This is a genomic window from Congregibacter sp. (genome assembly GCF_965660375.1).
Lineage (GTDB): Bacteria > Pseudomonadota > Gammaproteobacteria > Pseudomonadales > Halieaceae > Congregibacter.
Map to the genome: position 1 here is coordinate 1 of NZ_CBFHZO010000063.1, position 55,595 is coordinate 55,595.

Annotated in this window: 58 protein-coding genes, 1 tRNA gene and 1 pseudogene (1 of these 60 running past the window's edge); 32 read left to right on the top strand and 28 right to left on the bottom strand. The window is 58.3% G+C overall.

Annotated features, from left to right (window positions below; genetic code table 11):
* Both ACTG3T_RS05510 and ACTG3T_RS05515 read right to left on the bottom strand, forming a co-directional pair.
* Positions 1-371: pseudogene (locus ACTG3T_RS05510) on the bottom strand (ChrR family anti-sigma-E factor); the annotation flags it as partial.
* A complete protein-coding gene (locus tag ACTG3T_RS05515) occupies positions 372-998 on the bottom strand; it encodes a sigma-70 family RNA polymerase sigma factor (protein WP_439101263.1) in 627 nt (208 codons plus the stop codon).
* 215 nt (positions 999-1,213) lie between these two features.
* Between ACTG3T_RS05515 and ACTG3T_RS05520 the strand changes: the two genes are divergently transcribed.
* The 3 genes from ACTG3T_RS05520 to ACTG3T_RS05530 are packed head-to-tail and all read left to right on the top strand — an operon-like array spanning position 1,214 to position 4,490.
* Complete coding sequence (locus ACTG3T_RS05520; RefSeq protein ID WP_439101264.1) at positions 1,214-2,473, top strand: NAD(P)/FAD-dependent oxidoreductase; 1,260 nt, start codon at positions 1,214-1,216, stop codon at positions 2,471-2,473.
* Entirely contained in the window at positions 2,470-3,231 is a 762-nt protein-coding gene (locus tag ACTG3T_RS05525; RefSeq protein WP_439101265.1) for a DUF1365 domain-containing protein, read from the top strand. The genes ACTG3T_RS05520 and ACTG3T_RS05525 overlap by 4 nt, the downstream gene beginning before the upstream one ends.
* Positions 3,231-4,490: a class I SAM-dependent methyltransferase gene (locus ACTG3T_RS05530; protein WP_439101266.1), complete on the top strand. Its 1,260-nt coding sequence runs from the start codon at positions 3,231-3,233 to the stop codon at positions 4,488-4,490. The genes ACTG3T_RS05525 and ACTG3T_RS05530 overlap by 1 nt, the downstream gene beginning before the upstream one ends.
* A 42-nt stretch (positions 4,491-4,532) precedes the next feature.
* On the opposite strand, the gene ACTG3T_RS05535 is transcribed toward ACTG3T_RS05530, so the two are convergent.
* On the bottom strand, positions 4,533-5,438 hold the full coding sequence (locus ACTG3T_RS05535) for a DMT family transporter (RefSeq protein WP_439101267.1): 906 nt from the start codon (positions 5,436-5,438) through the stop codon (positions 4,533-4,535).
* 142 nt (positions 5,439-5,580) lie between these two features.
* Here ACTG3T_RS05535 and nhaC point away from each other — a divergent pair, with 142 nt between their 5' ends.
* Both nhaC and ACTG3T_RS05545 read left to right on the top strand, forming a co-directional pair.
* Complete coding sequence (gene nhaC / locus ACTG3T_RS05540) at positions 5,581-7,059, top strand: Na+/H+ antiporter NhaC (RefSeq protein ID WP_439101268.1); 1,479 nt, start codon at positions 5,581-5,583, stop codon at positions 7,057-7,059.
* A gap of 11 nt (positions 7,060-7,070) precedes the next feature.
* Complete coding sequence (locus ACTG3T_RS05545) at positions 7,071-7,508, top strand: acyl-CoA thioesterase (RefSeq protein WP_439101269.1); 438 nt, start codon at positions 7,071-7,073, stop codon at positions 7,506-7,508.
* 2 nt (positions 7,509-7,510) lie between these two features.
* On the opposite strand, the gene epmA is transcribed toward ACTG3T_RS05545, so the two are convergent.
* Together epmA and efp are read right to left on the bottom strand one after the other, a co-directional pair.
* The gene (gene epmA, locus ACTG3T_RS05550; RefSeq protein ID WP_439101270.1) at positions 7,511-8,467 is read right to left on the bottom strand and encodes an EF-P lysine aminoacylase EpmA; all 957 of its coding nucleotides are present in this window, start codon (positions 8,465-8,467) and stop codon (positions 7,511-7,513) included.
* A gap of 1 nt (position 8,468) precedes the next feature.
* Complete coding sequence (gene efp, locus ACTG3T_RS05555) at positions 8,469-9,041, bottom strand: elongation factor P (RefSeq protein WP_439101271.1); 573 nt, start codon at positions 9,039-9,041, stop codon at positions 8,469-8,471.
* Positions 9,042-9,178: 137 nt separating this feature from the next.
* Between efp and ACTG3T_RS05560 the strand changes: the two genes are divergently transcribed.
* On the top strand, positions 9,179-11,014 hold the full coding sequence (locus ACTG3T_RS05560; protein ID WP_439101272.1) for a GTPase: 1,836 nt from the start codon (positions 9,179-9,181) through the stop codon (positions 11,012-11,014).
* Positions 11,015-11,036: 22 nt separating this feature from the next.
* On the opposite strand, the gene serB is transcribed toward ACTG3T_RS05560, so the two are convergent.
* On the bottom strand, positions 11,037-12,182 hold the full coding sequence (serB, locus tag ACTG3T_RS05565; RefSeq protein ID WP_439101273.1) for a phosphoserine phosphatase SerB: 1,146 nt from the start codon (positions 12,180-12,182) through the stop codon (positions 11,037-11,039).
* A 116-nt stretch (positions 12,183-12,298) separates the two neighbouring features.
* Between serB and ACTG3T_RS05570 the strand changes: the two genes are divergently transcribed.
* A complete protein-coding gene (locus ACTG3T_RS05570) occupies positions 12,299-13,564 on the top strand; it encodes a hypothetical protein (protein ID WP_439101274.1) in 1,266 nt (421 codons plus the stop codon).
* 27 nt (positions 13,565-13,591) lie between these two features.
* On the opposite strand, the gene parC is transcribed toward ACTG3T_RS05570, so the two are convergent.
* Positions 13,592-15,841 carry a DNA topoisomerase IV subunit A gene (gene parC, locus ACTG3T_RS05575; RefSeq protein ID WP_439101275.1) on the bottom strand — a complete coding sequence of 750 codons (2,250 nt, stop codon included), beginning with the start codon at positions 15,839-15,841 and terminating at the stop codon, positions 13,592-13,594.
* 183 nt (positions 15,842-16,024) lie between these two features.
* A complete protein-coding gene (locus ACTG3T_RS05580; RefSeq protein ID WP_439101276.1) occupies positions 16,025-16,906 on the bottom strand; it encodes a Crp/Fnr family transcriptional regulator in 882 nt (293 codons plus the stop codon).
* A gap of 111 nt (positions 16,907-17,017) precedes the next feature.
* On the opposite strand from ACTG3T_RS05580, the gene ACTG3T_RS05585 reads away from it, so the two are divergent.
* From ACTG3T_RS05585 to ACTG3T_RS05600, 4 genes are all read left to right on the top strand, one after another.
* Positions 17,018-17,506, top strand: coding sequence for a GNAT family N-acetyltransferase (locus ACTG3T_RS05585; protein WP_439101277.1), 489 nt, complete (start codon positions 17,018-17,020; stop codon positions 17,504-17,506).
* 5 nt (positions 17,507-17,511) lie between these two features.
* The gene (locus tag ACTG3T_RS05590) at positions 17,512-18,261 is read left to right on the top strand and encodes an SGNH/GDSL hydrolase family protein (protein WP_439101278.1); all 750 of its coding nucleotides are present in this window, start codon (positions 17,512-17,514) and stop codon (positions 18,259-18,261) included.
* 95 nt (positions 18,262-18,356) lie between these two features.
* Positions 18,357-19,331 carry an amidoligase family protein gene (locus ACTG3T_RS05595; RefSeq protein WP_439101279.1) on the top strand — a complete coding sequence of 325 codons (975 nt, stop codon included), beginning with the start codon at positions 18,357-18,359 and terminating at the stop codon, positions 19,329-19,331.
* Positions 19,304-19,972 carry a gamma-glutamyl-gamma-aminobutyrate hydrolase family protein gene (locus ACTG3T_RS05600; RefSeq protein ID WP_439101280.1) on the top strand — a complete coding sequence of 223 codons (669 nt, stop codon included), beginning with the start codon at positions 19,304-19,306 and terminating at the stop codon, positions 19,970-19,972. Before ACTG3T_RS05595 ends, ACTG3T_RS05600 begins: the two co-directional genes overlap by 28 nt.
* 6 nt (positions 19,973-19,978) lie before the next feature.
* Here ACTG3T_RS05600 and dtd read toward each other — a convergent pair whose 3' ends face one another.
* Together dtd and typA are read right to left on the bottom strand one after the other, a co-directional pair.
* Positions 19,979-20,416, bottom strand: coding sequence for a D-aminoacyl-tRNA deacylase (gene dtd / locus ACTG3T_RS05605; protein WP_439101281.1), 438 nt, complete (start codon positions 20,414-20,416; stop codon positions 19,979-19,981).
* A 5-nt stretch (positions 20,417-20,421) separates the two neighbouring features.
* Positions 20,422-22,233, bottom strand: a complete 1,812-nt coding sequence (gene typA, locus ACTG3T_RS05610; RefSeq protein WP_439101282.1) for a translational GTPase TypA — start codon at positions 22,231-22,233, stop codon at positions 20,422-20,424.
* A gap of 375 nt (positions 22,234-22,608) precedes the next feature.
* Here typA and glnA point away from each other — a divergent pair, with 375 nt between their 5' ends.
* The 5 genes from glnA to trmL all read left to right on the top strand — a co-directional run bounded on the left by glnA (position 22,609) and on the right by trmL (position 27,861).
* Positions 22,609-24,015, top strand: coding sequence for a glutamate--ammonia ligase (gene glnA, locus ACTG3T_RS05615; RefSeq protein ID WP_439101283.1), 1,407 nt, complete (start codon positions 22,609-22,611; stop codon positions 24,013-24,015).
* 96 nt (positions 24,016-24,111) lie between these two features.
* On the top strand, positions 24,112-24,699 hold the full coding sequence (locus ACTG3T_RS05620; RefSeq protein ID WP_439101284.1) for an Ig-like domain-containing protein: 588 nt from the start codon (positions 24,112-24,114) through the stop codon (positions 24,697-24,699).
* A 230-nt stretch (positions 24,700-24,929) separates the two neighbouring features.
* On the top strand, positions 24,930-25,976 hold the full coding sequence (gene glnL, locus ACTG3T_RS05625) for a nitrogen regulation protein NR(II) (protein ID WP_439101285.1): 1,047 nt from the start codon (positions 24,930-24,932) through the stop codon (positions 25,974-25,976).
* 1 nt (position 25,977) lies between these two features.
* Positions 25,978-27,396, top strand: coding sequence for a nitrogen regulation protein NR(I) (ntrC, locus tag ACTG3T_RS05630; protein WP_439101286.1), 1,419 nt, complete (start codon positions 25,978-25,980; stop codon positions 27,394-27,396).
* Positions 27,397-27,861, top strand: coding sequence for a tRNA (uridine(34)/cytosine(34)/5-carboxymethylaminomethyluridine(34)-2'-O)-methyltransferase TrmL (gene trmL / locus ACTG3T_RS05635; RefSeq protein WP_439101287.1), 465 nt, complete (start codon positions 27,397-27,399; stop codon positions 27,859-27,861).
* A 79-nt stretch (positions 27,862-27,940) separates the two neighbouring features.
* On the opposite strand, the gene secB is transcribed toward trmL, so the two are convergent.
* Genes secB through ACTG3T_RS05650 form a run of 3 tightly spaced genes read right to left on the bottom strand, consistent with a single transcriptional unit; the run spans position 27,941 to position 29,179 of the window.
* On the bottom strand, positions 27,941-28,435 hold the full coding sequence (gene secB, locus ACTG3T_RS05640; protein WP_439101288.1) for a protein-export chaperone SecB: 495 nt from the start codon (positions 28,433-28,435) through the stop codon (positions 27,941-27,943).
* Between the two features lie 49 nt (positions 28,436-28,484).
* Positions 28,485-28,754: a glutaredoxin 3 gene (gene grxC, locus ACTG3T_RS05645; RefSeq protein ID WP_439101289.1), complete on the bottom strand. Its 270-nt coding sequence runs from the start codon at positions 28,752-28,754 to the stop codon at positions 28,485-28,487.
* An 8-nt stretch (positions 28,755-28,762) separates the two neighbouring features.
* Entirely contained in the window at positions 28,763-29,179 is a 417-nt protein-coding gene (locus ACTG3T_RS05650; protein ID WP_439101290.1) for a rhodanese-like domain-containing protein, read from the bottom strand.
* A 192-nt stretch (positions 29,180-29,371) separates the two neighbouring features.
* Between ACTG3T_RS05650 and gpmI the strand changes: the two genes are divergently transcribed.
* From gpmI to ACTG3T_RS05670, 4 genes are all read left to right on the top strand, one after another.
* Positions 29,372-30,925 (top strand): 2,3-bisphosphoglycerate-independent phosphoglycerate mutase, encoded by a 1,554-nt coding sequence (gene gpmI, locus ACTG3T_RS05655; protein WP_439101291.1) that lies wholly within the window; start codon positions 29,372-29,374, stop codon positions 30,923-30,925.
* Positions 30,926-30,934: 9 nt separating this feature from the next.
* Positions 30,935-32,134, top strand: coding sequence for a murein hydrolase activator EnvC family protein (locus ACTG3T_RS05660; RefSeq protein ID WP_439101292.1), 1,200 nt, complete (start codon positions 30,935-30,937; stop codon positions 32,132-32,134).
* Between the two features lie 71 nt (positions 32,135-32,205).
* Positions 32,206-33,543 (top strand): S41 family peptidase, encoded by a 1,338-nt coding sequence (locus ACTG3T_RS05665; protein ID WP_439101293.1) that lies wholly within the window; start codon positions 32,206-32,208, stop codon positions 33,541-33,543.
* 50 nt (positions 33,544-33,593) lie between these two features.
* On the top strand, positions 33,594-34,586 hold the full coding sequence (locus tag ACTG3T_RS05670; protein WP_439101294.1) for an alpha/beta hydrolase: 993 nt from the start codon (positions 33,594-33,596) through the stop codon (positions 34,584-34,586).
* 24 nt (positions 34,587-34,610) lie between these two features.
* Here the strand turns inward: ACTG3T_RS05670 and hisF are convergent, their stop codons facing one another.
* The 4 genes from hisF to hisB are packed head-to-tail and all read right to left on the bottom strand — an operon-like array spanning position 34,611 to position 37,390.
* Positions 34,611-35,384, bottom strand: coding sequence for an imidazole glycerol phosphate synthase subunit HisF (gene hisF, locus ACTG3T_RS05675; protein ID WP_439101295.1), 774 nt, complete (start codon positions 35,382-35,384; stop codon positions 34,611-34,613).
* Complete coding sequence (hisA, locus tag ACTG3T_RS05680) at positions 35,384-36,121, bottom strand: 1-(5-phosphoribosyl)-5-[(5-phosphoribosylamino)methylideneamino]imidazole-4-carboxamide isomerase (protein ID WP_439101296.1); 738 nt, start codon at positions 36,119-36,121, stop codon at positions 35,384-35,386. Before hisA ends, hisF begins: the two co-directional genes overlap by 1 nt.
* A complete protein-coding gene (gene hisH, locus ACTG3T_RS05685; protein WP_439101297.1) occupies positions 36,115-36,780 on the bottom strand; it encodes an imidazole glycerol phosphate synthase subunit HisH in 666 nt (221 codons plus the stop codon). The genes hisA and hisH overlap by 7 nt, the downstream gene beginning before the upstream one ends.
* A gap of 16 nt (positions 36,781-36,796) precedes the next feature.
* Positions 36,797-37,390, bottom strand: coding sequence for an imidazoleglycerol-phosphate dehydratase HisB (hisB, locus tag ACTG3T_RS05690; RefSeq protein ID WP_439101298.1), 594 nt, complete (start codon positions 37,388-37,390; stop codon positions 36,797-36,799).
* A 193-nt stretch (positions 37,391-37,583) separates the two neighbouring features.
* On the opposite strand from hisB, the gene mutY reads away from it, so the two are divergent.
* Both mutY and ACTG3T_RS05700 read left to right on the top strand, forming a co-directional pair.
* Positions 37,584-38,660: an A/G-specific adenine glycosylase gene (gene mutY / locus ACTG3T_RS05695; protein ID WP_439101299.1), complete on the top strand. Its 1,077-nt coding sequence runs from the start codon at positions 37,584-37,586 to the stop codon at positions 38,658-38,660.
* Entirely contained in the window at positions 38,657-38,929 is a 273-nt protein-coding gene (locus tag ACTG3T_RS05700) for an oxidative damage protection protein (protein ID WP_439101300.1), read from the top strand. Before mutY ends, ACTG3T_RS05700 begins: the two co-directional genes overlap by 4 nt.
* Before the next feature lie 24 nt (positions 38,930-38,953).
* Here ACTG3T_RS05700 and ACTG3T_RS05705 read toward each other — a convergent pair whose 3' ends face one another.
* Positions 38,954-39,820: an SDR family oxidoreductase gene (locus ACTG3T_RS05705; protein ID WP_439101301.1), complete on the bottom strand. Its 867-nt coding sequence runs from the start codon at positions 39,818-39,820 to the stop codon at positions 38,954-38,956.
* Positions 39,821-39,944: 124 nt separating this feature from the next.
* Here ACTG3T_RS05705 and ACTG3T_RS05710 point away from each other — a divergent pair, with 124 nt between their 5' ends.
* The 3 genes from ACTG3T_RS05710 to ACTG3T_RS05720 all read left to right on the top strand — a co-directional run bounded on the left by ACTG3T_RS05710 (position 39,945) and on the right by ACTG3T_RS05720 (position 41,430).
* Positions 39,945-40,778 carry a DUF4198 domain-containing protein gene (locus ACTG3T_RS05710; protein ID WP_439101302.1) on the top strand — a complete coding sequence of 278 codons (834 nt, stop codon included), beginning with the start codon at positions 39,945-39,947 and terminating at the stop codon, positions 40,776-40,778.
* A complete protein-coding gene (locus ACTG3T_RS05715) occupies positions 40,775-41,272 on the top strand; it encodes an LEA type 2 family protein (RefSeq protein ID WP_439101303.1) in 498 nt (165 codons plus the stop codon). The genes ACTG3T_RS05710 and ACTG3T_RS05715 overlap by 4 nt, the downstream gene beginning before the upstream one ends.
* Before the next feature lie 82 nt (positions 41,273-41,354).
* Positions 41,355-41,430: transfer RNA gene (locus tag ACTG3T_RS05720), tRNA-Phe, on the top strand.
* A 92-nt stretch (positions 41,431-41,522) separates the two neighbouring features.
* Here ACTG3T_RS05720 and ACTG3T_RS05725 read toward each other — a convergent pair.
* Positions 41,523-42,158: a TetR/AcrR family transcriptional regulator gene (locus tag ACTG3T_RS05725; RefSeq protein WP_439101304.1), complete on the bottom strand. Its 636-nt coding sequence runs from the start codon at positions 42,156-42,158 to the stop codon at positions 41,523-41,525.
* A gap of 257 nt (positions 42,159-42,415) precedes the next feature.
* Between ACTG3T_RS05725 and ACTG3T_RS05730 the strand changes: the two genes are divergently transcribed.
* Complete coding sequence (locus ACTG3T_RS05730) at positions 42,416-44,941, top strand: choice-of-anchor U domain-containing protein (RefSeq protein ID WP_439101305.1); 2,526 nt, start codon at positions 42,416-42,418, stop codon at positions 44,939-44,941.
* Positions 44,942-44,999: 58 nt separating this feature from the next.
* Here ACTG3T_RS05730 and ACTG3T_RS05735 read toward each other — a convergent pair whose 3' ends face one another.
* A complete protein-coding gene (locus ACTG3T_RS05735) occupies positions 45,000-45,137 on the bottom strand; it encodes a hypothetical protein (protein WP_439101306.1) in 138 nt (45 codons plus the stop codon).
* 91 nt (positions 45,138-45,228) lie between these two features.
* Positions 45,229-45,399 carry a hypothetical protein gene (locus ACTG3T_RS05740; protein WP_439101307.1) on the bottom strand — a complete coding sequence of 57 codons (171 nt, stop codon included), beginning with the start codon at positions 45,397-45,399 and terminating at the stop codon, positions 45,229-45,231.
* Between the two features lie 133 nt (positions 45,400-45,532).
* Between ACTG3T_RS05740 and ACTG3T_RS05745 the strand changes: the two genes are divergently transcribed.
* Entirely contained in the window at positions 45,533-45,805 is a 273-nt protein-coding gene (locus ACTG3T_RS05745; protein ID WP_439101308.1) for a TMEM165/GDT1 family protein, read from the top strand.
* A gap of 48 nt (positions 45,806-45,853) precedes the next feature.
* Here the strand turns inward: ACTG3T_RS05745 and ACTG3T_RS05750 are convergent, their stop codons facing one another.
* The 4 genes from ACTG3T_RS05750 to speB all read right to left on the bottom strand — a co-directional run bounded on the left by ACTG3T_RS05750 (position 45,854) and on the right by speB (position 48,176).
* Positions 45,854-46,405, bottom strand: coding sequence for an NUDIX hydrolase (locus tag ACTG3T_RS05750; RefSeq protein WP_439101309.1), 552 nt, complete (start codon positions 46,403-46,405; stop codon positions 45,854-45,856).
* Between the two features lie 123 nt (positions 46,406-46,528).
* Entirely contained in the window at positions 46,529-46,837 is a 309-nt protein-coding gene (locus tag ACTG3T_RS05755) for a TIGR03643 family protein (protein WP_439101310.1), read from the bottom strand.
* Positions 46,837-47,232 carry an STAS/SEC14 domain-containing protein gene (locus ACTG3T_RS05760; protein WP_439101311.1) on the bottom strand — a complete coding sequence of 132 codons (396 nt, stop codon included), beginning with the start codon at positions 47,230-47,232 and terminating at the stop codon, positions 46,837-46,839. The genes ACTG3T_RS05755 and ACTG3T_RS05760 overlap by 1 nt, the downstream gene beginning before the upstream one ends.
* A complete protein-coding gene (gene speB, locus ACTG3T_RS05765) occupies positions 47,232-48,176 on the bottom strand; it encodes an agmatinase (protein ID WP_439101312.1) in 945 nt (314 codons plus the stop codon). Before speB ends, ACTG3T_RS05760 begins: the two co-directional genes overlap by 1 nt.
* Before the next feature lie 148 nt (positions 48,177-48,324).
* Between speB and ACTG3T_RS05770 the strand changes: the two genes are divergently transcribed.
* On the top strand, positions 48,325-48,750 hold the full coding sequence (locus tag ACTG3T_RS05770) for an ion channel (protein WP_439101313.1): 426 nt from the start codon (positions 48,325-48,327) through the stop codon (positions 48,748-48,750).
* A gap of 18 nt (positions 48,751-48,768) precedes the next feature.
* Positions 48,769-49,266 (top strand): GNAT family N-acetyltransferase, encoded by a 498-nt coding sequence (locus tag ACTG3T_RS05775; protein ID WP_439101314.1) that lies wholly within the window; start codon positions 48,769-48,771, stop codon positions 49,264-49,266.
* On the opposite strand, the gene ACTG3T_RS05780 is transcribed toward ACTG3T_RS05775, so the two are convergent.
* Positions 49,263-49,493: a DUF1653 domain-containing protein gene (locus ACTG3T_RS05780; RefSeq protein WP_439101315.1), complete on the bottom strand. Its 231-nt coding sequence runs from the start codon at positions 49,491-49,493 to the stop codon at positions 49,263-49,265. The two genes, ACTG3T_RS05775 and ACTG3T_RS05780, sit on opposite strands and share 4 nt — an antisense overlap.
* Positions 49,494-49,936: 443 nt before the next feature.
* On the opposite strand from ACTG3T_RS05780, the gene dps reads away from it, so the two are divergent.
* From dps to ACTG3T_RS05795, 3 genes are all read left to right on the top strand, one after another.
* Positions 49,937-50,575: a DNA starvation/stationary phase protection protein Dps gene (gene dps / locus ACTG3T_RS05785; protein ID WP_439101316.1), complete on the top strand. Its 639-nt coding sequence runs from the start codon at positions 49,937-49,939 to the stop codon at positions 50,573-50,575.
* 224 nt (positions 50,576-50,799) lie between these two features.
* Positions 50,800-51,888: a sensor histidine kinase gene (locus ACTG3T_RS05790; protein ID WP_439101317.1), complete on the top strand. Its 1,089-nt coding sequence runs from the start codon at positions 50,800-50,802 to the stop codon at positions 51,886-51,888.
* A 19-nt stretch (positions 51,889-51,907) separates the two neighbouring features.
* Positions 51,908-52,717 (top strand): LytR/AlgR family response regulator transcription factor, encoded by an 810-nt coding sequence (locus ACTG3T_RS05795; protein WP_439101318.1) that lies wholly within the window; start codon positions 51,908-51,910, stop codon positions 52,715-52,717.
* Here ACTG3T_RS05795 and selD read toward each other — a convergent pair.
* Positions 52,710-54,932: a selenide, water dikinase SelD gene (selD, locus tag ACTG3T_RS05800; protein WP_439101319.1), complete on the bottom strand. Its 2,223-nt coding sequence runs from the start codon at positions 54,930-54,932 to the stop codon at positions 52,710-52,712. The genes ACTG3T_RS05795 and selD overlap by 8 nt on opposite strands.
* Positions 54,926-55,595, bottom strand: the 3' portion of a protein-coding gene (gene mnmH / locus ACTG3T_RS05805; RefSeq protein WP_439101320.1) for a tRNA 2-selenouridine(34) synthase MnmH. The gene runs 422 nt beyond the window's last position; 670 of the gene's 1,092 nt are visible here — the last part of the coding sequence; the start codon falls outside the window, past its right edge; its stop codon occupies positions 54,926-54,928. The genes selD and mnmH overlap by 7 nt, the downstream gene beginning before the upstream one ends.

Sequence of the window (55,595 nt, forward strand, 5' to 3'; positions counted from 1 at the left end):
TCGGTGACTTTCTTCCATACCAGGTCAGAAAAGTCGCCGGCCATCAGACGGCTCAACAACGCTGGAGTCGCGTCCTGGCCCTTGCGTTTGGCAGGCTGGTAGCACAGAGGCGCTTCCTCATCGAGGCGCGCAAGCACACGATCCAACAGCGCGTCGCCCACGGGCTCCGGGTCCAGGGACTCAAACATTGCCGCCCCTATGGTCTGCAGGCGTGCCACTGTCCGCGAACAGCAGTCACAATAATTCAGGTGCGCGGATACGCAGGCGGCCTGAGCAAGGGAGAGGCTGCCAGCAGCATGCTCCGTGAGAAGTTCCAATTCAGGATGATGTTTTGCCATGGTTTTATCTACAACTCTGTCTTCGTGTTCCATTTATCTACCCTCTTGGGCAACGTCAAACTGCACCTGCATCTTTTGCACGGCCAGCCTGACCCGCGACTTCACGGTACCCAGCGGTAAGTCCAGTTCGGAGGCCGCCTCTGCGTGCGATTTACCCTCCATGTAGACCTTGGCAATTATCTGCGTCTGGTCTGCGGGGAGATTCTTCATCGTCTCCCTGATTCGGTCGGCGCTGCGTCGGTTCTGCAACTGCATAAACGGCTCTTCGTGCTCCTGATCCGGACTGAAATCCTCCGCTGCCAAAGGCGTGTCGAACTTCTGCAGGCGGCGGAACATGTCCGTCCGACAATTTCGCGCAATCGTATATACCCATGTACTCGCCGCGGCCTTTTCTGGATTGAAAGCTCCGGCTTTTTGCCAAATTTTTAACATAACCTCTTGCACAATCTCATCGGCATGGGTCGCCGACATAGCAGATCCCGCGAGCGCGAAGGCCTTGATGAGTGGCGCGAAGTGTCGGAACAGCCGTGTATATGCGGCGCGATCCTGCTTCTCGGCGATCAGGACCAGGCACTCACTCCACTCGTCCGTGCGACGACCTGTTGGTATGGCTCGCACCTCACCATCATTCCCCCGCGCCGTACTTTGTTTGTCTTCCACGTATCACCCCTGCTATTCAATACATTTAATACGTGCACTATAGCCCGAGTGGATGACCCCGACATCCGCGCGAAAACCGCGCTGATCCACCCATTCCCACCACGCGTAATTTTCACAGTAGAATCGCGGCCTTCCGGGACAATGCTCAGGCCGCAACGCGCCATCTCTGGCCCTACTCATCAAGTCCCTCAACAACTGACAGGAGTCACCCACAGGTGCACATTGCGGTAATTGGTTCAGGCATCTCGGGGTTAGCGTGCGCACACTATCTAAGTGCTGGCCACACGGTCAGCGTCTTTGAAGCCAACAAGAGACTTGGCGGCCACACGGCCACCATGGATGTGCAACTGGGCACCCGGCGCTTCGCCATCGACACCGGATTTATCGTTTTTAACGACTGGACCTACCCTAACTTTATTGCCCTGATGGATGAATTGGGGGTTAGCAGTCGGGAAACTTCCATGGGGTTTAGCGTCCGCGACGAAGACACGGGCCTCGAGTATTCCGGCACTAATCTCAACTCCCTGTTTGCCCAACGGCGCAATCTTGTGTCGCCCCGCTTTCTGCGCATGGTGCGAGATATCCTGCGATTCAATAAAGAAAGTCTGGCGGATCTCGAGGGAGGTGAGCTTGCGGACAATGAAAGTTTGGGGAGCTATCTGGAGCGCAAAAAATACAGCGAGTCCTTCAAGCGGGACTACCTTATCGCCATGGGATCCGCTATCTGGTCTTCCGATTGCGCAAGCATGCTCGACTTCCCCGTGCAGTTCTTCGTGCGCTTCTTCAAAAATCATGGCTTGCTCTCGGTAAAAAACCGACCCCAGTGGCGGGTCATTGAAGGGGGCTCCCGGGAATACATTGCACCCCTGTGCCGCCGCTTTGAGCAGCGCATACATACTGGCACCCCGGTCAGCAAAGTGCGCCGGGACGCTTCGGGCGTCACGCTAGTGCTTGAAAACGGCACGGAACAGCGTTTTGATCAGGCGGTCATTGCCACCCACTCCGATCATGCCCTGGCGATGCTCGAAGCACCGTCGGCCGCGGAGAGCGAGGTGCTCGGGGCACTGCCCTACCAGTCCAACGACGTGGTGCTGCACACCGACAAGCGATTACTCCCGGAGAACCGCAAAACCTGGTCCAGCTGGAACTATCGACTGGGCGTCGATGAATCCCGTGCCGTACTCACCTACAATATGAATATCCTGCAAGGCATTCAGTCCGCCGAGACCTTCTGCGTCACCCTCAATGACACTGCTTCTATCAACCCCCACAAGATTCTCGGACGTTTTACCTACGATCACCCCGTGTTTAGTCTCGACGGCATGGCGGCGCAACAGCGCTGGGGCGACATCAATGGACAGCAAAACACCTGGTTCTGCGGCGCCTACTGGCACAACGGCTTTCATGAGGACGGCGTGGTGAGCGCGCTGCGTGTCTCTCAGGCGATGACAGAGCGGACACGCAACGCGGCATGAAGTCCCGGCTGTACATCGGCTCCCTGAGACACCGGCGCCACACGCCCCGGAAACACGCCTTCAAGTATCGGGTGTTCATGCCCTACCTGCGCCTTGACGAAGTCGACGCTGTGCTTGGCCTGAGCCGACTCTGGTCCCGTTCACGCTTTGCCCCCGCGAGTTTTTGTCGTGACGACTTTCTCGGCGACCCGACCAAACCCCTCGAGGCGGAAGTGCGCAGGCGCATCAGGGAAGAGACCGGCGCAGAGCACAGCGGCCCCATCTATGTTCTCGCCAACCTGCGCTATTTTGGCATGCGCATGAATCCCATCATCTGCTACTACTGTTTCAGTGACGACGAATCCCGCCTTGAATACCTGGTTGCCGAAGTCACCAACACACCGTGGGATGAGCGCCATAGCTACGTTCTTTCCTCAGAGCCCGGGCAACGGGTTCTGCGCCAGGACTTTGATAAAACATTTCACGTCTCACCCTTTAACCCGATGGACATGGAGTATTCCTGGCGGAGTAACGTTCCGGGAGAGCGCCTGGCAATCCATCTGGAGAATCACCGGGAGGGCGACCGGGTTTTCGATGCCACCCTGGCGCTGGAAGCGGAGCCCATCACGGCGGTCAGCCTGCGCGGCATACTATGGCGATTCCCCCTGATGACCGCTAAAGTAGCGGGAGCAATCTACTGGCAAGCCCTCAAGCTTTTCATCAAACGTATCCCTTACCATCCACACCCCGGGACCAGCCTTCAATCTGGAGCACAATAATGAACGAAGTCAGTGTGAGCAGGATTCCCCTTCTGCCCCAGGCAAAATCTTTTCGCAACCGCGCCGAACTTGCGCGGCATTTTCTTCTGCAGGTGCTATCGCACATCAAGGTGGGCTACGTGACTATCCATGATGGCGAAGACACCCATCACTTTGGCGACGCTGCCAAACCCGGCGAGCCTCAGGCAGAGATTGTGGTACACAATCGCGAAGCGTTCGGCAAGGTTCTGATTGGCGGCACCGTAGCGGCAGGCGAGGCTTACATTGATGGAGACTGGTCGACGCCGGATCTTACGGAAGTCACCCGGCTGTTCAGCGCAAACATGCAAACCATGGAGTCCATGGAGTCCAAGCAACACTGGTACACCAAACTTGCGCTAAAGCTGGCACATTCCATGAACCGCAATACTCACGAGGGTTCCAAACGGAACATCGCAGCGCACTACGATCTTGGCAATGATTTTTTCCGCCTGTTTCTCGACTCCACGATGATGTACTCCTCGGCGGTCTTTGAGCGCCCGGAAAACACCCTCGAAAAAGCCGCGGTAGATAAGCTGGACGAGCTTTGCCGACAGCTTGAACTCAAGCCCGAGGATCACCTGCTGGAGATCGGCACGGGTTGGGGTGGCATGGCCATTCACGCGGCGACGCATTACGGCTGCAAAGTCACTACCACGACCATCTCCCAGGAGCAGTTTGATTACGCCAAGGCCCGGGTCGCCGAATTGGGGCTTGAGGACCGGATTACCCTGCTCTGCGAAGACTACCGCGCTCTCACCGGTGAGTACGACAAGCTCGTCTCCGTGGAAATGATTGAGGCCGTGGGTCACGATTTTTACAGCAGCTACTTCCAGTGCTGTAGCAAGCTTCTGAAAGACAACGGAAAAATGGTTATTCAGGCAATCACCATTACCGATGACCGCTACGAACAGGCGCGGCGCTCCGTGGATTACATCAAACGCTATATATTCCCCGGCGGCTGCCTGCCTTCCCTGGAGATTATCGCCAGGCACATCGCGAAAGACAGTAATCTGCAAATGGTTCACCTGCGGGACATCACTGCCGACTACGCATTGACCCTGGCCCATTGGCGCCAGCGGTTTATGGAGCGCCTTGATGAGGTGCGCGCCATGGGCTTTGACGACCGGTTTATTCGCATGTGGGAATTCTATCTTTGCTACTGCGAGGGCGGCTTTCGGGAACGCATCATCGGCACGGCACAGCTGGCCTTCGCCAAGCCGGGCTACCGCAGCGCCTGATTTTCGGGCTGGCCCGGGGTCGCCGGGCTATCGTTACAAGTTTTATTGCGGGGCTTTATCCGGGGGCTCAGGTGCTGGCCTACCCTGTTGAACCACGATTCCCGGCAGGATCAGTGCGAGCCCCAGCAAGGTTGCCGGGTGGATCACCTCCCCCAGAATCAGGGCGATAAACACCAGAGACAGCATCGGTGACAGAAAAATAAGGTTACCCACCCGGGACACATTGCTTGCGACTCTCAGTGCGGTGGACCACAGCAGCCAGGTAAACCCCATTTCAAAAAGCCCTACATAGACCGCACTCGCCAGCGCCCCGCCGGAGGGTGGCAGGCCCCCGCCCCAAAGCAAACACAGTACTAAAGATATGGGTGCTGCACACACAAAGTAAGCGGCCAGAGAAATCGCCGCATCGCCTTTGCTCCGGGCACTTAATAGCCAGAAAACGGCCCATATCACCGTGCTGCCCAAGGCAAGAGTGACCCCTACACCACTGCTAAACGCCAGGGAGAAAGGAGCTCCCTCGGTGGCAATGATGACGACGCCGAGGTAGCCAAACACAATAGCCAGCCAGTCGCGAAAACCCAGGCGCTGGCCAAGCACGGGGATAGACAGCAGTGCCAGCGTGATTGCCCAGGTATAGTTGATGGTCTGTGCCTGCTGGGCGGGCAGCCGGTCGTAGGCAGCCAGCAAAACACTGTAGTAAAGCAGCGGGTTGAGAGCGGCCATGGCCAGGAAACCAAGAGGCGCAGCGCGCAGCTCCCGCCATAAAAGCCCCAGCCGACCCTGCCAGGCCAGGGTTCCCAGCAATGCCGCCGCTGATACCCAGACAGCGACAAAAAGCAGCTGCAGCACCGAAAGCTCTGCGAGGGCAAGCTTGAAGGCGGTTGCCGCGGTGGACCACAGCAGCACCGCACAAAGACCCAGCAATAAAGCGCGTTGATCATCTTTCACAGTGGTAGTGCCCTGGGTCGAACAACAGTCAGCGGCAGTGTACTGAACAATGGCGTCGTCATCTGTGTTTTCGCGGCGGTCCCTGTACCCACACAAATTTTTGCGGCATGCTCACAGGCTTTCCCAGGCAGGTGAACCGGTCTTGAGCGCAAACAGACACAGCAACGAACGACTCACACCCGCGTTGGCGGCAGCCCCCATTGTTATGCTCATCGCCATGCTGGCGCTCTCGGTATTCCTCTTTGGCTCCGATGCCTCCTACGGTGCCAACCAGATCGCGCTGGTCCTCGCCACGGGTATTGCAGCGCTGGTCGGACAGCGTACCGGCATCAAATGGCGGGAGGCACAGGAAGGCATTATCGATGGCATCGGTGTGGGCCTGGGACCAACACTGATCCTCCTTGCGGTGGGGATGTTGATCGGCACCTGGATACTCTCGGGTACCGTGCCAACAATGATTTATTACGGTGTTCAGATACTGAACCCACAGATTTTCTACGCTGCCAGTGCGCTGATATGCGCCATTGTGGCCATTAGCGTTGGCAGCTCCTGGACCGTGGCGGGCACCCTCGGTATCGGTCTCATGGGCATCGCGGGGAGCTTCGACCTGTCTCCCGCCATTGCAGCGGGAGCGATTATTTCCGGCGCCTACTTTGGCGATAAGCTGTCGCCCATGTCCGATACCACCAATCTGGCGTCCGCCGCTGCCGGCGTGGACCTTTTTGATCATATACGACACATGCTCTGGACCACGGTGCCAAGCTTTGCGCTGGCGCTGCTGGTGTTCTCGTTCATCGGTGGGGGCGATGCCAGCACGCCCCAGGAAATTGAGGCACTTCAGCAGAGCCTCCAGGTCGAGTTCTCCATCGGACTCCATCTTCTACTGCCGCTGGTACTTATGCTGTTCCTGGTCTACAAGCGCTTCCCCGCGTACCCGGCGATTCTTATCAGCGCGCTGGCGGGAGGCGTGTTCGCCCTCATCTTCCAGCCGGAGGTCGTCCAGCGGATGGCCGGCGACGATGAACTGGGTAAAGGCCTTGCGCTGGTAAAGGGCGTCTGGGTCGCCTTGTTTGCAGGCTATGAGGCAAACAGCGGCAACGAATTTCTCGATGCGCTCCTCAGTAAAGGCGGCATGAGCAGTATGCTGAACACCGTATGGCTCATCGTCGTTGCTCTGGGTTTTGGCGGCATTCTCGAGCGCACCGGCATCCTCAACTACTGGCTGCGCCATGCGCTGCGCCTGGTCAAGGGCACCGGCTCCCTGGTTGCGACGACGGTAGCGACCTGTGTATCCACCAATATTCTGGCTGCAGACCAGTTCATGGCCGTAGCGCTGCCCGGGCGTATGTATCGGGATGCCTACAAGGAGTATGGCCTGTCGCCGCTGAATCTGTCGCGAACGCTGGAGGATTCCGCGACCATAACCTCAGCGCTCATCCCCTGGAATACCTGCGGCGCCTATATGTCGGCCACCCTGGGCGTTGCGACGCTTACCTACGCCCCCTTTGCCATCTTCAATATTGCCTGCCCCCTGGTCGCCATCGCCTATGGCTTTTCCAACATTGCCCAAAAACCGCTGGAATCTCCGGAGGATGGAACCAGTGCCCCGGCTGCTGCCTGAAGGCCTGAGCAATGAGTGACTGGGACTACGATTCGCCCTTCCTGCGGCGCACCACGGTGCTCTCCGGTGACGTTGATGCACTGAATCACACGAATAACACGGTCTATGTGCGCTGGTGTGAGGAGTGCGCCTGGGAGCATTCTGCCCACCTGGGTATGAATATCGATGACTATCACCGACTGGACCGGGCCATGGCGGTAGTGGAAGGCCGCTATCAGTATCTCAAGGCGTCCTATCTCAATGAAGAAGTCGACACGGCAACCTGGATCACCCACTGGGACAAACGTCTGACCATGACGCGGCAATTTCAGGTCCAGCGCGTCGCCGACGGTGTAACGCTGCTCCGTGCCGAGGTGCGCTTTGCCTGCATAGAGATCAGCTCGGGGAAACCCCGGCGACTCCCCAGGGAGTTTCTCGCCACCTACGAGCCCGCGATTTTAAACCGTTAATCCTAGCTGCGGCTCCAGTCGAAGGGCATCACGGCTGACAAGCGGTCGACGCACAGCTGGGCCATGAGCAGGCGGTCCACGCCCATAGCAACGCCGCTGCATTCCGGCAAACCTGCTTCCATGGCGGCGACAAGCCGTGGATCCAGTTCTCGCTCCGCCTGGCCCGCAGTGCGTCGTCGGAGATTATCATCTGCTGCCCGCTCCACCAGCTCCCGCGCATCGCGCAGCTCCTGGTAGCCATTGGCCAGCTCGATTCCATCCACATACAGCTCAAAGCGCTCGGCTACCCTTCGACCATCACGATCAGTACAGCGTGCCAAAGCTGCCTGGGAGGGCGGGTAGTCACACACAAACAGCACACCGCGATTTACAAGCGCCGGTTCGATAACATGGCTCATCAGAAGGTCGAGCCAGCCATCGTAATCAAGCTCCAGGTTGCCTACATCCAGCTGCCCGACAGCTACGGTTTTGAGCTCTGCAGCAGAAACGGCCCAGGAATCCACCGCCAGCAGCTCGTCAAAGAGCGCACGATAGCTGACAACGCTCCAGTCATCCCTGCCCAGGCATTCACAGACCAGCTCCGCCACCTCCCGAATCAGGTCCTTGGCAGATAGTCCCGGTCGGTACCACTCCAGCAGGGTGAATTCAGGGTTGTGTCTGGCGCCAACCTCGCCATCGCGAAAAGCCTTACCCAGCTGATAGATGGGTCCGCTGCCCGCCGCCAACAGGCGCTTCATGGCGAATTCGGGAGACGTTTGCAGGAATCTGGATGAGCCATCGGTTGCCGAAGGCATAGTGCGCAGGGGTTCTATAGCGGGATCGGTCACGCCAAAAGCGGCGAGGACCGGTGTATCCACTTCAAGGACATCACGCTTGGCAAAAAAGGCGCGGATTTTGCCGAACAGCGCGCTCCGGGCCTGAAGAGCGGCGCGGGTTGTCCCGGGCCGCCAGTCCTCCATATCAGCTTTTGCTCGCGCGAGCGACGTATTCTCCGGAGCGGGTGTCTACGCGAATGACCTCTCCCTGGGAAATAAACAGCGGCACGCGAACCACCGCACCGGTGGAGAGTGTAGCGGGCTTGCTGCCGCCCTGGGCGGTGTCACCTTTGAGTCCCGGGTCCGTCTCCGTGATCTCAAGCTCCACGAAGTTCGGGGGGCTTATGGAGAGCGGCGTGCCGTTGTAAAGCGTAACCTCGCAGGGCTCCTGCTCCTTGAGCCACTTGTGAGTATCGCCCACCGCAGCGGCGTCCGCCTGGTATTGCTCGTAGGTGTTGGGCTCCATAAAGAACCAGAACTCACCATCGGTGTAGAGATACTCCATGGTGATGTCCATGACATCAGCACCTTCGAGACTCTCACCGGACTTGAAGGTTCGGTCCCACACCCGACCGGTCTTGAGGTTACGCATGCGAACACGATTGAAGGCCTGGCCTTTGCCCGGCTTGACGAACTCGTTGTCCAGAATGCTGCAGGGATCTCCATCCAGCATCACCTTGAGACCCGAGCGGAATTCGTTGGTTGAGTAATTGGCCATAGCCGTGCATCCCTAAGTCTGATGGCGCGCGATGATACCGTACCGGCCACGCAAAATCAGTGTTTGGAAATAGCGCGAAACCCCAAATTTAAGCTATGCTCGGCACAATCTGCTCCCGGCAACAAGGACTGGGCGCCATGACGCCGACAAAAGTTTCAGGCCTGCGCCTCCCCCAGCAGGATCTCGACCAATGCAGTGTTTTTGACTGCACGGTGGAGGCCGTGGGTAAGTGGGTGGAGGAACTGCCCCTGGGCAACCCCCTTCGCGCGGGATCAAGTCTGCGCAGTGCAGTATCCGAACTCAATCGGGTGACGCTCGCCCCTCCGGAGCGCTTTGCGCTGCTGGAGCTGCTGCGCACTCCGGTGGATTCCGTGCTCACAACGCTTATCCGAGGGTCCCTCAAACAGTCGGTGATCCTGGACAACGACAAACAGATCCAGACGGACCTGATCACTGACCTCTGTTCCCTGACTGCGGCCGGTTACAGCCTCACAGCAGTACACACAATTCGGGACAACAGCGGCGTCAAGGGCATCAATCCGGCCAAGCTCGCCTGCGAGTCCCTGCACCGGGCCATGGTCCTGTCGGGACAGCGTATTCTCGTTGCCTACATTCTTTACCAGCCCGTTGAACCGAACGGTTGGGCAGGTCTCCATCAGCTTTATTCCCTGAGCGAGCGACAGCAGCTGGCGAAATTGCCCGTGGAGGACAGCCTCCGGGGGACCCGTAGCAATATTGCCCAGGAATACATCCCTCCACTGCTCCTTGCCTGCGCAAAGCCGAACCAGCTGCGACAGCACGACATAGCGGGTGCCTACCGGGCGTTTCAGGAGTGGCGGGACCTGGCGGAGCTTGAGGATCCGGAGCTTGGAGACGGTCTCTTTGCCATAGACATGCTGGGCGATCAGGCGCCGGCCTTCGCCGAGCTCCTCGTTCGTCGGGGAAGTACCCAATTCCGCTATATCAACACCAAGGCACTGATCAGTCACCTGGAGGAACTCAAGAAGTCCCGAGGCACCCAGGGGCTTCGCGTCATCGAGTTCGACAGGGAAACCCGTCTGGACAGCAACCTGTTGGAGCACCTGATCAAAGCCCTGGGCGAGATAAGCCAGCGCAACTTCGCAAGGCAGCCCTCACGCAGCACCCTGGAAATCGCCACAGGCCTGAGCAATGTGCATTACTTTGTAGCCGGAGAGCGCAGCCTGGAAGAGGTTTTCCAGGGCCCTGAGTACGACGATGCCGAAGCAAGCGCGGGCAACCAGAACCCCTTCCTCACTCCCGCCAGTCACGGTGACAAGTGGCAGCAGGCCAATGCGGAAGATGAAATCGAGGAGCACGCCCCGGACGAAGAAATCGATCTGGGCGTAGACGTGGATAAGTTCTCCAGGCTCGCTCAGCAGCAGGAAGCCAAGGCACAGATGCAAAAACCGGTGCGCCACACGGTTTATTCTGTAAAAACCACGAACACCAGTCCCGGGGGCTACTGTATTGAATGGCACGATCCCCCGGACAGCGTGCACATCGGTGATATTGTCTGTGTGCGCGAAGCGGGCATGGAGCAGACAGACTGGACTATCGCGGTCATCCGCTGGGTAAGCCAGGTAAAGCACGCGCCCACGCTCGTGGGTCTGGAACTCATCAGTCCCCGGGCCGGCGCTTACGCGGCCCAGATCAAAATGCCCGATGGCGAGTTTTCAAAACCCATTCGCGTGCTGCTGCTACCGGAGATTCCCCTCGTGGGGCAGGCCCACACCCTGGTAGTGCCGCGAATGGTCTTTAAGGAGGGTCAGCGGATTACTGTGACCTGTGATGAGGAATCCGCACTGGTGAAGCTCAAACGCCAGGTGGCCTCCACGGGTTACTTCGGTCAGATGGATTTTGATTACCTCCGCCAGCTGGACGAGGACATCGAGAGCTCAAAACGCGAAGAGCTGCCCACCGCCGCCTTTGAATCGATCTGGACGGATCTTTAGGGCACGCCGCCAAAGCGATTGTTCAACGGGGCACCCCCAGAACATACAGCAGTGCCTCCAGCGTACCGTGATTAATGGCGCAAGGTGCGGATTCCCGGACCCGGGGTTTGGCATGAAAGGCTACCCCCAGCCCCGCGGTCGCCAGCATCGGTAAATCGTTTGCCCCATCCCCCACGGCAACGGTGTCATCCATGGCAATGCCTTCCCGCGCGGCAATTTCCCGGAGCAACAGCACCTTGCGATCAGCGTCCACAATTTCGCCGTCCACATCGCCGGTGAGCTGCTGATCGATGATCTGCAGGTGATTGGCGTGCACCTCGTTAACGCCGATTTGCGACTGCACCTTCTTCGCAAAGTAGTCAAAACCCCCGGATAAAATTGCCGTGTAATGTCCCTGGGCACGCAGAGTCCGCAGTAATGCCCTGGCGCCGGGCATCAGGGGCAGGTGAATGCCCACCTCATCAATCTCCCGGGCATCCAGCCCCCTGAGCTTCGCCATGCGTTCGCGAAAACTCTCGCGGAAGTCGAGCTCACCGCGCATCGCCCGGGCAGTCACCTCAGCCACCTCTTCCCCAACCCCGGCGCGACGGGCAAGCTCGTCGATAACCTCACACTGAATCAGCGTGGAATCCATATCAAACGCTATTAATCGCCTCCGGGGGCGTTTGCTGTCACTGGCCGTCAGGGTGAGATCGAGCTCCCAGCGGCTGGCAAGATTCTGAAGATTCTCGCGAAGCAGGGTGCAGCGCGACCAGTCATCAAGATAAAACTCTACCGCCAGCTCTCGCTCCGCGATTCCTGGCTCACCCGGAGATAGACGCCGCAGCGCACGGAGCTCCACATCCCCCTGGGCGAGCGTTGCTATGAGATCCGGGGGAAGCTGGACCGCCGGAGGAATTATGAGAGTGAGCACCGCATCCGCGCACTGATAAAGCGAGGACGGATCTCCTACGCCCATAACCGGCAAGACCCTGGAATCCCAGGAAACGCCCAGTTGGTCCAGCTGTGCTGCGAGACGCTTTCTTGTGTCGTCGCTTTCGCTGCGACATTCAAGGCGCTCGGAACCGGTAGGAAAACGCACCGAATCCGCTAGCACCAATGCCGGCAGAAGCCGCTGCAGAGCGGCAGGATTGAGCGGCGTAGACAGCGAGAAAGCCGTTGTTGTCACGATAGACCCTAGTGGCATAAAAATTTGCGCCCAATTCTAACCCAGTGATCGAACAGGGAGACGCCGCGCGGCCCCCACGCTTATACTCCCCGCACAGCATCGCCACGAATTGATTCATGCAACGCTTCAAATCCCTCAGCCTGAGTTTGCAACTGCCGCTGGTGGCAGCCGGCTGCGCCCTCCTCGTGGGTCTGTGTCTGCTGTGGCTTACAGCCACTTCCAGCGAGTACCTCCAAAATGAGCGGGAGCGACGCTATGGAGAATCACTCGCCCAGCAGGTCTCTGCCACAGTGCGCGAGGCGCTTCAGCGCGGCGACCTCCTCAGCGCCCGCGCGTCACTGCAACGCTTTGTGGATAGCTCCCTGGCAGGAGGAATCACCATTCGCGATGTTGAGGGAATGGCTATGGGTACCGCAGGAGTCATCAGCGGACCTGATCTGACGCAATACAGTGCGCCCATACGCATCGGGCAGGACACCGCTGGCGAGGTTTTAGTGGCAGTAGACAGCAGTGCGGGGCAGGAGATTCGCTGGCGCTTCCTGTTCTCTCTCCTGGCGCTGGCCGCTGCCCTGAGTCTGCTGGTGTTCATGGGAACCCGGTTTCTGGCCCAGCGACTCTCTGCTTCGCTGTTGATTCTCGACAGCCAACTGGTACTGCCGGGCACTCATGCACCAGATCTGGAAAACGAAGTGAGTAGACTCCAGCGCAGTGTGGAAGCGCTACCTCTGGATATGCTGCGGGGCCATGCTCCCGTGCCCGCGGCGACCACGGAGTTTCAGCAGGCGACCATTCTGTTTGTGCACCTGGCGAGTCTGGCCCGCTACGTGGACACCCTCGGAGAATCCAATCTTCATCGCTACACGCGCCGCCTGCAGCAGATCGTACAGGCCGCCGCGCAGTGTTATCGCGGCGAGCTGGTCGTCACCAGGCCCTTTGGCCTCATCGTGAGCTTCAGCCCCCAGCCCAACGCCGGCAGCGAAGCCCTGCGGGCGGCGAGCTGTGCGCGACTCATCGCCCTTATTTCTCTCGGACTTCAAGAGCGCACCAGCCTGTCGCTGGAGCTCGCCATGGCCCTGGGGCAGTGCGAAAAAGGTATGGATCAGGCGAAGGATATCTACCCGCAGCTGCATCTTCAGGGCGCCATCGACGAGTTACGAGATGCCTGTTTAAATCACAAGCGTTATCCGGCCATTCTCCTCGCAGAGAGTGCCCTGGCCGATGAACAGCTTCAGGCGGTCGCGGAGCTGGCGGAGGATGGCGACATGGATGCCGCCGTCAGTGAGCTGCTGAGTCTGGCCGAGGAGCAGGAAACCCTCATCAATCATCAGGCCCGGATCATCGTCGAAAGAATCAAACCCAGCCAAGGGACAAACAGCAGCTGATCTCTGGCGCCGGCGGCTCATCGCACCCTAGGAAGCCACGTCCATACGCTCCACGCGCTGAAATCCCCGGGGCAGCTTGTTGCCCCGTCGTCCCCGCTCACCATGGTAGTGCTCGAGCTCTGAACGCTTGAGTGTCAGGTGGCGTTTTCCGGCCCATACGGTCAGACCGTCGTCGTCCCTGAGCACCGCTGTGGCAACCACAAACTCCTCCCGGTCCCGGGCCCTGGGCCCGGGAATCGCAATAATTTTATTGCCCTTACCCCGGGAAAGGCTCGGCAAATCCGCCAATGGAAACAGCAGCAGCCGCCCTTCATTGCTCACCGCGGCCACCCATTGGGCGTCATCGACGATTGGTACTGGACTCACCACCCGGGCACCTGACGGCAGCGTCAACGCTGCCTTGCCCGCGCGATTTTTTGTCTGCAGATCACCAAGCGTAGTCACAAAACCATAGCCCGCGTCGGAGGCCAGCATACAACGTTGTCCGCTGTCACCCATCATCAATCCATCGAAGCCTGCTCCCGAGGGCGGGTTAATGCGACCGGTCAGCGGCTCTCCCTGGCCCCGCGCCGACGGCAGATTATGCGTCGCCAGGGTGTAGGCGCGACCGGTGGAATCAATAATCACCGCCGGCTGATTGCTCCGCCCCCTCGCTGCGAGCTTGAAGCTGTCTCCGGATTTATAGCTCAGGGACCCGGGATCCATGTCGTGCCCCTTGGCGGCACGGATCCAGCCCTTCTCCGACAAGACCACAGTTATGGGGTCGGCGCTCATGAGCTCCAGCTCACTGAAGGCCTGGGCCTCCTCCCGGCTTGCCAGGGGGGAGCGCCGATCATCGCCATACTTTTCGGCAATGGCCGTGAGCTCTTTCTTAATCAGCGTCTTCAGCCGTGCCTCGGAGCCCAGGGTCTTCTCCAGCCAGTCTCGTTCTTTTTCCAGTTCGTCCTGCTCGCCGCGAATCTTCATTTCCTCGAGCTTGGCGAGGTTGCGCAGTTTCAGCTCGAGGATGGCTTCTGCCTGCATATCCGACAGCTCAAAGCGCGCAATGAGCGCCTGCTTGGGATGTTCTTCGGTGCGGATGATGTGAATCACTTCATCGATATTCAGGTAAGCCGCCAGATAACCTTCCAGAATATGTAAACGCCGCTGCACCCGCTCCAGGCGGTAATCCAGACGCCGTCGCACGGTCTCCCGGCGGAACTTGAGCCACTGCCTGAGAATGCCATCGAGGCTGCGCACTCCCGGGCGACCATCAATACCAATCATATTGAGATTGACGCGATAGGTTCGCTCAAGATCCGTGGTGGCAAAAAGGTGGCTCATGAGCGCGTCGCGATCGATGCGATTGGAGCGCGGCACAATCACCAGGCGGGTGGGATTTTCGTGATCTGATTCATCCCGCAGGTCCGCGACCATGGGCAGCTTCTTGGCCTGCATCTGCTGCGCGATTTGCTCCAGGACACGAGAGCCCGAGGCCTGGTGGGGCAGCGCAGTGACCACAATATCACCGTGCTCCGTGTCCCAAACCGCACGCGCACGCAGGCCTCCTCGCCCCGTAGCATAGAGCTGGGCGATATCCTCCCTGGGCGTAATGATCTCCGCTTCCGTCGGGTAATCGGGACCCTGAATGATCTCGCAAAGCTCCGCCAGGGTGGTTTTAGGCGCGTCGAGGAGGGTTACCGCCGCCGTCACCACTTCCCGCAGATTGTGCGGGGGAATATCCGTTGCCATGCCCACGGCAATACCGGTGGTGCCGTTGAGCAGCACATTGGGAACCTGGGCGGGGAGCAGGGAGGGCTCATCCATGGTTCCGTCAAAGTTCGGCACCCAGTCCACAGTGCCCTGCCCCAGCTCCCCAAGCAGTACATCGGCATAGGCCGTCAGGCGGGATTCGGTGTAGCGCATCGCGGCAAAGGACTTTGGATCATCGGGGGAACCCCAGTTTCCCTGACCATCGACCAGCGGGTAACGATAACTGAAGCTCTGCGCCATAAGCACCATGGCCTCGTAGGCAGCGCTGTCCCCATGGGGATGAAACTTGCCGATCACGTCACCCACGGTGCGAGCGGACTTTTTGAACTTCGCTGTTGCTTTGAGCCCCAGTTCACTCATGGCGTAGATAATGCGCCGCTGGACGGGCTTCAACCCGTCGCCAATATGGGGCAATGCGCGATCAAGAATGACGTACATGGAGTAGTCGAGATAGGCTTTCTCGGCATACTGCTTTAGGGAAATGCCCTCGATGCCATCGTCATCAATGGTGTTGGATTCTGTCATTTAGGGGTCTCTTGGAGAATCTGAGCCGGATTGGAAAATTGAATTTGACACACTGAATTGAAACACACTGGCGCTAAAAGTCCGGCAGATGCGTCGATGTCGCTAAGAGTGTGCCGCGAAGAGTGTGCAGCGAAGATAGGTACCTCAACTCTTTATATTTGCATGGCTTACCCGGGCAACGCGTCAGGCATCGCCACCACCCTGCGTGTCCGTCCCGGCGCCCCCGCTTCCTCCACGCTTCTGTACCAGCTGCTCGTTAAGACTGACGATGGAGTTCGCCATGTCTGTGAGCAGGGCGTGGATCGTTGCAGGATTGTTTTTGATCAGCTCTGTGAACTGGCTGGTGGGTACCTTGACCACACTGCAGCGGCTGCGGGCACGCACCGTCGCGCTGCGATCGGCGTGGGTCAGTGCCGCCATGGCACCGAAAATTTCTCCGGGGCTGATAATGCCCACGGGCACATCATCCACAAGTACATCTGCCAATCCGGAGGTGAGGTTGAAGACATACTGGGCACGCTCCCCCTGATTGATGATGATCTCCTCCGGTTCATACAAGGCAAAGCCGGGTGTGGTGATCACGTCCACCGGGGTTTGCATGGCGGTGAGACGCAGCATCATGCCGCTGTAGGTGACCAGCAGCCGGGTCCAGAGCTTGGTGGTGCTCGGCCGTGCGAACACCTGTTGCATAAATTCCAGGGCGCTGTAGCTGTTGAGACTCGCGCCGGCCTCGCTGCCGTAGAAAACCGCTGCTTCTGTATCCCGGCTGCCCGCGATGTCCGGCAGCAGCACGTCACCTTCCTCCAGCAGATATACCGCACGATCGGCGTAGCGCACCGATACGGTTCCACTGACAACGACGTAGAACTTTGCCGGGTCAAAACCGCGAAAATTACCGGTTTGGGTGGGAGCAACCTCCACCCGAATAGGCAGGAGGTCGATATCCGCCAACAGTGCCTGTACCAAACCCCGGTATTGCTGGTTTAGAAGCTTGAAATCAGCGGGTAGTTCAACGCTCGCTAGCATGGTCGATTTGGATACCGTCTTACCAATGCGCTCATTCAAGCGCGGATCTCGCGATCATAGCAATTTCTCCCGCCAGCGAGAACAACTCAACTGGCGAGAAGAAGGCCAAATCGCTAGCATGATCGCCTCTTTTATGGTCAGGCAACCAGAATGTTCGACGACAGATGCGAAGACAGACGCAACGACAATGGCTGGTCCTGTCAGCCCTTTTCAGCGCTGAGCGGGATTGATGTTTACGATCTGCTGCAGCTTCGCTCGGCGATTTTTGTTGTGGAGCAGGATTGTGTGTATCTGGATCCAGACGGTATGGACGCCGCCGGCTGGCATCACGGCTACCGCGAAAACGGGAAGTTATTGGCTTACCAGCGCTGCCTGCCACCGGGCACGCCCTATGAGAACGAGAGCTCCATCGGCCGGATTATTGTGGACCCCTCCCAGCGAGGGAAGCAACTGGGCCGCGAACTGGTGCGGCGGGGCATCGACTTCAACCTACGCACCTGGCCGGGGAGCCCCATTCTTATCGGTGCCCAGGCGCAGCTCCAGCGCTTCTACGAATCTTTGGGCTTTACGGTCTGCTCCGAGCCTTATCTCGAAGACGGCATTCAGCACATCCACATGCAGCACCCCGCGTCACGCTAGCACCCATGTTTAAGCCCGAATCAGCGTTTGCCCTAGCGGTGTTACTGCTATGCGTCTACAACGTTGGCGTTATTGCCGTTGCCGTCGCCCGCGGCAGCGATCTGGCGGCAGAAAGCACCCCTTTCATCAGGAAGTTGTCCGACCCCGCGCACAAGATCCTGGTGGTCGGCGACAGCACCGCGGTAGGCACCGGAGCTGCAGCGCCGGAGCACTCTATCGCCGGCCGCATTGCTGCGGACTTCCCCCGCACCACGGTGCTTAACTTTGCTGAGGATGGCGTGCTCACCGGTGCCATTCCCGGCCAGATAAAACAGGTGCCGCGGGGCCCCTACGATCTGGTGTTGGTGCAGGTCGGGGGCAACGACGCCCTGCGCTTGACCGGCAGCAGGGAGCTCCAAAGGGCCATTGAAAAGAGCCTTGATGCCGCCGTCGCGCTGAGTCCCCGGGTTCTGCTGGTCAGTGTCGGCGATCTGGGTGAGGCCCGCGCGGCCCCCTGGCCACTCTCCCTGCTTCTCTCCTATCGTTCCCGCCTTGTGCGAGATGTCTTTGCAGACGCCGCCCGGCGACGGAATGTGGAGTTCCTGGATCTTCTCGCGCTTTCCGAGGAGGGCAATCCCTTCGAGGATAACAGCGAAAGATACTATGCCCGGGACGGTCTCCACCCCTCCAGTGCTGGCTATGCAGTCTGGTACGAAAACCTCCTGTCGGCAGTGCCCCTGGCGCAGTGGCTGGAGAGTGCAGCGCCGGCAAAATGATCGCCACAGACGCCTCTGCCGTAACATCCCTTTAAATCGCCACTGTTAACCTTGACAGGCTGAATTCGGAGATTTCATCCAGCAGGGAGTAGATTTTGCCAGCATTTACACAACCACCAACAACCCACACCTGCGCGGGAGAACCGCGTCGCGCGGGCTTTGAGGTTGAGTTTTCGGGGCTGTCTCTGGAAACGGCGGTGAAGGTCGTGGAGGAAGTCCTCGATGCAAAGCCCCGGGAGTCAACGGCGGCTGAGTGCACTTTGCACGCCGAAGACCTGGGCGAGTTCAAGGTAGAAATCGACTGGGCGTTCCTCAAGCGAATTTCCAAGGAATATGCCGCCGATGAGGAGCAGTACTGGGTAGAGCCCCTCAATGATCTGGCAAGCACCCTGGTACCCATCGAGCTTGTGGCGCCCCCCATTGCGGTGCAGAAGCTGGATGTGCTGAAGGAAATCAGCGACGGCCTGCGCGCAGCGGGCGCCCAGGGTACGGAAGAGTCGCTGATTGCCGCCTATGGAGTGCACATCAACACGGAGATTCCCGCGCTGGATGCAGACACCCTGGGTCGCTATCTCCGCGCATTCTGTCTGCTGCAGTGGTGGCTGGTGGATGCCCACGATGTGAACCCCGCCCGAAAGATCAGTCCCTATATCGATCTTTACCCCCAGGGCTACGTGGAAACCCTTCTCGCCCGGGAGTCCATGACCATGGACGAGATTTTTGACGACTATCTTGAACACAACCCGACGCGAAACCGGGCGCTGGATTTACTGCCCATCCTTGCAGAAATCGACAGTGAGCGTGTGCAGCGCACCGTGGACGATGACCGGGTCAACGCGCGGCCGGCGTTTCACTACCGTATGCCCAACTGCCATATCGAGCGCGACGACTGGGACCTCACAAAGCCCTGGGACCTGTGGCTGACCGTAGAGCGTCTCGCAGACCGGCCGGACGACATCAAGGCTCTGGCAGCAAAATACCTGGATTCACGACGGTTGTTGCTTCCTGTAGATCGAGGCAAGTGGGTTGCCGAGATGGATCAATGGCTAAACGACCACGCATTGGTGTAACCGGTAACGGTCGACGCTGGGCGCCGAGCTGGTGGTGCACCCGGTTTGCGCTGCTGCTCGTCGGTGCGCAGGCAGTACGCATTTCTGTGCGCCATCAACCCGCGGATGAAGACAACTTTGATGCCTTGATCATTGGCGGAGGGGACGATATCGGGCCGGAGCAGTACGGCGAACCCAGTAATCCCAAAATACGCTCCGATCCCGCCCGCGATGCCCTTGAAGTCCGTTGGATCAAAAAGGTCCTCGACGAGAACGTGCCCGTAATGGGGATTTGCCGAGGCGCCCAGCTGATCAACATCGTGCTTGAGGGCACGCTGCATCAGGACATCCGGGACATGCGCAAGCACACCCGTAACCGGGTGAGCCTTGTTGCCACCAAAGAAGTAAAACTTTTAGAGAACTCTCGCGCCCGGGAGATTTTTGCCACCGATCGACTGAAGGTGAACAGCCTTCACCATCAGGCAATTAATACCGTGAGCCACAGGCTCGCGATTGTCGGTCGGGATCGGGACAATATATGCCAGATGGTGGAGGGCGCCGCCGACACGCCGATCCTCGGCGTACAGTGGCATCCGGAATACCTGTTCTACTTGCCCGTGCAATTGCGGATCTTTCGCTGGCTGGTAGCGCAGGCGAAGTAAACAGACTCAGCTGTGCAGCAGGAAGGTCACCGGCCCGTCGTTCACCAGACTGACCTGCATATCGGCGCCAAAGCGACCGCCGGCGAGCGGTGAATAGACGGCCTCCATATGATCATAGAGCGCTCCGAAGAGCGGCTCGGCTTCCTGGGGCGTCATGGCCGTGGAGAAACCCGGACGAAGTCCCCGGGTGGTATCCGCAGCAAGAGTGAATTGAGAAACCAACAGAAGGCCACCGCTTACATCGCGCAGGCTGCGATTCATACGGCCCTGCTCATCGGCAAACACCCGATACTTGAGCACACGCTCCAGAAGCTTTTCGCCCATGGGGACCGTGTCACCGGGTTCCAAACCCAGAAAGACCAACAGGCCGCCATCGATGCTGCCCACTGGCTCGCCGTCGATGCTTACCGACGCGCTGCGCACACGCTGGAGGAGTGCGCGCACCGGTGTTACCCGCGGGAGGCGCGCTTGCGCTCGTGCTCCAGCAGCAGCTTCTTGCGCAGACGAATGCTGTCGGGCGTTACCTCTACCAGTTCATCGTCTTCGATAAACTCCAGGGCCTGCTCCAGGGTATGTCTCGTCGGTGGCGTCAGTACCAGCGCCTCATCGGTGCCCGAGGCCCGTACATTGGTGAGCTGTTTGGCCTTGGTGGGGTTGACCGTGAGGTCATTGCCTCGGCTGTGCAGCCCGATAATCTGCCCTTCATAAACGTCAATGTTGGGATCCACAAACAAACGACCACGATCCTGGAGATTGAAGAGGCCGTAGGCAAGGGTCTTTCCCTTCACCATGGAAACCAGCACACCGTTGTTCCGGTGACTGATGGGGGCGTCTTTCACAGGGCCGTAATGATCAAAAATGTGGGTGAGCGTGCCACTGCCCGAGGTGAGCGTGAGAAAGAGCGAACGAAACCCGATTAGACCCCGCGCCGGCACAATAAACTCCAGTCGCGTCCAGCCCTTGCCGTCAGGGCTCATGTTTTTTAGCTCGGCACGGCGGGCGCCCAGCTCTTCCATGAGCGCCCCCTGATGCTGGTCTTCACAGTCGATAACCAGCTCCTCGAAGGGCTCGTGAATCTCACCATCCACCTCCTTGCGGATAACTTCCGGACGGGACACACCCAGTTCGAAACCCTCGCGGCGCATGGTTTCGATGAGCACTGACAGGTGCAGCTCACCACGGCCGGAGACCTTGAACTTGTCCGGGGTATCGCCAGGCTCCACGCGCAGGGCAACGTTGTGAATGAGCTCCCGCTCCAGGCGCTCGGCGATATTCCGGGAGGTGACGTACTTGCCTTCCTTGCCGGCAAAGGGGGAGTCATTGACCTGGAACGTCATGCTCACCGTGGGCTCATCAACGCTCAGAGGCGGCAGGGCATCGGGGCTTGCAGGGTCGCAGAGCGTGTCAGAAATGTTCAGCTCTTCAATGCCTGTTACGCAAACAATGTCACCGGCTGAGGCCTCCGTCGTGTCAACACGCTCCAGGCCCATATAGCCCATGACCTTGAGGACCCTTCCATTGCGCTTGCCACCTTCGCGATCAATGACTGCAACCTGGGTATTGGGTCGCAAAACGCCGCGGGTAATGCGGCCCACGCCGATCACACCTACATAGCTGTTGTAATCCAGGGCGCTCACTTGCAGCTGAAGCGGGCCATCAACGTCAACGTCCGGGGCTGGCACGTGCTCCAGGATCGTTTCGAAGAGCGGCGTCATATCTGTCGCCATGTCTTCGTGATCAAGGCCCGCAATCCCCTCAAGGGCTGACGCGTAGATAATGGGGAAATCCAGCTGCTCTTCGCTCGCACCCAGAGCATCAAAGAGATCAAACACCTGATCTACCACCCAGTCAGGTCGCGCACCGGGACGGTCTACCTTGTTGATCACCACGATGGGCTGCAGACCCTGGGCAAAGGCCTTTGAGGTTACAAAGCGCGTTTGGGGCATGGGGCCGTCGACCGCATCCACCAGCAGGAGCACCGAATCGACCATGGAAAGTACACGTTCCACTTCGCCACCAAAATCCGCGTGTCCCGGGGTGTCTACAATGTTGATGCGGTGATCGCCGTAGGTAATGGCCGTGTTCTTCGCCAGGATAGTGATACCGCGTTCCCGCTCCTGATCGTTGGAGTCCATGATGCGCTCCGAGTCCGCGTTGCGACGGTCAAGGGTGCCGGATTGCCGCAAAAGGCAGTCGACCAGGGTGGTTTTGCCATGGTCTACGTGGGCGATAATGGCGATGTTGCGGAGTTTCTCGATCACAGCGATAGTCCGGCCCCGGCGCAGTCAGCGGTATCCGGCAGCTCTTTGAAAGAATTGGGGGGCTAAAAACGGCGCGATTATAGCCGCGGAATGACAGCCTGCACAGCGCAGTTAGGTGGCACAATGCACACCCGCGGCAATGCATGAACAATTTTTGCACTGCTTTGGCGCATATCTGCACCAATGGGGCGCAGATAGTTAAGCGGCCTGCTCCGACACATGCAAAAGTCTATCCATATCAATTGCTTGGAAACGGAGTCGCTGTGGCACAGGACTTGCTATTTCCTAATGCACTTTTACTGTTAAGGTGCATGCCTCCGGCGACTCTGTGTCCCGGCGTGACCAGCACCCATTTTCCCCACTGGAGGACCCATAATGTCAGAGAAGACTCTGAACCTGATCAAAGAAAGCGAAGCCGGCTGGGTAGACCTGCGCTTCACGGATACCCGCGGAAAAGAGCAGCACGTCTCCATTCCGTCCAGCGAAGTCGACGAAGACTTTTTTGATGGCGGCAAGATGTTTGATGGCTCCTCTATCGCAGGCTGGAAAGGCATCAATGAGTCCGACATGATCCTTATGCCAGACGACGACAGCAGCGTGCTGGATCCCTTTACGGACGACACCACCGTCATTCTGCGCTGCGACATTGTTGAGCCCATGACAATGCAGGGTTACGAGCGCGATCCTCGCTCCGTGGCGCACCGCGCCGAGGAGTACCTCAAGTCCACGGGTATCGGCGACACCGCCTATTTTGGCCCTGAGCCCGAGTTTTTTGTATTTGACGATGTAAAGTGGCATGCGGACATGTCCGGCGCCGGCTACTCCATCAATTCAGAGGAAGCCGCCTGGGCATCCAACCACAGTTTTGACGACGGCAACATCGGTCACCGCCCCGGCGTGAAAGGCGGCTACTTCCCCGTACCGCCCGTTGACTCCCTCCATGATATTCGTGCCGCCATGTGTGCGGCGATGGAGCAAATGGGTCTTCCCATTGAGGTTCATCACCATGAAGTGGGTACCGCCGGTCAGTGTGAGATTGGTGTGAAGTTCAACACCCTGATCCAGAAGGCCGACGAAGTGCAGATCCTCAAGTACTGCGTGCACAACGTGGCTCACGCCTACGGCAAGACAGCGACCTTTATGCCCAAGCCCCTCGTAGGCGATAACGGCTCCGGCATGCACGTCCACCAGTCCATCAGCAAAGACGGCGAGAACGTCTTCGCGGGTGACGGTTACGCGGGACTGTCTGAGACAGCGCTTTATTATATTGGCGGCATCATCAAGCACGCCCGCGCCCTCAATGCCTTCACCAACGCGTCAACCAATAGCTACAAGCGCCTGGTGCCGGGTTTTGAAGCACCGGTGATGCTGGCCTACTCTGCGCGCAACCGCTCAGCGTCGATCCGTATCCCCTACGAGCCCAGCCCCAAGGGCAAGCGTGTAGAGGTTCGCTTCCCCGACCCCACCGCCAATCCTTACCTGGCTTTTGCCGCCATGCTGATGGCTGGCCTGGATGGCATCCAGAACAAGATCCACCCCGGCGATGCCGCAGACAAGGATCTCTACGACCTGCCCCCGGAAGAAGGCAAAGCCATCCCCACCGTTGCATCCAGCCTGAGCATGGCCATGGAAGCACTGGACGCGGATCGCGATTTCCTCACAGCAGGCGGCGTATTTACCGATGACATGATCGACGGCTATATCGCTCTCAAGGCTGAAGAGATCGAAACCCTCGATATGACCACGCACCCTGTGGAATTCGATATGTACTATTCCGTTTAAGCAGTCTTTAAAAGCAAGCCCGAGGCCCGCTGTGACAGCGGGCTTTTTTTTGCCCGACGATCTGCTAACTTAGCTTTGAGTCTCGGGAGAACTGCGATGATCCGTTTTCAAAAAACGCCCCTGTTTGCAAAAGCGCTTGCAGTGTCTGTTGCCGTGGCCCTTGTGGCCATCACGCCCGTCAGTTTCGCCTGGGGACAGGTATACAAAGTAACCGACGCTGAAAACGGCGTGGTCTTTACAGACAGCCCCCAGACCATGGACACCACCCAGGATCAGAGCGTCGAGAAGGTCGAGCTGAAAGAGATCAACACCGCCGCACCAGTGGAAGTAGCGCCACCGGCACCTGCAAGTGCAGACACCGACGAGGAGTCCCGGGAAGCCGCCGCGGAACCCACCGTCACCATTGCATCCCCCGCCGACGAGAGCACCATCGCCATGGGACCGGGCAACTTTTCGGTGAGCGCGACAGCGACCCCCGCATTATCCCGCGGAGAAAGACTGGTGCTGCTCATCGATGGAAGCCCCCTGGGAGAGCCCCAGTCTTCCGCAGGCTGGTTTGTGGAGGGTGCGCTACGCGGCCCCCATGACCTGGTGGTGCAAAGAACGACGTCCCGAGGAACAGTCATCGCGACCTCTGAATCCGTGCGAATCTATGTGCTGCGCCCCTCAATTATCGGCCGCTGAGCGACCCCTTTTCGAGGCGCACCGACTTGGTGCGCTTGTCCCTATATGAACACAGTAACACCCGCCGCCCTTGCTGAGCGACCATTCCTTCTTTTGTTTGTGTGTACTCACTTACCCCAAAAGCTAAGCTGAATAGGACAGACAGACACCTACTTTAAATCCAGCGACATGGCGCTATTTTTGCTTCATTATTAAGCACAATGAGCCAAAGGGTTGCCCCACGGCGCCAGATGCTGCAACAGAACATAATCGATAACATCAACAGCGGCATCATCGGTCTGGATGCAGACTATCGCGTGCGCCTGATTAATCCTGCCGCAGAGGCTATCCTGCAACTGTCCGAGGCGCGCATTCTGGGCGCCATGATCTGCGAGCTCGACACCCATGACGTCCCCTGGCGGGCCACCCTTGACCAGGCGGCAAAGGAGGGAAGAGCCATAGTCCGACGGGGGCTCTCTCTGGACACCCGTGACGGCAAGCCGTCTTTCGCCGACATTGTGGTATCTCCCATGCGCGAGGTCTCCCAGCTCGCCTTCCTCATTGAGATGCAGCCGGTGGACCGCCTGCTGCGCATCAGTCGCGAAGAGAACCTCATGAATGCCCAGGAAACCACGCGCACCGTGGTCCGCGGCCTTGCCCATGAGATCAAGAACCCTCTGGGCGGGATTCGCGGTGCCGCGCAACTTCTGGAACGGGAGCTGCCCCAGGGCTCGCTGCAGGAATATACAAACATCATCATTCAGGAAGCCGACCGCTTGCGGGACCTGGTGGATCGTCTTCTCGGGCCGAGTAAAGCACCCGCGCTGGTAAGCCTGAACATTCACGAGGTTCTCGAACATGTTCTCCAACTGGCCGTCGTCGAAGCCGGGGAGCGTCTGGCGGTGCTGCGCGACTATGACCCCAGCCTTCCATCCATAAAAGGCGATCGGGGCCTGCTCATACAAGCTATGCTCAATATTGTGGGCAACGCGCTTCAGGCCACAGACAGTCAACCTCAATGCGCCCTTACCCTGCGAAGCCGCTCCCAGCGGCAGTTCACTATTGGCGAGCGCCGCCATCGCCTGGTGTGCCAAATAGACATTATCGACAACGGCCCGGGCATACCCGATGCACTCAGGGACACTCTTTTTGTGCCCATGGTCAGTGGCCGCGCCGAGGGCACCGGACTGGGCCTTTCGATATCCCAATCAATTATTCACCGGCATGGCGGCCTCCTCAGCTGCGAGAGCCGTCCCGGAGAAACCTGTTTCACCATCCACCTACCCATGGAAAACTGACATGCAAAATTCTGGCTCCGTATGGGTCGTCGACGACGATCAATCCATACGCTGGGTTCTGGAAAAAGCCCTGACCCAGGCGGATATTGCCCGGGAATGCTTCGCTGATGCGGAGTCTATGCTCCGCCGTATGGAAAACGAGTTACCGGACGTAGTCATCAGCGACATTCGTATGCCAGGCATAGATGGTTTCGAGCTGTTACAGAAAATTCGTGAGAAACATCCCGATCTTCCCGTGATCATCACCACCGCCCATTCAGACCTGGACAGTGCCGTCGCCTCTTATCAGCAGGGCGCTTTTGAATATTTGCCCAAGCCCTTCGATATTGATGAAGTGGTCGCCGTCGCCGAGCGGGCGTTAGCGCAGGCGCGGGAGCGTGGCCGTGCAAAACCCAAAAACGTGAGCAGTGCCATGCCCACTCCGGAAATCATTGGTGAAGCGCCGGCGATGCAGGAGGTATTCCGGGCCATAGGTCGTCTGGCGCATAGCAACATCACCGTACTGATCAATGGCGAGTCCGGCACAGGCAAGGAGCTGGTGGCCCACGCACTCCATCGTCACAGTCCACGAGCCGATGCGCCCTTCATCGCCCTTAATATGGCGGCCATTCCCCGGGACCTTATGGAATCAGAGCTTTTTGGTCACGAAAAAGGTGCCTTTACCGGGGCCAATGCCCGCCGTGAAGGTCGTTTTGAGCAGGCCAACGGAGGTACGCTGTTTCTCGACGAGATCGGCGACATGCCTGCGGAGACACAGACACGGCTTCTTCGCGTCCTTGCAGACGGAGAGTTTTACCGCGTCGGCGGCCATACCTCCCAACGCACCGATGTGCGAATCATTGCGGCAACGCACCAGGACCTCGAAGGGTTAGTGCGCAAGGGCGATTTCCGCGAGGACCTTTTCCACCGCCTGAATGTTATCCGCATTCATATTCCCAAGCTCTCCGAACGCCGGGAGGACATCCCGCGCCTTATGGAGTTTTTCTTTGACAAAGCGGCGACGGAACTCGGTGGCGAACCCAAAATTCTGCTGCCGGAGACCGAGCAGTTTCTCTGCTCCCTCCACTGGCCCGGCAATGTGCGACAGTTGGAAAACACCTGCCGCTGGCTGACGGTGATGGCCTCGGGACGGGAAATTCATCTCTCTGACCTACCGCCGGAACTGGGCCGCGACAGCGAAGAAACGGCTGGAGAGCAGGATCTGCAATGGCAGGAGTTACTCTGCCAGTGGGCGCGCACAGAGCTGGTCAGTGGCAAGCAGGACATTCTCCGCGAAGCGATTCCCGCGTTTGAGAAAGCCCTCATTGAGGTAGCCCTGGCTCACACCCGGGGCCGCAAGCGCGATGCCGCAGAGTTGCTGGGCTGGGGCAGAAACACCCTGACACGAAAAATGAAAGAACTGGAAAGTGGTGACGCCTAGATGCTCCATGTCGCCCTCTACGAGCCCGAGATTCCCCCGAACACCGGGAACATCATGCGCCTCTGTGCCAATACAGGCTGCCCCCTGCATCTCATCAAGCCCCTGGGATTTTCCCTGGAGGACAAACAGCTGCGCCGCGCCGGCCTTGATTACCGTGAATTTGCGCAGGTAAAAACCCACGATAGTCTTGATGCTCTGGTACGCAGTCTCAACAAGCCGCGTGTCTGGACCCTGAGCACCCGGGGAACCCGAAATTACACGGAGGCAAACTTTCAGGAAGGAGATGTGCTGCTATTCGGGCCGGAAACACGGGGGCTGCCCGAAACGGTCCTCGATGAACTGGGAGTGCACCGCTGTCTTCGTGTCCCCATGTATCCCGACAGCAGAAGTCTGAACCTGAGTAACGCCGCGGCGCTGGTGCTCTACGAGGGTCTGCGTCAACAGGGCTTCCCGGGCATGGCCTGAGGCCCGCACGGGAAGCCAGTTGAAGCTGAGTTGAGCCGCTTAGAAGCGGTAAGAGCCGGTTTGGACCGGCAAGAACCGCTTAGTGAGTCGCGGGCTCCTCTGCAGCGGCCTGCTGCTGGGCCTGCTGTGCAAGTGCCTGCTCAAAGAGCGCGTCAAAGCTTACCGGTGACAGCATGAGTGCGGGGAATCCGCCCTTTACTACCAGATTGTCGATAGTCTCCCGAGCGTAGGGAAACAGGATATTCGGCGCTGCAGTGCCCAGCACGCGACGGAGCTGATCGGGTTCAAACCCGGTGATGAAGAAAATACCGGCCTGCTGCACTTCCACCAGAAACGCCGTGTCTTCTTCCATCTTTGAGGTTACGGTGATGGTGAGCACAACCTCAAAGTTGCCCTCCTCATCAATGGCATTGCTGCGTGTGTTCAGGTCGACGTTGACCTTGGGCTGCCACTGCTTCTTGAAGATTTCTGGCGTGGCCGGCGACTCAAAGGACAAGTCCTTGTTGTAGATGCGCTGCAATACAAACTGCTGCTGTGCCGGTTCCTGGGTTCCTGCTGCCTGTTCTTCAGCCATTGCTGATACTCCTATAGAGAAAATAAACGTCGGTAAAAATAGTGTTGTTCTAGCTCTGCGGTCCGCCACTGAGGAGGCCATCAAGAAGCCCCCGCTGCTCCAGGGCCGCTAAATCTGTGTAGCCACCCACGTGGCTCTCGCCAATCCAGATCTGCGGCACTGTCCGCTGACCGGCAAGCTGGGTCATTTTTTTCCTAAGCGCCGAGTCGCCGTCGACGGGAATATCCTCATAGGACACCCCCTTGGCATCAAGGAGGCGTTTGGCCGCAACGCAGTAGGGGCAGAAGCGGGTGCTGTACATGGTGACTTTGCTTGTCATAGCGGGGATTACTTGCTGACCGTGGGCAGCTGAAGGCTGGACCACTCCATCATGCCACCGGTCATTTTATACACCTGGTTAAAGCCCGCCGCGCGGAGCTGCTTGCCGGCGGTGGATGCCTGCTGACCCATTTTGCATACCAGCACCACGGGCTTGTCCTTGAAGGGTTCCAGCTCGGCGCTGCGTTCCTGCAGTTTGGTCATGGGGATATGACGGGCTTCTACGATATGGCCCTGCTTGAAGGCAGCGGCATCCCGGAGGTCCACAAACACGCCGTCCTCACGATTCACGAGAGTAATCGCCTGCTGGGGACTGAGGCCGGGGCCGGACTTGCGCCCTTCGTGGGCCACAAGCATTGCAATGGCGGCCGCCAGGGCGCCCATAAGAATCCATTGCTGCGCTGCAAATTCTAAAAAAAGTTCCATGATCCCGTAGGTATACCGACAAGGCCCGAAGGCCGAAAAGGTCGCGAAGTATACAGTCTGCCCGGGAGTCGCTCCACCCCGAAAAATGCGCCCGGGGCTGACAATCGGTAGAATTGCCTGACTTATACAGGAGGCAGGTCAACTGCGTGCTCCTGCCCCCAAATTTGCCACAGCGAGCCGGACACACCTAGCATGCAGGAACAGCAGAAATCCCCCACGGCATTGATCATTCTCGACGGCTGGGGTCACCGCGAGGACTCCCGGGACAACGCCATCGCGAACGGCGACACCCCCAACTGGGATCGCCTGTGGAGCGGTGCTCCGCATACCCTGATATCCGCCTCGGGTCTGGACGTGGGTCTTCCCGAAGGGCAGTTCGGCAACTCTGAGGTCGGGCACATGAGCCTCGGTTCGGGCCGAGTCCTCTATCAGAGCATTTCCCGCATCGACAAGGCTATCAGCGATGGCTCCTTCGACCGCAACGACCAGTACTGCGCCGCTATTGACGGTGCTGTTGCCACAGGCAGCGCGGTACATGTCATGGGGCTCCTATCCCCCGGCGGGGTACACAGCCACGAGCGTCAGATTCTGGCCGCCCTGCGCCTGGCCGCGAAGCGGGGAGGCAGACAGATATACCTCCACGCGTTTCTGGATGGGCGGGACACGCCGCCACGGAGCGCCGAAGCCTCCCTTCTCGCGGCCCAGGCCTGCTTTGAAGAATTAGGCGTTGGGCGCATCGCCACGATTACCGGCCGCTACTACGCCATGGACCGGGATCAACGCTGGGAACGAGTGGAGCCCGCCTACCGACTGCTGACTCAGGGTGAGGCAGAACAAAGCGCCGCGTCTGCCGTGGAGGGATTGCAGGCGGCCTATGCCCGCGATGAAAACGATGAATTTGTCGCTCCCACGCGCATAGGGTCGGCGGCCCCCATCAGTGACGGTGACGCGGTGCTGTTTATGAATTTCCGCGCGGACCGGGCCCGGGAGCTCACCCAGTGTTTTGTCGATAAGGACTTCAGCGGATTTAAGCGCGAGGAGCGGCCGGCACTCGCCGCCTTTGTAATGACCACCGAGTACGCGGCGGGCATGAACGCCGCTTGCGCGTTCCCCCCAAGCACACTCAGCAATGTGCTGGGTGCCTGGGTCGCCGACAAGGGCCTGTCCCAGCTGCGTATCGCCGAGACCGAAAAATACGCTCATGTAACTTTCTTTTTCAGTGGCGGACAGGAAGCGGAATTTCAGGGGGAAACCCGGGTTCTGGTGCCCTCGCCGGATGTCGCCACCTATGATTTGCAGCCGGCAATGAGCGCAGTAGAGGTTACTGATCGCCTGGTGGACGCGATTCGCAACCGGGAATTCGACCTCATCGTCTGCAACTATGCCAACGGCGACATGGTGGGACACACCGGCAACTACGGCGCTGCTGTAAAGGCAGTGGAGGTTCTCGACACCTGCCTGGGCCGTATCGAAAGTGCCCTCAGGGAAGTCGGCGGTCAGGCGCTGATTACTGCGGACCACGGCAACTGCGAGCAGATGCAGGACTACGACTCCGGCCAGCTCCACACCCAGCACACCACGGAGCACGTCCCCCTGGTCTATCTGGGCGACAAGCCCCTCACGCTGGACCCTGCGGGAGGGATCCTGGCAGATGTTGCGCCCACGCTGCTGACGCTCATGGCCTTGGATCAGCCCGGAGAGATGAGTGGTCGTAGCCTCGCTACTCTGACCAACGGGCACTCCTGACCCAGCCCCGTGAATCGCGCGGCGACCCACAGATACGCCTCTCGCCACGTTTTTCTATGCATCCGTGCCCTGCTTCTGGTTCTCACCCTGCTCCCGGTCGCGTCCCGTCCGGCGGCACAAAGCCTTGACGGCGCGGATGCCACGGAGACCCGCGAGCGCCTTCAGCAGCTTGAAAAAGACATCGCTCGCATCACCGCGGCGCAGGCAAAGCGCGAGAAGCAGCGAAGCTCTCTGCAGGCTGAGCTTCGGCGCAGTGAGACGGCCCTTGGGAAAATACGGGAGCGGCAGCAGGCAACGCGATCTGCCATCAGTGACAATCAAAAAGAAATCCTGAGCCTCACTGAGAAGCAGGGTCGCCTGCAAAGCGCCGCTGAGGCTCAGCGAGAAGCGGTTGTCGCGGAGATCCGCCAAGCTTACAAAAGCGGTGGCAATGATCAGCTGAAGCTTCTGCTGAGCGAGGAGGATCCTCAGCGTCTTGCCCGCATGCTGGCTTATTACCGTTACATCCTCGCCGCGCGCAGCGAACTTCTGGACGAGTTTCGCGACACCATGGCTTCCCTCGCCACCCTCGGGAAGGACCTTCGGGACCGAGAGACCCGCCTGGAAGAGCAACGCGCATCCCTCGTCTCACAGCAGCGGGCCCTGGAAGCCGAGCGCGAAGATCGCAAAGACCTTCTGGCGCAGATTGATGCATCTCTAAAGAGCGATACGGCACAGCTCGCGGCCCGGGAGCAGGACCGCGAACAACTGGAAAGCCTTCTGGAGGAGATCGACGCTGCCCTGGCGCAACTAATTCCCGAGGATGATGTCGAAGCTTTTAGCGAGGCCAAAGGAAGCATGATATGGCCCGTGCAGGGACGGATCAGCAACCGCTTCGGCCGCCCCAGAAATCAGGGCAAGATGCGCTGGCAGGGCGTGCGTATGAGGGCGGAGGCCGGCAGCACCGTCAACGCCATCCACCACGGACGGGTTGTCTATGCGGACTGGCTGCGAGGATCGGGACTGCTGCTGGTCATCGATCACGGCGAAGGTTACCTGAGCCTTTATGCCCACAACGAGAGCCTGCTGCGGGAAGTGGGGGATTGGGTCAGCGCCGGGGCGCCCATTTCCACGGTCGGCGACAGCGGTGGCCAAAGTGAGCCCGGCCTTTACTTTGAAATCCGCAAGGACGGCAAACCCACAGATCCCCAGCGATGGTGTCGCAGCTAAGCACTCCCGAGAGCGCCTGTCGATTAGGCTACACTGAGGTTTTTCCAATACACACTATGCGTACCATGACTATGATCGGAACACGTTTAATCGCCCTGGCCATCACTGTGGCCGGACTGATGCTCAGCCACTCTTTTGTTGCCCATGCTCAGGAGGACACCGATGCCGGGGAACTCCCCCTGGATGAGCTTCGCACCTTTGCCGACGTGTTCAATCAGATTCGCGTGGGCTACGTGGAAGAAATCGACGACAGCACACTCCTCGAGTACGCCATCAAGGGCATGCTCACGGGCCTGGATCCCCACTCGGTATATCTGGAGCGGGATGCCTATCAGGATCTGCAAAGCTCCACGAGCGGCGAGTTTTCGGGCCTGGGGCTGGAAGTGGGTATGGAAAACGGCTTCCTGAAAGTCATCTCACCCATTGATGGCTCGCCGGCTACAGATGCGGGCATACTCGCGGGGGATGTGATTCTAAAGCTTGATGGCACCGCGATCCGCGGACTCAACCTCAACGAAGCCGTGGAGATAATGCGCGGTCCCAAAGGCAGCGAAATCACGGTATCCATCGGGCGCCCCGGGGAGCAGGAGCCCTTTGATCTCACCCTGGTCCGCGACACCATTCGCGTGGCCAGCGTACGCGAACGATGGCTGGAACCCGGATTCGCCTACCTGCGCATCTCCCAGTTCCAGCAAAAAACCGGTGAAGACGTCAAAGCCTCCATCGAAAAACTCATGGCAGAACAGCCCCTCAAAGGCCTGGTGCTCGATCTTCGCAACAACCCGGGGGGTGTCCTCGGTGCGAGTGTCGACGTCGCCGGCTTGTTCATGGAGAGCGGCAACGTGGTCTACACCGAAGGCCGTCTGAGCAACGCCGCGCAGAATTATGCCGCAGCGGCCGGTGATCTCACCGATGGCACACCGCTGGTGGTGCTCATTAACCGCGGTTCGGCCAGCGCTTCGGAAATCGTTGCAGGGGCTCTGCAGGATCATGCCCGGGGCGTGGTCATGGGCACCCAGAGTTTTGGTAAGGGCTCCGTGCAGACCGTGCTTCCCATCTCTGAATCCCGGGCCGTCAAACTCACCACCGCCCGCTACTTCACACCCAACGGACGATCCATTCAAGCCGAAGGCATAAAGCCGGATATTGTGGTGGAGCGCGCCAAAGTCGAAACCTTTGACGAATCGGGCCGCGTCAGCGAAAAAGATCTTGCTCGGCATTTAGACAATACCAGCGCCCAGGAGGCGGTAGAGTCTCAGGCGAGCAAAGGCCTTATCTCTCGGGATAACCAGCTCTATGAGGCACTTATCCTGCTCAAAGGACTTAACATCATCAATCCCCGATCGCCGGGAGCCCTGCCCGCAGGGCAGCAAACGGCTTCCGCGTCGGACTCCGGCAGCAAATCCTGACAGCAGCGCCGTGAGCGCGACCGTCCGGCTGAACCGGGGCTGATTCTTTCATGGCTGGCAAAAAAACGGGTAAAAAGTTGTTCCTCACGCTTCTGGGTCTGGCAGTGGTCGCCATCGCGGTGGGTGGCTGGGCCACGAAACCGGCGCGTCTGTCGCCCACCCCACCAACCGTTGTGGTTCCTGCAGCCATTGATGATTACCTTCGCGAAAAAGAATCCGCTGAACACGCCCTGTTTGGCATCATAGAAGGCGCTGAAAAACGCGTGACCTGGATAGAAGACCCGGGGCAGCGCAGTGATTTCGTCCTCGTTTATCTCCACGGGTTTTCGGCAACTCGACAAGAGATTGCTCCGGTGCCGGCGCTTGTGGCGCAGGCTTTGGGAGCAAACCTCTTTGAAACCCGTCTTGCGGGGCACGGTCGAGAGCGTCAACAGCTTGCTGACATCAGTGCTGAAGACTGGCTGGAAGACGGCGCCGAGGCCCTGGCTATGGCAAGGGCCCTGGGCGACAAGACCGTACTCATGGGCACTTCTACCGGTGCCACGGTGGCACTGGCCATGGCCCGCCATCCGGACTTTGCCTCGGTGGACAGCCTGATTCTGGTGTCCCCCAATTTCGGGCCCGCTGGAGGGGGTTCGGGAATCACCACCGGCCCCTATGGTCCGCAACTCGCCCGGTTGATTCTGGGAGAGCGCCGCTCCTGGGTCGCCGCCAATCCCCTCCAGGAAAAGTACTGGTCGACGGATTACCCCACAGCGTCCATCGTCGAAATGATGCGCCTGGTAAATCTCGCGGTAACGCTGACCCCCGAGGCAAAAAGTAAGCGGGCAATGCTGGTGTATTCGCCCAAGGATGATGTGGTGTCGGTAAGCAAACTCCTCGCAGGGTTCGAGCAATTACCGGCAAAGCAAAAGAAGGTTCATTCCGTCGACGAACCGAGAAGCCTGAGCCCCCATGTGCTCACTGGCGATATCCTGGCGCCGGGGACCAGCGAAGAGATTGCGCAGCGAATCAGTGCGTTTATCGCAGGCTCTGACAGCTGACACCGCAAAATCGCTAATCGTGCCTTAGCGACGCACCTCAATGCCCGCTTCGGCCATAAAGTCCTTGGCCTGACCGACGGTAAATTCTCCGAAGTGAAAAATGCTCGCAGCGAGGACCGCATCGGCGCCCCCCTCCGTGACACCATCCACCAGATGCTGAAGCGTTCCCACACCCCCTGAAGCAATCACCGGGATATCCACTGCATCGGTGATGGCGCGGGTGACTCCGAGTTCAAAGCCATCACGGGTGCCGTCTCGATCCATACTGGTGAGGAGTATTTCTCCCGCGCCCAGGGATGCCATGCGCTGCGCCCACTCCACGGCATTGATGCCCGTGGGCTTGCGACCACCGTGGGTGAATATCTCGTAGCGGGGCGCTCCATCGACGTCCGCTACACGTTTGGCATCAATAGCCACGACAATGCACTGAGCACCAAAGCGCTGGGAGGCGCGGCGCACGAGCTCGGGATCGTGAATGGCCGCAGTGTTGATACTGACCTTGTCTGCACCGGCGTTAAGCATGGTGCGAATATCGTCGACGCTGCGAATACCGCCGCCCACGGTCAGGGGAATAAACACCTCCCGCGCAATGGCCTCCACCATGTGGACCGTGGTTTCCCGGTCCTCGTGACTTGCCGTGATATCCAGAAAGGTAATTTCATCAGCGCCCTGCTCGTTATAGCGCGCGGCAATTTCTACGGGGTCGCCAGCATCCCGGATATCCACAAAATTGACGCCTTTCACGACGCGACCATTGTCGACGTCCAGGCAGGGGATAATGCGTCTCGCCAATCCCATCAGGCGGCGTTCTCGTCGCAGAAACGCTGGGCTTCTGCGAGATCCAAAGTCCCCTCGTATATGGCGCGGCCGGTGATGGCACCCATAATCCCGGCACTGTTGAGCGCTGCCAGAGCACGCACGTCTCGCATATTGGTGATGCCCCCCGATGCGATAACCGGGATGCCCCCTGCCTGCGCCAGGTCCAGGGTCGCTTCAACGTTCACGCCCTGCATCATGCCGTCTCTGGCGATGTCGGTGTAGACGATGGCGCTCACGCCATCATCTGCAAAGCGCCGGGCAAGGTCCGTTGCCTGCAGCGCCGTCACTTCTGCCCAGCCGTCGGTAGCTACGCGTCCCTCCCGGGCATCCAGACCCACGATGATCTTGCCCGGGAAGGCAGAGCAGGCCTCGGCAACAAAGGTCGGCTGCTTCACCGCCTGGGTGCCGATAATGACGTAGCTGACGCCCGCCTTAAGGTAGAACTCGATGGTCTCCAGGTTGCGAATACCGCCACCAATCTGAATGGGTAGCTCCGGAAACTCTTTCGCAATCGCCGTCACCGCATCGCCGTTAACCGGTGTCCCCGCAAAGGCGCCATTGAGATCCACCAGGTGCAAACGCTGACACCCGGCATCTACCCAGCGCTGCGCCGTCGCCACCGGATTGTCAGAAAACACGGTGCTGTCATCCATCTCCCCCTGCCGCAGGCGAACGCATTCTCCGTCCTTGAGATCAATTGCAGGAATAATCAGCATGTTCCATCCCAGTCCAGAAAGTTACTCAATAACTGCAATCCCGCTCGGTGGCTTTTTTCCGGGTGAAACTGCACTGCAAACAGGTTGTCCCGCGCCAGTGCCGCATCGGCGGTGACGCCATAGTCCACGCTCCCCGCCAAAAGGGATCGATCGCTGGCATGCACGTAGAAGCTGTGGACGAAATAAAAGCGCTCGCCATCGGCGATATCCTGCCAGAGCGGGTGGGACCGAGCCTGGTTTACACGGTTCCAGCCCATATGGGGCACCTTGAGCCGGCTACCGTCGTGATCCCTCAGCGGCGTGCCAAAGTGACGAACATCACCCTCAAGCAAAGCCAGACAATCCACGCCGTCGTTTTCTTCGGAGCGCTCCATGAGCGCCTGCATACCTACACAGATCGCCAGCACGGGCTTGTGCTGCTCGCGGAGCGCCCTATCCAGAAGGTCATCGCAGTGCAGGCGGCGAATTTCGGACATACAGTCCCGGATAGCGCCCACCCCGGGGAACACCACGCGGTCGGCCTCACGGATGAGATCCGCGTCGTGAGTCACAATGACTTCACGGGCACCGGCGTGCTGCAGGGCGCTCTCCACCGAATGGAGGTTGCCCATGCCGTAGTCGATAACCGCAACGCGGGTATTTTTTGAAGCGCCCTTCACCGCAGCCTCCGGGGCTCTAAAGCACGCCCTTGGTAGAGGGCGTTACACCCGCCATCGCAGGATCGGCGCTCAGCGCCATGCGCAGGGCTCGACCGAAGGCCTTAAACACCGTTTCAATCTGGTGGTGGCTGTTTGCGCCGCGAAGGTTGTCGACGTGGAGAGTGACCAGCGCGTGATTCACAAAGCCCTGAAAGAACTCGTAGAAAAGATCCACATCAAAACCGCCTACCGCAGCGCGGGTGAAAGGCACGTGAAACTCCAGACCGGGGCGCCCGGAAAAATCGATCACAACCCGTGACAGCGCCTCATCCAGGGGCACGTAGGCATGTCCGTAACGTTGAATACCCTTGCGCTCTCCGACAGCCTTGGTGAAGGCCTGACCCAGGGTGATGCCGATGTCTTCCACCGTATGGTGCGCATCGATGTGCAGATCGCCATTGGCCTTGATGCTGATATCCATCATGCCGTGGCGGGCAATCTGATCGAGCATGTGTTCAAGGAAGGGCAGTCCCGTATCGAATTCGGCCTTGCCACTGCCGTCGAGATTTACGGACACGGTGATCTGTGTTTCCAGCGTATCGCGGCTTACCGTTGCGCTACGTTCCGACATGTTGTTCTCCCAATTGCGATGGCTTTCACGAAAACCTTCGCGATGACCTTCTCGATGACCTTCTCGATGACCTTCTCGATGGCTTTTTCAATGACAAGCGCGGCACCAGCCGTCGAGGCGCGCCATTATAGGGGAGCGGGACCATTGAATCATTGGCAATTCTGCCGCCGCAAGGATAGTCTCGCCAGCGCTTATGGATGACTTCGCTAAACGCTTGCTGGCCTGGTATGACCTTCACGGCCGCCACAATCTGCCCTGGCAGCGGGATGCGACGCCGTATCACGTTTGGCTGTCGGAGATCATGCTTCAGCAGACCCAGGTGGCCACGGTGATTCCCTACTACGAACGCTTCACAAACAGCTTTCCTGATATTCAGGCCCTCGCGGCCACCGACATAGATGACGTACTTCATCACTGGAGTGGCCTGGGGTACTACGCGCGAGCAAGAAATCTCCACAAGGCGGCAAAGACGGTAGCTACTGATTTCTCCGGGAAGTTCCCAGCGGACCTGGACGCATTGCAAAGCCTGCCGGGCATCGGGCGCTCCACCGCCGGCGCCATTCTATCCACGGCATTGGGTGGGCGTGCTGCCATACTCGATGGGAACGTAAAGCGCGTGCTGGCCCGTTTTCATGCTGTGGAGGGCTGGCCGGGTAAGACCGCAGTGGCATCGCGATTGTGGGAGTTGGCCGAGGAGCACACGCCGGATTCCCGCATTGCCGCCTACACCCAAGGGATCATGGATCTGGGGGCCACCCTGTGCACCCGCTCAAAGCCGGATTGCCACCGCTGCCCTCTGGCAGATGACTGTGTCGCCCGGGCGCACGGCCGGCAGACTGAATTTCCCGGCAAGAAGCCAAAGAAGACAATCCCAACGCGCACGACGAGCTTTATCATTGCTCACACGCCCGACGGCGAATTACTGCTCGAGCGACGGCAGCCCTCGGGAATCTGGGGCGGACTGTGGTGCTTTCCTGAGGTTGACGATGACGCCAGCGCCAAAAGCTACTGCGAAGAAGTTCTCGCTGCCCGCGTACTGCGCACAACAGCACTACCGGCGCTACGCCACAGCTTTAGTCACTACCACCTTGAGATAAGCCCTCTTCTGCTTACACTGTCTAAAACGCCAGCGCTTATTCGCGAGGGTCAGGAGGTTCGCTGTTGGCCCACCACAGAGACGCCCGCCGTAGGCCTCGCAGCCCCGGTGAAACGCATCTGGCAGCAGGCGGTAGAGGCAATACAAAATTCTGGAACAGGAGAAAGTTTATGAGCCGACAGGTGTTTTGTCGCAAGCATCAAAAAGACATGCCCGGTCTGGATGCGCCGCCCTTTCCCGGCCCAAAAGGTCAGGATATCTTCGAGAACGTCTGCAAGCAGGCGTGGGAGGAATGGCAGGCCCATCAAACTATGCTCATCAATGAGAAGCAGCTCAGCCTTATTGATCCCGAAGCGCGCAAATATCTTCAGCAGGAAATGGACAAGTTTTTTGCCGGTGAGGAGTACGACAAGGCCGAGGGCTATGTGCCCCCGGAGTCGTAAACGCAGCTTTTAATGCACGTGCAGCTAGTACATGGTCAGCGTTTTTGTGGGCAAGACTTCGATAACGTCATCGGGTACAAAAAAGTCCCGGAACAGGTCTTCGCCAGGTGCCACTGCATACTGATCAAAATCCGTGACGCCGGCATCGCGAAGGAGCACTTCGTCGATGAAGAAGTTACCGGTGCACTCGCTTGAAGGCCGAGTAAGTATTTCGTAGGCGGCATCCGCCATGATCGCAACCGTACGACTCCCCTTACTCATGGCGTCGCCGCCCAGGACATTGCGCACCGCAGCGGTATCAATGGCCGTGAGCGGCCAGAGGGAATTCACGGCGATAGCGTCACCTGCAAGCTCCTTGCTCATACCCAGCGTGCAGAGACTCATGCCCATCTTGGCGATGGTGTAGGCCACATGGGGCGCGAACCACTTGGCATCCATATCCAGGGGTGGTGCAAGGTTCAGGATATGACCGTTATCGGACTGCTGCAGATGGGGGATGCAGATTTTTGAGGTCAGGAAGGTGCCCCGGGTATTTATCTCGTTCATGAGGTCATAGCGCTTCATTTCAGTACCCAGGGTGGGCGTGGGACTGATCGCACTGGCATTGTTGATACAGATGTCGATGCCGCCAAAGGTCTCCACGGTTTTATCCACCGCCGCCTGCACCTGGTCCTCAAAGCGAATGTCACAAACCAGAGGCAGTGCCTTACCGCCCACTTCTTCGATCTCTTCGGCCGCGGTGTAAATCGTGCCCGGCAATTTTGGATGGGGCTCGGTGGTCTTCGCCGCGATGGCTACATTGGCTCCGTCCGCGGCAGCACGCCTGGCGATGGCAAGGCCGATGCCGCGACTGGCACCCGTAATAAAAATAGTCTTGTTATTCAGGCTCATGGGAGCTCCCTGGTTGCTTGGGTTTGTACAGGTGGAGGACACCCTATTGCAAAAGAGCCTGCGATAAAAGACATTGTGCCCTCGGTTTTCCCCTGTCAGATTCTTATAGCAACGAGAACTTTTTATGAACGTGCTTTCCCTTCCTCTTCGCAGGCTATCCACCGGATTGGCCGCTTCCTGTCTGATGTTTTCCTCAGGGCTTTTTGCCCATGAAACCTGGCTGCTCCCGGATACGTTTCAGCCGGAGGCAGATAGCCAGGTGACGCTCTCCATGACCAGCGGTATGGCTTTTCCGGCCTTTGACTCCGGCATCAGCGCTGCTCGGATCAAGGAGGCCGTCGTCAGTCAAAACGGCAGCCGGGACCTTCTTATACCCATGGACACAGGAGTTGGTGCACTAGAGCTGATTGCCACGCCGGGGCCTGGTACCGCCTGCGCCTGGGTTGCACTTAACCCGCGAATTCTTGAGATAAAGCCCAAAGCCGTGGCTCACTACCTTGAGGAAATCGGTGCTGACGACAGCGTGTGGGAAGCCTGGAACACGCAGCCCGAACCGCGATACTGGAAGGAGTCCTACTCAAAACTGGCGCGAACCTATCTGGGTTCCTCGAACAACGATGGAATGGGCGACTCGGGATGCTGGTCCGATGAAAGCGTTTCTCGCTTCGAGATCCTTCCCCTGACTGACCCAACCACGCTGGAACCCGGCGAGGCACTTCAGGTACAAGTGACGTTTGGGGGAGAGCCTCTGGCAAATCAGGCCGTGGGCCTATGGCAGGAAGGCAACGAGGCTGGCGTGCTTCATCGCTCCGATGACGATGGCCGACTCACGCTGGAGTTCCAGGGTGGCGGTAGGCATATGATCTATGCGACGCACCTCCGCCCAAAAATCGGAGAGGGGTTTAACTGGGAGAGCGATTTTGTCACGCTGACAGTGATGGTCAACGAGGGCTCATGAACCCTTCTCTGGCAAGGGTGCGTGCACCCTTGCTCCTGCGTCAGGGGTTAGTCGCGCTACTGGCGCTCCTTGCGGGCTGTGCAACGATGGGTGCTCTGGATTTCGACGACCCCGATATCGAACTCCTTGCCCTGGAACCCCTCCCCAGTCAGGGGCTCGAGGCGCGTTTCATGGTGAAGTTAAGGGTGATCAACCCCAACCCAGTCCCCCTTGCTATCAGCGGAGTGGCCTACGATGTGTTTATTCGCGACGCAAAGATTCTCTCGGGCGTGAGCAACGAGGGGATCAAGGTGGGCACCTACAGTGAAAGTGTTGCTGAGCTTGAGGTTGCCGCAGGGATGCTCGGGTCGCTAACGCTCCTTCGGGATCTCATGGCAAATCCCACGGACGGAGCACTCCCCTACAAACTGAATGCCAAGCTATCGCTATCGGGACTGAGCCGCGCCATTCGTATCAGCCGCGAAGGCAGCATAGATTTGAACGCCCGCCCTTGACTGTAAGCGGGCCGATAGGTTTAATACGCGGCCCTTGCGTTGAGGATGCAGCCAGCAACCTCAGATTGACGCAAAGGTTTGTGCCCGGATAGCTCAGTCGGTAGAGCAGGGGATTGAAAATCCCCGTGTCGGCAGTTCGATTCTGTCTCCGGGCACCATAAATTCAGAACAAGTGATCGATTTTTAAGCAGTTTTTAGTTTATCACTGGCCTCTCTGTGTTTTTTCTGTGCATTGATCCGATGGCGTTATCTACTTAGCTCGGATGAACAGCTCCGATACAAGCTTGTCGATCAGATCTTCCCAAGACCCCGGCGCCAAATGATGAGCGGCGATATCGTCAACCACCTTTCCAAGCGAGTAAGCCTGCAAAAACACGGCCATCGCATGAGGGGAAATATCGCTACGCAGGAACCCGCGTTGCTGCGCACTCGAGATTACGATGGTCATATCACCCGTCAGCTCAGACTGAAGCGAGGCAAGATCCGTTGCAAGTTTCGGCCGGCCATGGGCATAGCAAATGAAACTCGCACGTAGCGAACGGCTTCGTTTACGTTCATCGCTTTGACTGATTCGGGTAACTGCCCGCAGTGCGATACCAAGCGACTCGGCATCGGGGGCCGAATGAAGCACATCCGCCATCGCCTCAATATCGCCGCGGACATTCCTTGCATACACACTGAGAATCGCCGTGCCTACCAACCCCTCCAGATCTCCAAAATGGTGGTAAACCGTTGCTCGCGCGACGTTTGCCAGTTTGAGCACATCTGCGAGCGAGACCTGCTCAGGGGGAGTTTCGTCTAACAACAAAGACTCGCACGCTGCGAGGACTTGGTCGTGGACCGATTTTCCGCGGCGATTTTTCCTTAATCCTTTGGCTGACTGCATGTTCCCTCGCTGTCATGGCGCAGAGTTTTAGCGCTTTCCCCTGTGCTGCGCCGAATTATGTGACCCAGCGCGCTATTTTGACAGGAAACATTGTTTTTTTTTTGCAGTGCTACCAGTTTCTAGACTTCAAGTATAGAATTGGGAGAGAGTGTGTAATGAAGGCCGATTTGTTTACGCGCAGAGGGCCCAATGTTTGAGTGCCGACGCGCGCCACTCCAAATTTTTAAACGCTGCCACTGTCGGGCAAAGGGTACTCTATGAAACTTGAAAATCAGAAGCTTAAAACCTTACCAAAGCCCCGAATCGCCGCGGCACTTATCGCTACCGCCGCGCTATTCACCAGCGAAGCCTCCCTCGCGGCCGCCTGGGTAGATTGGACAGACGCCCCTGATTTCACCGGCGGCGAGGTAATCTACGGGACCACTCGCAGTATCGTGTACACGCCTGAGGTCCCCCTGAACGGCACCATTGCTGATCCAGACACTGATGGCACCATCGCCGTCACATTCTCCGGAGAGGTCCTCGAGCAATCGTGCATTGGGAATGGAGGGGGGTTCAGTGGCTGCCCCTTGTGGCCTATTGTTGACAGAACCCCTTCCAGCTTCATCGACGGCACATACCTGACCAGCCTGACGGGTAATGATGACCATATTGCAATCACGGGCGAGATCGAAGGCGCAACCCGCTTCACGTTGAAATTTAGCAAGCCCGTATCGGATTTGGTTCTCTCGCTCTATTCGTTGGGCAACCCGTCCTTCCAAGGTGGAGGCTCTGGCTACACTGAGGGTCGGTGGAAGTTTTTCCAGCCGTGGGTATTGGTGGCTCTGGATGGTCAATGCCAAAGCGCCCTCGACGCCAGCGTGGCGAGCGACAGCAATGCAGGCGATTTCTGTCTTACGCGAGTCGAGAGCACCAACTCAGTATCGGGCAGCGAAGGCGATGGCCTCATTCTCTTTCCCGGGGAGAATACAGAGATCTCCTGGGACATTACGGGCCCCGAGATCTGGGCAGGCTTCAATGTCGGCATCGCTGAGGCGGCCTACTCTGAAAACATCGTGTACATCAATGCGTCCGACAGCGCGAGCGCAGAGGGAGCAACAGTACGGACACCTCGCTATGTCGTAGCAGGCTTATCGGCAGAAGATTCGATTAACACCACGCCGACCTGTCAGGGTTTCACCGATTTGAATTTCGACACAGCACTGACAACGTCAACGCCCGCAGGCGAATACGTCACACACTGCTCGGGGGCAACTATCACTGACAACGCCCCGCTTAATAATTATGTCACGCTCTACCAGGATGGCACCTATAACATTGCGCCGGACACTGACGACGACGGCATAGCTGACACCATCCACAGCTACGTAGACTGGACCACAAACACTGCCTTCAATACGGCATCGGGTCCGGGCATCATCGGTGCGACAGTCAGCAAAGGAAACAAATCACCCACGCTGGTTGAAAACCTCCTCGCTAATACATTCGCCGCTGGAGCCGATACAAATTATCCGAGCACCTGGTACAGCCCCCTGCCAATCATTGGAACCACGGAATACTCTGGCGGGAATATCGAAGGTGGTACCAGCACTACACAGATTGGTGATGGCATTGATATCACGGTTACTTTCGACGAGGCCGTCCCTTCACCGCGTTTCCATTTTACCAACCTGGATGCGGCCAAGGTGACGTTCTTGGGAGACGCAGCAAACAACCTGAGTCTTATCAGTGGCAACGACGAACTCACCTTAACTGGCGCCGATGTCAACTTGGACCCTGAAGGCACTGCAGCCCTCGGCGGATGCGAGAACCTTGACGGCTCTAACCCCAATGGGGCTTGTGGGTCTATTCAAGTCAGCGGTAGCTACTCTTCTGTTGCCTTTCGTGTGTCCGCATCACAAGGCACTGGAGACGGTTTCGCCTGGACCGTATCAACGCCGACCTATACGGTGACACCGAGTTCCGATGCCAATTCGTCGTTGAGCACCGAAACCGCGTTCGAGGTTAATGAAGGCAAAGGCGCAATTCTGTCTCTGAGCGCCACCAGCGGGTATGAGGCACAAATTGGCGGCACCTGCACTGGCACGCTGGACGGCAACACTTTTACGCTGGACGCTGTTACTGCCGACTGTACCGTCACCGCAACCTCCACCATCATCGATACCGATGAAGATACCGTTCCTGACATCGAGGACAACTGTTCAGCGGTTGCAAACCCCAATCAAGGAAATCTCGATTCCGACGATTTAGGGGATGCCTGCGATGACGACGTTGACGGTGACGGCATCTTAAATGGTGATGACCTGGCTGACGCCTATGTGGAGATAATCGGCGACAATCCCGGCAACTGTGTTATTGACATCCCAGCAACCAAACTGGATCCGATCAGTGGCGCTGATGCCGAGACTGCGCCAGCCGACCCGATCAACAGTAAGTTGCGCTTCCGCCTGCTGTGTGATGTGGGTGCAACGGCCACCATTCGTGCCAGCTTCGGCGAAGTACTGCCCCCCAACCCTGCCGCATTCAAGCTGGATAACGACAGTGTATGGACGCGCGTAGAGTCCGCTGTCTTCAACGCATCAACCAACACGGTGACCTATCAGATAACCGATAACAGCTCGCTGGACGAAAACGGGCTGCTGGATGGCATCATTGTCGACCCGGTTTCGGTGGTTTCCCTCAGTGCCTCGGCTACTCCTGTTCCCATCCCCTTCTGGGCGCTGATTTCACTCATCGGTGGTATAGGTTTCGGTGCGCATCGGGTACTTCGTCGACGTACGTAGCTACCGTGCTGCGTAACCTACCTCTAACAAAGGTCGCGGGCGGAGTTTGTGGTCGGTTTCAGCTCAGCGGATGGTCTGACTGCCGCTTGTTGGCGGCGTAGTGCAAATGCCCATCAGCTGCGGTTGATGGGGGTCGGCCGTTTGATTCGCCGATGATGTGGCCTTCGTCGATCACACCCTCGCCGAAGGGAGTCATAATGTCTCCACCCTCCTTGTGGGTAGACTCCCTGGAATCGATATGGAGCTGTGATCATTGAATCTGTGGACTCAGTAAGGCGATTTCTCTCTCAGTCGAGGGTTTTCGCAGGGGCATTGCCGAGGTTCAGGCGAGCACGAATCTCGTGAAATTTCACCAGCAGACGAAGATCACGCCCCTTACAGCCCTGTTCTGCCAGCAGTGTTTCTACTTCCTCACAACGGAGTTCAGTGCGTTCATTAATACTCGCTGTTTTTTTCAAATCAGGACTCCCGCCCATTGTTAGAGGCATCTTGGAGATATGCAGAAACTCTTATCAGTGATAGCTCTACACATGAAATGTTACTGCACGAACGAGTATTATCGGCCCACTTTGGTTTCGCTGGATAAAACCTATGGACTGGAAAGTCTTTGCAACCGTTCTGATGTCGGTCTTTGTCGCCGAACTCGGCGATAAAACCCAACTAGCCACAATGTTGTTTGCTGCGGACAAAGAGGTGAGTAAGTGGACGGTCTTTCTCGCGGCCTCTGCAGCTTTGGTCCTTGCTTCGGCCATGGGGGTATTGGCAGGGAGCCTGCTGTCCTCCTATGTCAATGAGAAAGTCCTGCACTACCTGGCGGGCACCGGTTTTATCGTGATTGGTGCGTTCACACTTTATCGGGCCTAGGGGCAAATACCGCGGCACGCTCGTCGCCAGGCAGCTACCTACAGGCACCTATCTCCAAGCGAAGAGCGGCTGGTCAAAATGCGCGACGCGCGTGTGGCGACCAAACATGGCGACCTCGCGGAATTGATAAAGCAGGGCACCGGTGGGCGCATAGATGCGGTCATCGTGAAAATTCATGGACAAGACCTGGCCGTCACTTTCTTCGATGCTCTGGAGATTGGGAGAGTCGCGCCGGGCGAGCTCCTTAAAGGAAAAGGGCTTTACCAGGTCTACCTCATCAGGGTTGGGTGTAAGTTCCCGCCAGTCTTTGTCTGTCCACACCACCACCGGCGTAATAACGTAGCCGGAGCGCGTTGCGTAGTCATCCAGCGTTCCGAGCACGTCAGCCGGGCCTGCGCGCAAACCTACCTCTTCGTGCAATTCCCGAAGCGCAGCTTCGATCGCAGATTCACCCTGATCGTGGCGTCCGCCGGGCAGTGCCCACTGCCGGGAGTGAGCTCGCAGGGAGGCACTCCGCCTGGTTACCACGACCGCGCTGCGGCCCTCGTCGCGACAGACGGTCAATGTCACCGCCGCAGCGCGCCGTCGCTCCAAAGCCATGCTCCGTTGTTCAAAGCTGTGAAGATGCTTTTCGAGATAAGGGCGCAACGAAGCGCTGTGGGTAAATATATCCAGCGGGGAGTTCCTTAGGGTGCTATCACCACCATGGGCCGCGAAAGACCATCATTCGCTCGCCAACAACTTGTCGAATCGACGCTTGTTGGGGGACGAGACGCTGCGGCTCTCCATAAACCGTTGACGGTGCTTGGTGACCTGCCCGCTGGCACGCTTTCGCCAGCGCCGAAAACTGGAAGGCTTGAGCTCTCTTCGCATAATGCGGATCACCGACTGCTCATCGAGGCCCGTGCGTTCGCGAATATCATCAAAGCTCACGCGATCGGCCCAGGCGGCCCAAATCACCCAGTCGTTGGAATCCGCAGGGGGCTCGGGCTTGCGGGTCTTTGTGTAGGGTCTGTCGCCAGAACGCGCCATCAGGCAGTCGCGGGCGACGATCCGGGGTCATCGCCGTAAGCCAGAAAATTAAACGCCCGCTCCCGCTCTTCGATGGAAAACGCACGCATGTCTATATTGCGAAACACTTTGTCCTCCCAGCTGATAACGCGCTGCACCCACTGCTTGTCGGTCACCACAGCAATTCTTGCAAACATGCTTAAGCCGAACTCTGAGAAAAACTGCATTTTCTCCATGATGGCGTCCAGCTCCACACCGCCAAAGCTCTCGATCTCCTGATACACAGACACCTTGGTATGAGCGTTTAACTTCTCACGCAGTGCATCCAGGGCTCGCTGCATGTCTTCTTCGGTAACCTTGCCAGAAATGCGCCAGGCCACGGCATCGGCCACGTCGAACTCAATCATCTCCAGCATCAGGCGCTCCTCTCGGCGTAAATGCACAGCATGTTTAACGCCAGGGTTGCCCCCGCCAATGCGGTCACTTCTGACACGTCATACGCGGGGGCCACCTCCACCAGATCCATCCCGACGATATTCAGTCCTCCCAGTCCACGAAGAATACGCAGCGCCTGCTGGGTGGAGAGCCCGCCCACTACCGGCGTGCCGGTGCCCGGCGCAAAGGAGGGATCAAGGCAATCAATATCAAAGGTCAGGTAGCAAGGGTTATCCCCCACGGTCTCGCGGATTTTAGCGATGGCCTCTGAAGCCGTATGGTCGTGTACCCAGTCAGCGTCATAGACGTTGTACCCATGGGTATCAGGGTTGTGGGTGCGCATACCAAGCTGAATGGAGCGCCCGGGATCCACGGTACCGTCCTGGGCCGCATGCCAGAACATGGTGCCGTGATCGATACGACCCGCATCGTCTTCCCAGGTGTCCGAATGGGCGTCAAAGTGAATCAGGGACAGGGGCCCGTGTTTTTCAGCGCAGGCTTTGAGCAGGGGATAGGTAATAAAGTGATCACCGCCCAGGGCCAGTATCGCGGTGTCGCTTTTGAGTATCTCGCGAGCCTGGGATTCGAGCACCGCAGGAATCTCCGCCGGCAGACCGGGGTCAAAGCCAAAGTCGCCGTAATCCACCACAGAAATGCGGTCAAAGGGGTCATAGCCCCATCCGTTTACTGCGGTCTCCCAGGAGAGATTGCTCGAGATACTGCGAATGGCCCGCGGCCCCAGGCGTGTGCCGGAGCGGTTGGTGGTGGCAAGGTCATAGGGAACGCCCACCACGGCGACATCAATGTTTGCCAGATCCCGGGTGTAGCGGCGGCGCATAAAACTTGTGGCACCGCCGTAGGATGGCTCGACCACAGTGCCGCGATCGTCTTTGCGGGTAAACGCCAAATCTGAGCTGAACTCCACAGTGTGCTCTCCGAAAATGCTTTTCACGAGCTGAGAGCATAGCGCTGTCGCAGCAACAAAGGGAGCACCCTCACCGATAACTATCAACGCATTTCGCTGGTCTCACCCTCCGCGTAGAATGCACGGAGATTTAAGTCATCGGTGCCCAATGCTTAAGATTTACCTCCTGAACATCATGGTGATCGCCATAGCCGTGGTAATCCACTATGAGTTTCTCTACCAGTTCACCATGGTTATGCCGCGCTTGCGCATTCGACATCGTTTTCGGATTTTGCTGGGCGTGTTTGCGTCCCTTACCGCGCACGCTATCGAAGTGTGGCTCTTTGCTTTGGCCTACTACGCCATGGACAAATCTGAGCGTTGGGGAGAACTGCAGGGCGATTATGATGGCTCACTGCACAGCAGCGTGTATTTCTCCTTCACCGCCTTCACCACTCTGGGGCTCGGGGATATCACCCCTTCAGGTAATCTGCGTTATCTCGTGGGATTGGAATCGCTGACAGGTTTTGTGCTGATCACCTGGACGGCTTCATTTTTGTATCTGGAAATGACCCGCTACTGGGACAGGGATTAACAGGGAGTCTTTGCATTAATGTTAAACATCCGAAAGATCACACCCGACGATAGCCGCGTCATCCTTAAGTTTATCACCGAGCTGGCAGTCTATGAGCGTGAGCCGGACGCAGTGTTAGCAACCGAGTCGCATATTGAGAACACTCTATTCTGTGACTCGCCCAAAGCTTTTGGACTGATCTGCGAACGGCAGGACGGCGCGGCACCGGGCGAGCCCATCGGTTTTGCGATTTACTTCTTCAACTATTCAACCTGGCTCGGGCAACACGGACTCTACCTTGAGGACCTGTACGTTACCCCCGAGGCGAGGGGACTGGGCGCAGGCAAGCTACTGTTAAAAAGCCTCGCGCAAATAGCCCTGGACAATGACTGCGGTCGCTATGAGTGGAACGTGCTGCGCTGGAACACCCCAGCCATCGAGTTTTATGAGGCCTGCGGTGCCAAACCCCTCAGCGAGTGGGTTGGCTATCGCATGGACCGCCCGGCCATGGAGGCTTTTGTCGACAGTGGTTCCTAGCTTTTCTCATCCGGCGGCCCGATCCATGCAAAGCGTGGGCGGGCCTCGCCGTGGACCATGACATCTTCCCGGAACATCGCCACGGGTCTCACCCAGAGTTCGCGCTCACCGTAGCGAGGCCGATACAAAACCAGGCGCTCTTCGGTCTCTGAATGCAGTACCGATCCCAGGACGTCGTATTCTCCGCCTTTGTAATGTCGGTAAAGTCCGGGGGGCGGTGCGTCCATCATCGGTTGGCCTTTTTCAATTCGCTGGCGGGCTGAAGGACCTCCTGTCCATCGGCCCGCTTCCAGCGCACTTTGGTATCGGGGACAAAGTACTCCATTGCGCTTAGCTCTCCAAATCTCACGGGCTGTGAACCCGTAATCTGTATGCCATAGGCTCGCACCCGTCTTTTTCGAAGCCGGCTCACACCCCGGCGTTCATATTTTGTCTGCTTGCCGGAGGATTTGGTTTGAGTCCGGAGCAGTTTTTTCTGCTCCGCACACTTACACCCTCTTTTGGCACTTTTAGATGCTTTTTTATCGACTTTGTAAGCAAAAAACAAAACATGCATCTCGTCTTGTTCAGCGCGACATAGAGAATCGAGGAACAAAAATCAAGTCATCCACTCCCGGAGCGAGCCCCGTAGCAATAATGAAACATGAGCTGACGACGGCGTCGCTGGCTCATGTCGGGTTCGCACAGCGCTGCAGCAGCAAGACCGCTGCAGCGGCGAGCACCGAAATTCACGAGAAGTAAGAGGAGCAAATATATGAGTACCAATGCCAAATTTACCGTTCCCGGTTTGAATGCAAAGCAAGCGAACGCAGCAGTACAGGCATTAGACGGACGCATGGTAGCCCTCATTGATCTTGCGTTAACGCTGAAGCATATCCACTGGAACGTAGTGGGTCCCAATTTTATCGGTGTTCACGAGATGCTGGACCCGCAGGTACAGGCAATAAACGGCATGGTGGATAACATTGCTGAGCGCATCGCCACCCTCGGGGGCGTGCCCGTAGGCACACCAGGGTCCATCGCCGAGCGAAGAAGCTGGTCAGATTATTCCATCGGCAAAGGCCTTGTGTCTGAGCATCTCGGCGCACTTGATATGGTTTATTCCGGCGTCAACGAAGGCCATCGCGATGCAATTGCCAAGGCGGCGGAGGTCGATCCGGTATCCGAGGATATGCTGATTGCCCAGCTGGCCGATCTGGAACTGTTCCAGTGGTTCGTCAGGGCGCACCTCGAATCGTCCGATGGTAAGTTGTCCACCGTTGGCGCTTCTTCAGAACAGGAAGCGGCCAAAAGGGCAGCCAATCACTAACAGACCCGTTAGCGCTTTTGCAGGGGTGGCAGAAATGTCACCCCTTTTTCGTTCTGCGCCTTCTCTGTTTACAAAGAAGACTGACAAGCAGCAGCTACCCTGGTTGCGCTGAATCTACGCAAGCGCCCAAAAACAGTAAAACTTGCGTTGAAGTGGCGCAATAATGCGGTAAACGTAGTGAATCCCCGGTTCCCGCGGTTTCAACACTACCTATAATGGTCGCCATGCCATTGGACCGCGTCATTGAAGACAAACAACGGCTGTTCTGGCTCCTGCAACTGGGAGGCTGGAGCAGCTGGGCGGCTACCTTTTACCTTGGCATCCTGGTTTGGGGCGAACCCCCCGACAATTACCTGCTTTATCTGCCGATTATTGCAGCAATGGGTATGCTCATTACCCTGGCCCTTCGCTGGATTTACCGCTCGACCTGGGAACGCAACCTGGGAACCCGCGCTTTTGCCATTCTTGGGGCCTCCTACTGCGCAGGCGTCGTATGGGTACTGTGTCGCTCGGTGTTGTTTTACAACCTTTACCCTCAGGAGCTGGATAAATTTGAGCAACAGGGTGGAGCCGGCCTTGCCATGTACTTCAGCAACTCCATCTCTGGGGTTTGGGTCATGCTCGTGTGGAGTGCGCTGTACTTCGGCATCAAATACTACCTCCTCAGCCAGGAGGAAAAGCAGCGTTATCTAAAAGCCATCTCCATGGCTCAGGAAGCGCAGCTAAAAATGCTCCGCTATCAGCTAAACCCGCACTTCCTGTTCAACACGCTCAACGCCATCTCTACCCTGATCCTGGATAAAGACACCGAGCTGGCAAACAGCATGGTTATGAAGCTGTCGCGGTTTTTGCGCTACTCCCTGGACAATGATCCCATGCAGCAGATCACCGTCGCGGAGGAAGTGGAGTCGCTAAAGCTCTATCTGGATATTGAGGAAGTCCGCTTTGGTGAGCGCCTAACCCTGCACTTCGCCATCAGTGAGTCCGCCGAAAAAGCCCTCATGCCATCGCTGCTGCTGCAGCCGCTGGTTGAGAATTCCATCAAATACGCAGTTTCACGATCCATTAATGGAGGCTCCATCGCCGTCTCTGCAACTGTCGAGGACGGCTGTCTGCAGTTAATCGTTGCGGATGACGGGCCGGGCCTGGATCTCCGCCAGGGCAGGCTGCCCAAAGGGGGTGGTGTGGGACTGGCAAATACCCGGGAGCGTCTTTCACAGATCTATGGCGAAAAGCAGAGCTTTCGTCTGGGCTCCACCGAGCCTCATGGACTGACCATCACCATCTGTATACCCGTCAGCTATGCTGATTGAGCATACCTAGAGAGGATTTATGACAAGCTTATCCGCGATCATTGTTGACGATGAACACCTCGCACGACGGGGACTATCGGTGCGTTTGCAGCAACTGCCTGAAGTGGATGTGATTGCTGAGTGCGGCAACGGGCAGGAGGCGCTCCTGGCTGTGGCCCAGCACAATCCGGACCTCCTTTTTCTGGATATCCAGATGCCCGGGATGGACGGTTTTGAGGTCGTGGAAAAACTCCAGGGCGACGATATGCCCATGGTGATTTTTGTGACCGCCTATAACGAGTATGCGGTGGATGCCTTCAAGGTTCACGCCATCGACTACGTTCTCAAGCCTATCGAAGACGACCGGCTCCACGAAGCAGTGCAGCGTGCCATTGCGCACCGCGATCAGGAGAGCAGCACCTCCGGCAAAGAGAAACTCATCAAGCTGCTCATGAGTGTGACGGGAGAGAGCGCTGCCGGCGTTGAGGCCATGGCAGAAGGCACCAGGAACGAGGATAGCTGGCCGGAGAAAATTACCGTGAAAGACGGCAGTGATATCCAGTTTATCCGCGTTGCCGATATCGAATGGGTCGACGCCGCCGGTGATTACATGTGCATCCACGCCACGGGCAAAACCCACATCATGCGTATCACCATGAAACAGCTCGAGGGTATGCTGAATCCCGCGGTATTTTTACGGGTGCACCGCTCCACCATCGTCAACCATCGCTGTGTCACCGGCGCTCAGACACTCAGCAATGGCGAGTACCTGTTGAATCTTGAGGGTGGAACGCAGTTAAAGGTCAGCCGCAGTTACAAGGACCGCATCCGGGAGTTTCTGGTCAGCTGAGACTGATTGCTGGCGCGCCAGGCTCCACCGACCGGAGGGTACCGATGAGCGCGGCCTCCACGCCCCGGGCATGGAGGGCCTCGCAAGCTTTTGTCGCCTTATCCGGCGCCAACGCCAGGAGCAAACCTCCACTGGTTTGCGGATCAAAGAGTAGTTCCGCCGCCAGAGGCAGGTTTTCCGGGGGCGTCCACCGGGCCGAGACCGCCTGACGATTGGGTTCATGCAAGGTGCTGAACACACCCGCAGCCATAGCATCCAGGGCCCCGGCCATTGCCTTGAGCTTTTCAAGCTCGATAGCTGCTGCGAGTGTGTCATCCAGCATCTCCAGCAGATGGCCTGCCAACGCAAAGCCCGTGACGTCAGTGACCGCATGGGCCTGAAAATCCCGGGCAATTTTTGCCGCCACGCCATTCCCCTGTTCCATAGCGTGCAGGGCGTCATCCACATGACGACCGTCAGCCCGTCCCTGCATGTGCGCTGCAAACAGAGCGCCTGCCCCCAGGGATTTAGTGAGAAGCAAGGCATCGCCGGGCTGGGCACCCCGTTTGGGCAGGAGAGAATCCCCTGGCGCCAGCACACCATTGACCGCAAACCCCAGCTGCAACTCAGACCCCTGCATGCTGTGGCCGCCATTGAGCGCACACCCCACCTCATGAAACACCGACAGCGCACCCTTCAACACCATGAACAAATCCCGGTGAAGCAGCGACGGCGCCGCGAAGGGCAGGGTCACCAGGGCCAGGGCCGAATGGGGCTGTGCTCCCACCGCATAAAGGTCTGACAGCGCGTGCTGAGCCGCGATGCGACCCATGCGCCAGGGGTCATCCACAAGTCCCCGCAAAGCATCGAGGGACTGCAGCAAAGGCCCATCGCTGTGCACCGGCGTGGCATCATCCAGGCTGTCCGCGTCTGGTAACAGCTCCGGGTACATCGCTCGAAGTTCATCGAGCACGGCATGCAGTGCATCGCCGGACACCTTGGCCCCACAGCCTCCACAGGGCGCCTGGGCTTTCTGCTCGCCATCAGAGGAGGTGCTTACCGTCGCGCCACCCATCTCCCGCGGCTCAAAATCGCTAAAACGCGCCATGAATTTTCGATCAATGCGATCTTTCCAGCGCCAAACCCAGGCGCCGCTGACGCTCAGTCCGTTGCGCTGCGCTACAGCGCGCTGCGGCCCCAGGGCCAGCATGGATAAAAACTCCGACTGGGGTTTGTGCTCCCGAAGGCGTTCCCCCGCATGGAAAGCCTGCAGGTTTTCCGCAAGCACCGGCCCCTGACGCACGGCATACACGCCAGCCTTGGGCCGGGGGTGACGATGCTGGGTTGCGATATCACCGGCACCGAATACATTGTCGTAGCCGGTGCTTTGAAGTGTGTCCTCCACGCGCATAAAGCCCCGCTCGTCCACGGGGAGTCCGCTGGCCCTGATCCATGGCGCCGCTGCCGCACCGGTGCACCAGATGAGGCTGTCGTAGTCCGCACTGTGATAGTCCGCACTGTGATCGTCCGCGCTGCCGGAGGACTCAAACTGCAGTTGGGATTCGGTGACTCGACTGACCCGGTGGCCGCAATGAAGGGCGACACCCAATTTGCACAGCTGCTCTTCAACAACCCGCCGCGCGCCTTTGCTGTAGCCCGCCAGCACCTCCTCTCCACCACAGTAAAGTGCCAGATCCGGCTGCTTGCTACCCAGGCGATGGGCTATGGCCAGGGCAATTTCCACGCTCCCCGCGCCGCCCCCAACAATGGCAATACGGCGTTGGGCCAGATCGTCCTGTTGGGACAGGGACTCCCATCGATCCCAAAGTCCCGCTACGGGCTTTACGGGTATGGAAAACTCCCGCGCCCCCGGCACCGAATCCAGTTCAGGGCTAGAGCCGATATCGATAGACAGCATGTCGTAGCTCACGGTGCCCCGGGCGCGACAATGGAGCTTGCGGGCATCGGGATCCAGAGAATCCACGGTATCGACTAAAAAGCGAATTCCCGCCCACTGACAGAACCGCATCAAATCAATATGCGTTTCCTCAAAACTGTAGTGGCCGGCCAAAAGGCCGGGGAGCATGCCGGAATAGGGCGTGAAAGCAGCAGGAGAAATGAGGGTTACCCGCAAACCAGATGGGGCAGACATAGCGAGTTTTTTCATCACCAGCACATGACTGTGACCCCCGCCCACGAGCACCAGATCTTTTTGTGGCGGAATCTCCGTTAGCATCGCGTGCTTAAAAACGCTTCGGCAAAGGCCCGATCACCGCTGCAGAGTCGCTGTCCCTCCCGTTTGGAGAGCTGATAGCGGTACATGGGATCGTAATAGTCCTCCAGCATGGGACGTATCCACTCGCGATGGCCCTCGCCATCACCTGCTTGCTCCTGCTGATAAAAAGCGGAGCGCATGATTTCAGCGAGATCCTGATAACGGGCGCCGCCCAAACGCTTTCGCGTTCGCTCAAGATCCCCAAGCAGCCGGTCACGATGCATACCGGGGCCTGCGTCGCCGTAGGCCTGCCGGTAGCGCTCCCCAAGATCCAGAATGTAATCCTCAAAAACTACTTGTACGCGGTCTTCCAGTTCGTATTCCAGAACAACGAGGGGCGCCTCGCTCATACGGGCCTTTAGAGACGCCGGCAGAGCCAGACGACCGATAAGCTGGCCCTCGTCTTCGAGAATTACGGGACCCTCGCTCTGAGAGAGCTTCAACAATGCGATGGAGAGCGCGTTTTCAAAATTAATCTGCGTGGGCTGCTCGTCAATGAGGCGGCCGAAAGCCGAGCCGCGATGATTGGCCAGTCCCTCAAGGTCAATAGAGCGGCGTAGCTCCCTGATCAACCGGGTTTTGCCGGTGCCGGTGGCACCACCCACAAGAATGATGTCAGCCTTT

Excerpts from the sequence above, each read along its gene's own strand:
- ACTG3T_RS05525 (WP_439101265.1), top strand. The coding sequence starts at position 2,470 with ATGAAGTCCCGGCTGTACATCGGCTCCCTGAGACACCGGCGCCACACG.
- ACTG3T_RS05530 (WP_439101266.1), top strand. The coding sequence starts at position 3,231 with ATGAACGAAGTCAGTGTGAGCAGGATTCCCCTTCTGCCCCAGGCAAAA.
- ACTG3T_RS05545 (WP_439101269.1), top strand. The coding sequence starts at position 7,071 with ATGAGTGACTGGGACTACGATTCGCCCTTCCTGCGGCGCACCACGGTG.
- epmA (WP_439101270.1), bottom strand. The coding sequence starts at position 8,467 with ATGGAGGACTGGCGGCCCGGGACAACCCGCGCCGCTCTTCAGGCCCGG.
- efp (WP_439101271.1), bottom strand. The coding sequence starts at position 9,041 with ATGGCCAATTACTCAACCAACGAATTCCGCTCGGGTCTCAAGGTGATG.
- ACTG3T_RS05560 (WP_439101272.1), top strand. The coding sequence starts at position 9,179 with ATGACGCCGACAAAAGTTTCAGGCCTGCGCCTCCCCCAGCAGGATCTC.
- ACTG3T_RS05570 (WP_439101274.1), top strand. The coding sequence starts at position 12,299 with ATGCAACGCTTCAAATCCCTCAGCCTGAGTTTGCAACTGCCGCTGGTG.
- parC (WP_439101275.1), bottom strand. The coding sequence starts at position 15,841 with ATGACAGAATCCAACACCATTGATGACGATGGCATCGAGGGCATTTCC.
- ACTG3T_RS05585 (WP_439101277.1), top strand. The coding sequence starts at position 17,018 with ATGTTCGACGACAGATGCGAAGACAGACGCAACGACAATGGCTGGTCC.
- ACTG3T_RS05590 (WP_439101278.1), top strand. The coding sequence starts at position 17,512 with ATGTTTAAGCCCGAATCAGCGTTTGCCCTAGCGGTGTTACTGCTATGC.
- ACTG3T_RS05600 (WP_439101280.1), top strand. The coding sequence starts at position 19,304 with ATGGCTAAACGACCACGCATTGGTGTAACCGGTAACGGTCGACGCTGG.
- glnA (WP_439101283.1), top strand. The coding sequence starts at position 22,609 with ATGTCAGAGAAGACTCTGAACCTGATCAAAGAAAGCGAAGCCGGCTGG.
- ACTG3T_RS05620 (WP_439101284.1), top strand. The coding sequence starts at position 24,112 with ATGATCCGTTTTCAAAAAACGCCCCTGTTTGCAAAAGCGCTTGCAGTG.
- glnL (WP_439101285.1), top strand. The coding sequence starts at position 24,930 with ATGCTGCAACAGAACATAATCGATAACATCAACAGCGGCATCATCGGT.
- ntrC (WP_439101286.1), top strand. The coding sequence starts at position 25,978 with ATGCAAAATTCTGGCTCCGTATGGGTCGTCGACGACGATCAATCCATA.
- trmL (WP_439101287.1), top strand. The coding sequence starts at position 27,397 with ATGCTCCATGTCGCCCTCTACGAGCCCGAGATTCCCCCGAACACCGGG.
- secB (WP_439101288.1), bottom strand. The coding sequence starts at position 28,435 with ATGGCTGAAGAACAGGCAGCAGGAACCCAGGAACCGGCACAGCAGCAG.
- grxC (WP_439101289.1), bottom strand. The coding sequence starts at position 28,754 with ATGACAAGCAAAGTCACCATGTACAGCACCCGCTTCTGCCCCTACTGC.
- ACTG3T_RS05650 (WP_439101290.1), bottom strand. The coding sequence starts at position 29,179 with ATGGAACTTTTTTTAGAATTTGCAGCGCAGCAATGGATTCTTATGGGC.
- gpmI (WP_439101291.1), top strand. The coding sequence starts at position 29,372 with ATGCAGGAACAGCAGAAATCCCCCACGGCATTGATCATTCTCGACGGC.
- ACTG3T_RS05665 (WP_439101293.1), top strand. The coding sequence starts at position 32,206 with ATGATCGGAACACGTTTAATCGCCCTGGCCATCACTGTGGCCGGACTG.
- ACTG3T_RS05670 (WP_439101294.1), top strand. The coding sequence starts at position 33,594 with ATGGCTGGCAAAAAAACGGGTAAAAAGTTGTTCCTCACGCTTCTGGGT.
- hisF (WP_439101295.1), bottom strand. The coding sequence starts at position 35,384 with ATGGGATTGGCGAGACGCATTATCCCCTGCCTGGACGTCGACAATGGT.
- hisA (WP_439101296.1), bottom strand. The coding sequence starts at position 36,121 with ATGCTGATTATTCCTGCAATTGATCTCAAGGACGGAGAATGCGTTCGC.
- hisB (WP_439101298.1), bottom strand. The coding sequence starts at position 37,390 with ATGTCGGAACGTAGCGCAACGGTAAGCCGCGATACGCTGGAAACACAG.
- mutY (WP_439101299.1), top strand. The coding sequence starts at position 37,584 with ATGGATGACTTCGCTAAACGCTTGCTGGCCTGGTATGACCTTCACGGC.
- ACTG3T_RS05700 (WP_439101300.1), top strand. The coding sequence starts at position 38,657 with ATGAGCCGACAGGTGTTTTGTCGCAAGCATCAAAAAGACATGCCCGGT.
- ACTG3T_RS05705 (WP_439101301.1), bottom strand. The coding sequence starts at position 39,820 with ATGAGCCTGAATAACAAGACTATTTTTATTACGGGTGCCAGTCGCGGC.
- ACTG3T_RS05710 (WP_439101302.1), top strand. The coding sequence starts at position 39,945 with ATGAACGTGCTTTCCCTTCCTCTTCGCAGGCTATCCACCGGATTGGCC.
- ACTG3T_RS05715 (WP_439101303.1), top strand. The coding sequence starts at position 40,775 with ATGAACCCTTCTCTGGCAAGGGTGCGTGCACCCTTGCTCCTGCGTCAG.
- ACTG3T_RS05725 (WP_439101304.1), bottom strand. The coding sequence starts at position 42,158 with ATGCAGTCAGCCAAAGGATTAAGGAAAAATCGCCGCGGAAAATCGGTC.
- ACTG3T_RS05730 (WP_439101305.1), top strand. The coding sequence starts at position 42,416 with ATGAAACTTGAAAATCAGAAGCTTAAAACCTTACCAAAGCCCCGAATC.
- ACTG3T_RS05735 (WP_439101306.1), bottom strand. The coding sequence starts at position 45,137 with ATGACTCCCTTCGGCGAGGGTGTGATCGACGAAGGCCACATCATCGGC.
- ACTG3T_RS05745 (WP_439101308.1), top strand. The coding sequence starts at position 45,533 with ATGGACTGGAAAGTCTTTGCAACCGTTCTGATGTCGGTCTTTGTCGCC.
- ACTG3T_RS05750 (WP_439101309.1), bottom strand. The coding sequence starts at position 46,405 with ATGGCTTTGGAGCGACGGCGCGCTGCGGCGGTGACATTGACCGTCTGT.
- ACTG3T_RS05755 (WP_439101310.1), bottom strand. The coding sequence starts at position 46,837 with ATGGCGCGTTCTGGCGACAGACCCTACACAAAGACCCGCAAGCCCGAG.
- ACTG3T_RS05760 (WP_439101311.1), bottom strand. The coding sequence starts at position 47,232 with ATGCTGGAGATGATTGAGTTCGACGTGGCCGATGCCGTGGCCTGGCGC.
- ACTG3T_RS05770 (WP_439101313.1), top strand. The coding sequence starts at position 48,325 with ATGCTTAAGATTTACCTCCTGAACATCATGGTGATCGCCATAGCCGTG.
- ACTG3T_RS05775 (WP_439101314.1), top strand. The coding sequence starts at position 48,769 with ATGTTAAACATCCGAAAGATCACACCCGACGATAGCCGCGTCATCCTT.
- ACTG3T_RS05780 (WP_439101315.1), bottom strand. The coding sequence starts at position 49,493 with ATGGACGCACCGCCCCCCGGACTTTACCGACATTACAAAGGCGGAGAA.
- dps (WP_439101316.1), top strand. The coding sequence starts at position 49,937 with ATGTCGGGTTCGCACAGCGCTGCAGCAGCAAGACCGCTGCAGCGGCGA.
- ACTG3T_RS05790 (WP_439101317.1), top strand. The coding sequence starts at position 50,800 with ATGCCATTGGACCGCGTCATTGAAGACAAACAACGGCTGTTCTGGCTC.
- ACTG3T_RS05795 (WP_439101318.1), top strand. The coding sequence starts at position 51,908 with ATGACAAGCTTATCCGCGATCATTGTTGACGATGAACACCTCGCACGA.
- selD (WP_439101319.1), bottom strand. The coding sequence starts at position 54,932 with ATGCTAACGGAGATTCCGCCACAAAAAGATCTGGTGCTCGTGGGCGGG.